The organism is Cyclobacterium roseum, assembly GCF_010119225.1.
Lineage (GTDB): Bacteria > Bacteroidota > Bacteroidia > Cytophagales > Cyclobacteriaceae > Cyclobacterium > Cyclobacterium roseum.
Genome location: NZ_WNKF01000001.1, coordinates 230686 through 288356, shown reverse-complemented (window position 1 = coordinate 288356; position 57671 = coordinate 230686). Strand labels below are relative to the sequence as shown.

The window sequence follows — 57671 nt, the reverse complement described above, 5'->3', positions numbered from 1 at the left end:
CCGGGATTTTTACCAATTAAAATAAGGCGTATCTATCAAATTCCATGCATCTGACGGTATCAATAAATATTCTATCTTTGATTCAAATTAATAAAATTTAGACCATGAAGCGAATACTTATTCCTTGTGCCATGCTATTAATGATTGTGATGAGCTGTAAATCAGACCTTAACTCTTCGGAGGAACAGGATATCCGGGAAATAAAAGCCATGAGCCAGGCAAGGGCTGATGCCTTTAATGCTGGTGATGCGGCTGCTATTGCCACTTATTTTACCACCGACGCTGTTCTAATGGCACCTAATACCCCCAAAAAAATAGGTCCTGAAGCCGTAGAAGCCTATTATCAGGAAATTTTCGATAACTACAGAACAGGTTTAGAAAGCGGATATGACGCCGTTCGGGTTGACGGAGATTTGGCTTTTGGCAGGGGCTTTGCCAAGGTTACTCTCTTCTCCAAAACAACTGGAGACACCACCTACGCTACCTCTAAATACCTGAATATCCTGGAAAGACAGCCCGATGGAAGCTGGAAGACAACCCATGATATTTGGAACGCTAATGAATAGCGAACCAAACGGCTATCGAATAGCAGTCTACTAAAAAGGATCCACATCCACCAAAAAACGAACCGATCTGAATTTCTTTTCGGCCTGCAGCTCCATAATTTTTTCCATTAATTGCTTTTTGAAATATTCCTGAACCGAGACTGATTTTTCCAGTTTGATCCAAATTTCAAAGAGGTACAGGTTTTTAATTTTTCCAATTAATGATTTTTCCGGACCCAAAACAATTTTTTTGGCTTCAATAGCCGTTACCAGATTTTTTAGGTGAAAGGCAGCCGTCTCCGCTGTTTTATAATCTTTGTGTTTGGTCGTCACCTTAATATTTTTGATAAAGGGAGGATAAAAAAACTGCTTGCGCTCACGGATCTCCTGTTGGTAAAAATCTATGTAATTTCCACTCATTATCTGATTGAAAATCAGTTGATCAGGCCGCCGGGTCTGAATCACTACATCGCCTGTTTTCTCCCTCCTTCCGGCGCGTCCAGCCACCTGGGTAATCTGTTGAAAAGCCCTTTCCCCTGACCTGAAATCCGGGAAATATAAAATACGGTCGGCATCAACGACTCCCACCAGGGAAACCCGGTCGAAGTCCAGGCCTTTGGTGATCATTTGGGTGCCCACCAAAATATCCACATTCCCCGCCCCAAAGTCTTCTAATATCCGTTGGTACCCGTATTTGCTGCGGGTTGTATCTAGGTCCATTCGCGCAATGCGTGCCTCCGGAAATAACAAAGCCAGGTTCTCTTCAATTCGTTCCGTGCCTACGCCTACAGTGGTCAATTTATGACTTCCGCAAGCCGGGCAAGCCTTGGGTAGCTTTTCCTTAAACCCACAATAATGACAGCGGAGTTCTTCCTGATATTGGTGGTAGGTGAGACTTACATCGCAATGCTCACACTGTGGGATCCAACCGCAATCCTCACAAGAAATATAAGGTGCATAACCTCTCCTGTTCTGAAAAATTAACACCTGTTCCTGCCTGTTCAGGGCATCTTGTATTTTTTCTCTTAGAATCCGGGTGAAATCAAGTTTCAGCAGGTTTTTCTTTTTGTCCTTGAGTATATCGGCCAAATGGAAGTGGGGAAGCTCGGCATTTCCATACCTTTTGTCTAGTTTCACATACCCGTATTTTCCGTTTTGAGCATTGAAGAACGATTCAAATGCTGGCGTGGCAGACCCCAAAACGGTTTTGGCCTGATGCATCCAGGCTAGCATGATGGCCGCATCTCGGGCCTGAAACCGGGGAGCCGGATCAAATTGCTTGTAGGAAGGTTCGTGTTCTTCATCTATGATCACCAGACCCAAACTGTCAAAAGGTAAAAATAAGGAGGACCGGACACCAATAACAAAATTAAACCGCCCCTTGAGCACTCCCTGCCAAACCTCTACCCGCTCATTATCGGAGTATTTGGAGTGGAAGACTCCCATCTTGTTCCCGAATACCTTTTTCAAGCGAAATACCAGATGGGTGGTCAGGGCAATTTCCGGGAGCAACAATAATACCTGCGAGCCACTGTCCAATACTTCCTTTATCAGCTCAATATAAATCTCCGTTTTGCCAGAGCCGGTAATGCCATGGAGTAATAGCGTGTTTTTGTCCTCAAATTGCCTATGAATTTCCCCCACGGCTTCCTGCTGAAGCGGGGAAAGGGTGATCGAATCATTGCCAGTCGCCTGTTCATCAAACCTGCTGATCGTTATCCGAAAGGATTCCAGGATCTCTTTCTTAATCAAGGTATCGATGGAACTCTGCGAGCAGCCTGCATCTATCAACACCTTTTTTAGCAGCCCGGCATCATTCAACTCGGGCTTTTGAAACACCGGAATAAGCTGTAAGTATTGGAGCAACACCTGCTCCTGTTTTTGTTTCCCCTTTAGCTCCAAAAAAAGATCCTGCAGCTTATTTTCTCCGGCAAGAAATCGATTGGTTAATCGGATTCGGTGCTCCGTTTTAGGACTGTATTTTTCTTTGACCGATTCGTAAAGAAGCACGGCTCCCTTTGAAAGCAGGCTTTTAATAATCTTATGACTTATTTTTCCGGGCAGCATTTGCTCAAACTGCTCCACCCGCATGTCATCATGTTTGGCCAGCGTTTCTAAAACCAGTAGTTCCCGATCGTCCATGGGAAACCCTGGGGCTTCCGGATCAAAATTAGGATGCAGGTGCACCCTGCTTTCGGTAGATAACTTTAGCCCGCTAGGAAGCGCCGCATTCATCACCTCCCCTATATGGCAGCAATAATAGCCCGCCATCCAGTTCCAGAATTTGATTTGTAGCGCGTTGACCACGGGAAAATCATCCAACACATCCAAAATAGCTTTGGCCTGGTAGACTTCCGGTGCTTTTTGGTGAACCTTTGCCACAATACCGGTTAGAATTTTGCGATTACCGAAGGGTACCATCACCCGGTACCCAATACCAATTTGCTCCTGAAATTCAGCTTCTACCTTATAGGTAAACCATTTTGGAATGGGTACAGGCAATATGACATCGGCGTACATGGACTTGGATGTGGCTGCCGGGTAAGTATGCGCGAAAAGATCCTCCAATATATATTTGTTTTCTTAGCGGGGCAAATGAGGTAATTGAAGCACTGCATCCTCCAAACTGCTAACCGGCTGCTTACAGGTTTTATCAAAACATACAAAATATTGATTCTTTTCCGCAGGCTTGTCATTCAATAATGGAAGCTTGTCCATTCCTGTACCGGCCGCAAGTACCGTGTTGGGATAATAGTGCTTTTGAAAATCCAGCCCATTGCTTTCTGCATTCGGACCCAAAATGGCAATTTCAGCCGTTGGCAGGGTCTTTTCTAAATAAAAGGTAGCCCAGTTGGCTAAAAAAGAGGGCTCTTTCAGCAGCAATTCCTGAACCAGTTGCACCATATTTTCTGCCCGATCGAGGTACTCGTCTTTATACAAATAGATCCCCAAACGGTGTAAATTTCTGGCCATGATGGAATTGGATGCCGGAATGACATTGTCAAAAATTTCTTTTTTATCGGCAATCAGTTTTTCTTGTTTGGGATCATTGAAAAAGAACAAACCATCAGATTGATCCAGAAACCGATCCATGACTCTGGCCATCAACTGATCGGCCCGCTCCAGCCATTTGAGGTCAAAAGAAAGGGTGTATAAGGAAATAAACGCTTGGATGACGGCAGCATAATCTTCCAAAAACCCGGAAGTATAAGCTTCATTCTCTTTGTAGTTGCGAAACAATTCATTTTCCTGCACCATTTCATCCCAGATAAAATTTCCGGTTGCAAGGGCTTGCTCCCGATAGGATTCGGTACCCAGGGCATGGTAGGCCTGGCATAAACCTTGTATGACCCATCCATTCCATCCGCTAATAATTTTATCATCCAAACCAGGTCTTACCCGTTTGTTTCGTTGTTTAAAGACAATTTGCTTTGCTTTATGGAGCTTTGCCAAAAAATCCGATTCTGATAGTTTTAACGAGTCAGCAATCTTTTCGTAGGACTCCTTCTGGAATAGGATGTTTTCACCGGCTTCCCAATTTCCCTCAGTCTTGATAGCATATAGCCTGGCAAACCAGTCGTAATCCTCGCCTAAAAGCTGTTGGAGTTCGGCGGCATTCCAGATATAGAATTTCCCTTCTTTCCCCTCGCTATCCGCATCCAAGGCAGCGTAGAAGCCATTCTCAGGGCTTTTCATTTCCCGAAGCAGCCATTGAATGGTTTCTTCGACTTTTTCTTTAAAAAAGGGATCTTTTGTATACTGAAAGGCTTTGGCATACAGACCGAGTAGTTGTCCGTTATCATAAAGCATTTTTTCAAAGTGAGGCGCAAACCATTCCCCATCCACGCTATACCGGCAAAAACCACCTCCCAAGTGGTCGTAAATTCCTCCCATTCCGATCTTTTTCAGGGTAAAGCAGACCTTTTCGCCCAGGTCATCCTGTCGGTCAAGAATCGCTAAGTCAAGTAAAAACGCCCAAATGGAAGGCATGGGGAACTTAGGTACTCGTTTCATGCCTCCCCAAACCGAATCGAAGCCATCGATTAATTTGTCTCCAATTGCCCGTATATCCTGAATCTGAAACGAAGATTTTTGGGCCTTTAGGCCATACTTTTCCACCAGGGATAGCCGTAGACTCTTGCCAAATCCCCTGGCACTTTTTGCCAACTCTTCGTGCTGATCCGAATAGGCTTTTGCTATTCCGGAAAGCACTTTTACCCACTGATGTTTTGGAAAGTACGTTCCCCCATAAAAAGGTTGTTGATCCGGCATCAAAAAAACATTTAAAGGCCAGCCTCCCTGTAAACCCATGGCCTGTATGGCATCCATGTACAGGTTATCCAGATCCGGACGCTCCTCTCTATCAATTTTGATGGAAACAAAATGGGCATTCATTAAATCGGCTACTTCCGGATTCTCAAAACACTCTTTTTCCATGACATGACACCAATGGCAGGCTGCATATCCGATACTTACCAGCAAGGGTTTGTTTTCCTTCCGGGCTTTCTCCAGGGCTTCTTCTCCCCAGGGAAACCAGTCTACGGGATTGGTAGCGTGTTGTTTAAGGTATAGGCTTTTGCTTTTATGTAGTCTATTCGTCTTCATTTCTTTGGTTTAGGGATGAATTTTGATAAGCCTCAATTTGATGGAGTTGATCCAGGATACTACTTCTTTCTGTAGCAAAATCAAGGTCTGTAGGCAAGCTATCTACTTTGTCCAACAACCCTTGCAGAAACTTTCCGTGTTGGATGGATAAGGGTTCAAAGGGCCTATGGCTTAGGCTTTTGTGTAATTGATCGATTTCTTTGATTAACTTGCGGGTTTGGGCATCGAAAAAGGAATCCTGAAATTTTTCCCAAATATAGTCTTCGGCCATGGTATTTGGGTGAATGAGATCGTCTTTGTAAAACCGGTAGTCTCGTAAGTCATCCATCATAAGTTCGTACGCCGGAAAGTAGACGACATTCGACTTGCTCTTGGCTAGTTGATCACAAAAAACCCGAAGAAGACTTTTGCTTAGTTGATTTTCCGGGACCCCATCTTTAATATGCCGAATCGGACTGAGGGTAAGGATGATTTGAATGTTGGGATTTACTTGTTCCAGTAATTTGTAAAAGGCCTCAAAACTACCTTTCATTTGCTCAAGATCAAGCAGCTCCTTATTAAACTCAGGTTGAGGAATTTTATGACAATTGGCCACGATACTATTGAATTTTTTGTGGCGATAAGCAAAAGCGGAACCAAACGTAATAAACAGGTGGCTGCCTGCTTCCAGGTGATGGAGGGTTTCCCTTTGTTTTTGGGCAAGCAAATCCATCAATTCCGCTTTAGAGAGGGCATTCAGGCGCGAATGGGAATGAAAATGGTAGTATTTTGCATGCTGCTGTATGCTTAAACCGGGGTCAAATCGCTGACCGGAAAGGGATTTGGTAAGGTTCTCAAAAATGGAAATGGGATTGTAAACCACTCCAAAGGGATTGACCGAAATTTGAAATTTGAATTGATGTAAGCGATTTCCTATCGTTTCGGAAAAACAAGACCCAATGGTCAGCATCTTTTCAGCATGCGTAATCCTTCGCTTACAGGGGTTGATTCGAAATTCCGTTCTGAAATTTTTCATGTTTTTCCTTTAATCAAAGCAAATTAACCAATGCCCGGGAAGAACGAAAGCATGATTTCAATACTTCTCGGCGAAACCGAAAAAAACATGTGTTCGGATTGCCCTAAGATTTCATTCCGATAAGAAAAAAATGGATTTAAATAAAAAAAGCCAGTACAAACTGGCTTTTTTTATTTAAGATCGAATAAGGGAATTATTCCGCAACTACCAGAAATTTAACATTGGTTTTTACTTCCCGGTGAAGATCCACTTCTGCTTCATATTCTCCAGAAGTAGACACGGGCTGATTGATGGATATTTTCTTCCTGTCAATTTCAATGCCTTTGTCTGCAAGGGCATCCGATAGTTGGAGGGTGGTAACCTTTCCAAATATTTTACCGGAGTCTCCAATTTTGGCTTTTATTTCCAAAGTGATTCCTTCCAGTTTTTTGGCTACGGCTTCGGCTTCCGTCTTTATTTTTTCGGCTTTGTGGGCTGCTTGCTTGATATTTTCTTCCAAGATTTTCTTGTTAGATGAAGTAGCCAAGACCGCAAAACCCTGAGGGATCAGATAATTTCGCCCATAACCTGGTTTTACATCCACCAGGTCATTTTTATATCCAAGTCCTTTTATATCCGTTTTTAAGATAACTTCCATTTCGAGTAATAATTTTAGTAGGTGAAGGATACAGAAGATTTATTTCAATCCGTCTGCTACGTACGGCAACAAGGCCAAATGCCTGGCTTTTTTAATGGCCTGAGCCACTTTTCGCTGGTATTTTGCAGAGTTACCTGTAAGTCTTCGGGGAAGAATCTTACCTTGCTCGTTCACGAATTTTAACAGGAAGTTAGGATCTTTGTAGTCAATGTACTTGATGCCAAGTTTCTTGAATCTACAATATTTTTTCCTTGTCTGTTCTCTATTGATCGGTTCGTTTTTTAAAGTCATTTTGCTGGCTCCTCCTTAGCTTCTGTTTTTTTGTTGAATTCACCTTTTCTCCGTCTCTCTGCATACACAATACCATGTTTGTCCATGACAGTGCTCAAAAACCTTAAAACAGTTTCATCTCTCCTGAAATTCAGCTCAAACTTCTTGATTGCGGTAGGATCTGCCTTGTACTCAACCAACACGTAAAAACCGGTGGTCTTTTTCTGAATCGGATACGCTAATTTTTTTAGCCCCCAATTTTCTACATTGATTACATCTGCTCCCAATTCCTTTAACAAGCCTACGTACTTGTCTACGGTATCCTTCATCTGAACTTCAGACAAAACGGGAGTAAGTATGAATACCGTTTCATAATTTTTTTGGAACATTCTTTTAAATTTTTGTTTGTTGTTGTAAAACAGTTTGCAAAATTAAGGCTAAACCTCCGAAAAACAAAAATTACCCACTTTATTTTACCTCGAATGTACTGCTTCCGATTTCCGTCCCCTCTGCATAAACCCTTACGGTGTATAAACCGCTGGGATAATCGCTTCCCTTTTCGTAGTAATAGGTAAGCTGCTGTTGACTATTGTTAAAAATAAAATCCTGTCGAGAAGTATAAAAAACCTCTTTCCCATCCAACTCAAACGTCCCGGAGCCTTTGGCAATATCAAAAATGACCTGATCATTTGGCGTTAATACCTGAATATATACATCCCGTAGGCCTTCGGGAGCCACTTTATTTTCGGCAATGGTAAAAGATACCTTTAATTTTGAAAGTTGCCGGTTACGAAATTCGTCTATCCTTTCCCTACCTCTGGAATTTACCGCCGCAACAACAATGTTTTCAGCCTTCAACTGGGATGCGATCGTTACTTTTTCCTCCAATTCATCCGCTTTAATATTAAGCTTGACCACCTCTTCTTCTACCTCTGCCTTGCTGGATTTTAATTCTATATTTTCTGAAAAAAGTTGTTGATTCTGCTCTCTTAGCTTGATGATATCGGTGTCTTTCTCTTTTAACAAACCTGAATAACCGTCTATTCGCTCGTTTAACGCCGCAATCTCTGAAGCCGAGCGGTTGGTTTCTATTTGCCTTTCCCGTATTAATTGCTCCTTAATCCTAACCAGTGAGTCGACATTTCCACCCAGCTTTTCGATTTCCTGAATCCGTAGATCCAATTGGAAGGTCATGGAGTCCAGCCGGATATTTAAATCGCTGTTCTCTTCCGTTAAGATAAGGATCTCTTCATTTTTTTGGGATTTCTCCCTGTGATCGTTCAATAATCGCCAACCACTTAAGATAACCAATATGATCAAAACAATGATCAGAATGTTTTTACCCTTATCCGTTCCAGGAGTATTTTCTTCAGGCTGCTCTTCCTTTGTCATAGCGTATGGAAAATTCTTTAGTTATTAGCTTCATCAACACCTTACTTTTTGTCATTAACCCATCCCTGTGCCTGATCAGAATTGCGTTTTAGTAATCAATCCTTGAAAGGTAACTTACACTTCCCTCAATTATCAGACCAATCACCATTCTAATTTTGGTAGTATCTCAAATCTGCTATCTAATCCAATATTCAACTGATAAATAAAGGGTTAAACCTGTCGGGCTTCATCTACTAAAGCTTATTATTGGCTGAATACCAACAAAAACCTGACAGGTTTACGGATTTTAGATAGTTTCGCAACCTTAAAAGCCTACCGACAAATATATTACTTGAGATCGAACCTCAAAATTCGGGATGAAAAAATCTGCATTAGATCGCCATGACCAGATGAGACCTTACAGGTTCCGGACGGAAAAACAATACCCCACAATCAAAGAAATCCATGCTGCAAGTCACCCGAGGTGAACGCTTCAGATGATTCCAGGCCCGTTTCATTTCGAGCGACCAATGAATATCGGCAAGCACTACAATGCTACTGCCGTGTAATTTGGGAGAAATAAGGTCAAAATAGGCAATCGTTGGCGCATACCTGTGATTAGCATCCATGAGCACAAAATCAATGCCCTGCAATCCCTGCACTACTTCACTCAACGTTTCATCCAGATTTCCAGAAACCAACTGTACATTGAAGTGGCTGTCCAGGTGTTTTTTGGCTAACTCCATTTGGGCAGGATCTCCTTCAAACGAATAAAGTTTCCCCTTTACACTTTTACTCAGATAAGCCGTGTTGATGCCAAGGGAAGTGCCCAAATCCAGAACTATATTTGCAGGGGTTTGCTTGCACAAAAACTGGTATACCAGGGAAAACTTGAGCGGGGTAGTCACCCGTTTCATAATCGTAGAAACGGTTCTCCCGGAACCGGACTCCCATCGGGACCCTGCTCCATAGTCTTCACTTACAATTTTGGTGTTTTGTTCCAGAAAAAGTATCCGCTTCTTCTCCAGGCTGCTGATCCCGCCTTTGTTAATTTTCAGATAGCTTATTAATTCCCGGTAGCAATTAAAATAAAAAGGAGAATGCAAGCTATGTTCGTCCTCTTTTTTTAAAAAATAAATGAAGTATTCCCATAACTGGAAAAACATGATGCGGGATCAATTATCGAAAATGGTAGCAATTAATTGAAATTCAGGAATGACCACCGTTAGCAATTTGCCATCCAGCAACTTTTCCATGGTGTATTTCCCTCTCATTTTGCCCATTCCAGATTTTAGATTACAGCCAGACATATACGCATGGCTTGCACCGGGTTCCAATACCGGCTGCTGCCCTACCACTCCATCTCCTTCCACTATTTTCAAAGAAGTAGCCGCATCGAATATTTCCCACTTCCTTTTCAACAATTGGATGGTAAACGCGCTGTGATTTTCAATGGTTACCTTATAGGTAAAGACATGATGATGCTGACCGGGATTAGAAAACTCCTTTTGGTAGGTCGCTTCCACGCTTACTTTTATTCCTTCTGTAATCGCAGTTACCATTCTGTTTTGTATTACAAAAACTTATTCGAAATTTGAATTGTCATAACAAATATACCAATAGAAATTTTATTAATGGAGGTCAAAATAGAAAATAGTTGGAAAGAATTGTTGCAGGAAGAGTTCTCAAAGCCTTACTTCCTCTCGCTTGCAAGCTTTATCAAACAAGAGTACCAAACCAAAACCATCTATCCGAAGGGATCGCACATCTTTAATGCCTTTGATTGTTGCCCGGTAGAGGATACTAAGGTAGTTATATTGGGACAGGATCCCTACCATGGACCTGGACAGGCACATGGTCTTTCTTTTTCTGTGCAGGAGGGAATCCCATTTCCGCCCTCCCTATTAAACATATTCAAAGAACTAAAAAGCGATTTGGGCTTGCCCTTTCCGTCGCATGGCAATTTGGAAAAATGGGCAAAACAAGGGGTGCTCTTGCTCAATGCCACCCTGACCGTAGAAGCCCATAAAGCCGGTAGCCACCAAAATAAGGGTTGGGAGGCGTTTACCGATAAAGTGGTGGAAAGGCTGGCTGGTAGAAAAGAAAATATTGTATTCCTACTTTGGGGGGCCTACGCACGAAAAAAAGCACAAATCATATCAGAAGACCGGCATTTAAAACTCCATGCTCCCCATCCCAGTCCGCTATCTGCTCACCGGGGGTTTCTGGGGTGTAAGCATTTCAGTCAGGCAAATGCCTACTTGGAAAAATCTGGGCTAACGCCTATAAACTGGTAAAAAAATAGCACCGGCCTCAAACCGGTGCTATTTCGTCAATGGATTTCATCAACTTAATCAATGGATTTGAAAAAGCGATTCCATCTGATTTTATTAAACATGGACTTGTGTTTTTCCAGCGAAAGCCATAAAAACCAGGCTTTTCCCACCACATGGTCTTCGGGTACAAAACCCCAGAACCGGGAATCCAGGGAATCGTGCCGGTTATCCCCCATCATAAAGTAATAATTCTGTTTAAAGGTGTAGGATTCTTGCTTTTCTCCATTGATAAATAGGTCGTTACCTTCTATTCGCAGCTCTTCATTGTTTTCAAAGTTCTCGATGGTATACCCATACCGGCGTACATTGTCCTCGGTGAGTTGTATGGTCTTTCCTTCAGCCGGTACTTCCAGTGGGCCGAAATTATCTTTGTTCCATCCATAATAGGCACCGTCCGGAAAAATATTCGGGTCTCCCTGCCCCGGTTTGCTTATCCGCTTCCTTACGGAAGCAACAGCAGGCGATTGCTCCAATTCCCGGACCATATCCTCCGTCGCAAAAATGAAATAGCCTGAGTTATCTGAAAACGGATAATAGCTGTCTGGATTTATACCAAAACGATCAAAAAAATCAGCATTCAATGGACGGTTGGTAGTGAGATCGTAAGAAAACTGCATTTCCTCCGGCAGGGCAGCCGCTTCTCCATTCACGAACAATTTTGCTTCCCTGATTTCAATTACATCTCCCGGCATCCCTACTCCCCGCTTGATATAATTCGTCTTCAGGTCGACCGGATAATGAAATTCTTCCGGATAATTAAATACCACTACATCATTTCGCTTGATGGAAGTAAATCCCGGTAAACGATAATAGGGCAACTGAACAGCTTCGGAGTAGGAAGGGATTTCGGTTCCCCAAATTTTCTGATGGGTCAAGGGTACTTGTAGAATGGTTTTGGGCACCCGGGTACCGTAATGCATTTTACTGACAAATAGAAAATCCCCAACCAACAGGGATTTTTCCATTGAGGCCGTGGGAATGGTAAAGGGCTCCAAAAGTAACCAACGGATCAGGCTGGCTGCGATTACTGCAAATAATAAGGCATCTACCCATTCCCTTGCGGCTGATTTTTTCTTTCTTTCTTGACTCATTTTTATACTAATGTTAAAACGTTAAAAAATCATTCATTGATAAGATACCTTTTTTGCCCGGGAGCCATTCGGCTACCAGCACGGCTCCCAATGCAAAACCTTTTCTACTATGGGCCGTATGGCGAATCGAAATGGTGTCAATATCCGAAGCATACATCACGGTGTGTGTTCCAGGGGCTGGATCAATCCGTTTGGATGTAATGGGAAGTACCTGGTTTGGAGTGGAATCCTTTTCTTTCAATTCCCACTTTTGGTACTGTTGGTTGTTTTCCAGCAAGCCTTCAGCAAGGGTAATGGCAGTCCCGCTGGGAGCATCCTTTTTTTCGGTGTGGTGAATCTCTTCGATGGATGCCTGATAGCCTTCCTGACCGCTCATTAAAGTGGCTAAGAAGGCATTCACTTTAAAAAACAAATTAACGCCAATGCTAAAATTAGAGGCGTAAAACAGAGACCCGTTATGCCTTTCGCAACGACTTTCAACGGCTTCTTTCTGATCCATCCACCCGGTAGTCCCTACGACCACCGGCACATGATGCTCCATGCACCAGTTAATGTTTCCGACGGCCGACTCCGGTTGACTGAACTCAATGGCCACGTCGATTTCTTTCGTATCCAGGGAGTCTAAGTCGGTAACATTTTCAATATTGATTTTTGCCACAATGTGATGGCCTCTTTGTTCAGCTATTTGGGCGATAATTTTCCCCATTTTGCCATATCCCAGGATCAGAATATTCATATTAGAATTTAAATTTTAATGCAATACCTACCGCATGTCCGTACGCCATGATCGGTTCTGTGGTCGGTTCTATTTTTATACTCAGGTCATCACTAACATCAAAACTGGAAAGGTGAGCATCCACAAATGCATCCACAGCGCCCAGCGCATAGATGGCTCCAAAAACCATGTACATGGCATCCCTGTTTCTACGCCAATAATTAACATTCCTAATGATACCATCTTCGTTCAGATTCGGAAATGGGCTCGGCTCCCCTCCCTCCTCTCTTACGATTTCCAGGGCGGCCAAAAACTCCTGATACCTCCTGTTGTTAAACTCGAGAAAATACACTGAAGTGGCTACCCCGCCGTAAAGTAAAGGTAATTTCCAGACTTTTTCATTATACACCTGTCCCGCTCCGGGAAAAATCAGGGATAAAAGTACCGCTTTTTTAGGATTTTTAACACTATCGGGAGCCACTAACACAATGGTGTCTTCATCCGAAGTCTCAATCTCACTTATTACCTGTGCCGCCGCCTGAGGAGCTATCTGCAAATGGCACAAAAGTAAAATACTGCCAGCAAAAACGAATTTAACCTGACAACGGCTAAGAAAAAGACGTATCAAACATTTCACTCAGATCAAATCAAGTATTTCTAAGATTCTGTTCAGGTCGTTGGTGGAATGAAAAGGAATTTTGATCTCCCCTTTATCTTTTTGATCTGATTTTAGGGATACTTTGGTTCCAAAATGGGAAGCCAACTTTTGCTGCAATTTGTTGATTTCATACTTCTTTACCGGGTCCAGTCCAGGTTTCTCGGGCGTTTCCTTTTTTTCCCGACCTTCGCTGAGTTCCTTTACCAGTGCTTCTACCTTTCTGACGCTTAGTTCCTCCGTGACCATGCGCTTAAAAATCGCCAGTTGTTTGTCCACATCTTCGATATTGATCAAGGCCCTGGCATGTCCCATGCTGATTTTTTGATCGCGAATGCCTGCCTGAATATCCGGGGGTAGCTTAAGTAGTCTGAGGTAATTATTAACAGTGGTTCGGTTTTTACCAACCCGATCTCCTAATTGCTCCTGCTTCAAGTCGCATTCGGACAGTAAACGCTGATAGGAATGGGCGATTTCAAGCGCATTCAGATTCTCTCGCTGAATGTTTTCTATCAAGGCCATTTCCAGCATCTGCTGGTCATTCGCAAGTCGAACGTAAGCAGGAATTTTATCCAAACCGGCAATCTTGGAAGCTTGGTACCTTCTTTCACCGGAAATAAGTTGGTATTCCTTATCCGCTAATTTCCTAACGGTTATGGGCTGAATAATTCCCTGAACCCGAATGGACTCTGCTAATTCTTCGAGTGAGGTTTTATCAAAATGAGTCCTTGGCTGAAACGGATTTACCTGAATTTCTTCCAGCCCTATTTCAAAAATACCTGCAATGGGGTGGCTAACTTCTCCTTCCGTCTTCCCTTTTTGGGGAGAATCATGCAACAATGCGCCCAATCCTTTCCCCAAAGCTCCTCTTTTCTTATTTGTTTTACTAACTGCCATTTTTTTTAACTAATCAATTTACCTTGGCCATGCCATTTTTGGTAGCAATTTCATTGGCCAGATTTAAGTAAGCCACCGCACCTTTTCCTGTCGCATCAAAAGCCACAACAGGCATCCCAAAACTGGGTGATTCACTTAATTTTACGTTTCTAGGGATAATCGTTTCGAAGGTCATGTCTTTGAAATGCATCTTTACTTCATCGACTACCTGATTGGATAGCCTCAGCCTGACATCGTACATGGTCAAGAGAATGCCCTCAATTTCGAGCTCCTGGTTAAGTCTGGTCTGGATAATTTTGATGGTATTCAGGAGTTTCCCTAAACCTTCCAGGGCAAAATATTCGCATTGCACGGGGATTATCACCGAATTGGCAGCGGTCAGGGCATTGATGGTGATTAATCCAAGAGAGGGTGAACAGTCGATGATAATAAAATCGTATTGATCCCTTAGTCCCTGGATGACGCCCCGCATTTTCTCTTCCCGGTTTTCCAGATTAACCATTTCGACTTCTGCCCCCACCAGGTCAATATGAGACGGCACTAAATCCAAATTCTCTATCTCAGTAGTAATAATAATATCCTCTATTTCATTCTCGTTTACCATGCATTCGTAAATGCTGGTATCAATCTCTTTGGGGTCATAACCCAAGCCTGACGTGGTATTGGCCTGGGGGTCTGCGTCGATCACAAGCGTCTTGTATTCCAAAACAGCCAAACTGGCTGCCAGATTCATGGCCGTGGTCGTTTTACCCACTCCCCCTTTTTGATTGGCAATAGCGATTACTTTTCCCATTATTTCTTAAAGCGTAATACTTTCCCCTATTTGAAGCAAAAACAATTCTTTACCGGCTTCTTTTGCCGACTGCCTTACTTCTTCTTTATTGATGGTGATGTAAGGAAAGGTATCGTAGTGCATGCCTACGATCTTTTCCGTCCCGACAAAATCAGCTGCCTTGATGGCATCACTGATGTCCATTGTAAAGTTATCCCCTATGGGCAATACAGCAAAATCAATAGCAAAAGATTCTCCTATTAATTTCATATCGTATGTCAAAGCCGTATCTCCAGCATAATAAAACGCTCCCTCATCTGATGTGATCACAAATCCACCCGGATTTCCCCCACTTGACCCATCTGGAAGGGTGCTGCTGTGAATGGCGTTTACATATTTAACCTTTCCAAAGTCAAAAACCTTGCTGCCCCCATGATTCATAGGGTGGACATTTTCAAGGCCTTTTCCCTGAAACCAGGAGATAATTTCAAAATTGGAAACCAACATGGCACCACTTTTCCTGGCTATCCGCTCCACATCGGCTACGTGATCTTCATGTCCATGGGTCACAAGTATGTAATCAGGATTAATTTCTTCAATGGCTACATCCTTAGCAAGCGAGTTGGGAGTTATAAACGGATCAAAAAGAATCTGTTTTCCGTTTATCCTCATCAAGAAGGTCGAATGACCAAAGTACTTGAGTTCAATCATTGATTTTTGATTTTTCGGTTCCTGATAGCTTCACAAATATATCATTTTAATCGGAACTATGGTCAGGTACTTTTCCACATCACCCGGTGGAAAACTTTTATATCATTGAACAGCAGATACTTGTATGCATATAAGGTCCGCATCCGAACCCCTAATAGCCCTGCAGAATGAAAAAAAGGCATGGGAAATCCCATGCCTTTTGATTTCTAAGACCGAGAAAATTATTTCTGCTTCCCTTTTTTCTTGGCTGGCTCGCTTTTTTTATTCTCCGCAGCCTTCATAGCCTGCTCAATTCTCATTTGAAATTTGGACTTTTTCTTATTGGCATTTTTTGCCTTACTCTCTTCTACTTTTTGTCTGATCTTACTATCATCTACAAATTGCTTAATCAAAGCCTGCTGACCAAAAGTTACCATATTGGAAACGAAGTAGTAAAAACTAAGTGCTGCAGGAAAGGAGTTTAACACAAACATGAAAACAACAGGCATGATATAGCCGATGTTTTTCATAGGCCCCTGTGCCGTAGTCAGTTGGTTATTAAAATGAGTGTAGGCAATTTGGGAAAGGGTCATCAATAGGGTAAACAAACTCACATGGGACCCATAAAATGGAATCGTGAACGGTAGATTCAAAATGGAATCATAGGTAGACAAATCATGCGCCCATAGAAAGGATTCCTGCCGCAACTCTATGGAGTTGGGAAAGAAAAAGAACATGGCTAATAAAAAAGGCATTTGCAGCACCATGGGCAAACAACCGGAAATAGGACTTACTCCCAGCTGCCCGAACAGTTTCATCTGTTCTTGCTGCATTTTAGTTTGATCATCGCCATATTTCTCTTTCAGTTCATCTATCTCAGGCTTGATGACCCTCATTTTGGCCATTCCTATATAAGATTTATAGGTTAGCGGTAATAGGAATAATTTGATAATGAAAACAATCAGAATAATGATTACCCCGTAATTATCAAAAAAGTTTTCCAACCAATGAAACAGGTTTACAATGATGTATTTATTTACCCAACTGACAAACACGTAGCCCATATCCACGTTTTTGTCAAATTCGGGAGTAACCTGTTTCAGTATTTTGTAATTGTTAGGACCAAAGTAATAGCTTACTTCCTCATTCATTGGTAAGGTTAGTGTCGCATACATGCGCTTTACCGATGAAGCATCCAAAGGAGTCTCTTGAGCTAAATTTCCTCCAGCAAACTGATTGGACGCAATAACCCCCGATGTGAAAAACCGCTGCTTAAACGCCACCCATTTTAGTGGCTCTCCTATTTGCTGCGCATCTTCGGAATCGCCGGTGGTGAGGTAATCATAACTTTCATCCACGGTGTAGAAGTTCATATAGGTTTTCCTACGAGACTCCTCCATGTCTTCTTCCAACTTTTGGAGCTCAGTGCTCCAGTTAAGGGTAACGGTCTCATCGGAAACCAACGAGCCAAGTCCGGAACCTTCTAAAACATGGCCTAACTGATACCCGGACTCCGGGAGGGTATAGACCCTTTTTAGGGTTCCAGCACCTACATTGGCGGTGAAAACAAGTTGATTTACTCGTTCCTCAGCCGTACCGGAAGTCGATTCGCTGACATCAAAGTAAAGCTCATTCAATCCTATTTTGCCCTGCGGGGCATTTATTTCGTACTCCAGGTCTCCAAATTCCTGATCAAATAAAATAAGCGCTTGCTGATCGTAAGTTTTAAAATTCTTTACTTCAACCCGTTGAATTTCCCCCCCTTTGCTCGAAAAGGATATTTTAAGACCATCATTCTCCAGGGTATAAAAACGCTCCTCCCCGTTGACCAGGCTTGAAAAGTCCCCGTATTTTTGTTGGGTCGCTATTGTTTGCAGGCTATCTCCCGGTGCTATACTATCCGCTTCTGCTGCTTCTCTATCAGGAGATTGGGATTGCACCTGTGTAGTGTTGTCCGTTTGAGGTTCGATAACCGGTTCCGGTCCGCTGGCAAAAAAGAGCGAATAAACCAAAATTACGGCTGCGAAAAGAATAAGTCCCGTCGCTTGATTTTTATCCATGTGTCAATTGTTTATGAAACAGACTTCTTAAATCTGCCCTTTTCAATGCTATTTTTTTAAGATTTAGATTGCTTTTTTTCTCCCACAGCTTTTATAAACCGGACAAATAAGGGATGCGGATTCAATACCGTGCTTTTATATTCGGGGTGAAACTGGGTACCAACGAACCAGGGATGATCTTTCAATTCGATGATTTCTACCAATCCCTCGTCCGGGTTTTTTCCTGAAGCCAACATGCCGTGATTTTCAAAGTCCTTTAGGTACTTGTTATTAAATTCGTATCGGTGACGGTGCCGTTCGGTGATTTTTTGCTTTCCGTACGCCGTAAATGCCTTGGTACCTTTTACCAACTCACAAGGATAAGCTCCTAACCGCATGGTCCCACCCATTTGGGTGATGTCCTTTTGCTCTGCCATTAAAAATATTACCGGATCTTTACAGTCTGGGTTTATTTCCGTGGAAGATGCATCTGTCAAGCCCATCACATTTCTCGCAAATTCGATTACTGCTATTTGCATACCCAGGCAAATCCCGAAATAGGGAATCTCATTCTCCCGGGCAAATTTAGCGGCTTCCAGTTTCCCTTCCAAACCACGAACGCCAAAACCAGGAGCGACCAGTACCCCATCCATTTCATTTAATTTCTTTTCGACATTATCGATATTTATTTCCTCGGAAGATATCAAATGCAGGTTCACTTTACATTCAAGTGAGGTCCCGGCATGGATAAAGGATTCAATGATGGACTTATAGGCATCCGGAAGCGAGACGTATTTGCCGATCAGAGCTATATCCACCTCCATCGTAGGGTTTTTCAATTTGCCCAGAAACTCCTTCCACTGCTCCAACTCTGTATTCGTTTTGGAAGAGATTTTGAGTTTACTCATAACCCGCTCGTCGAGCCGCTCTTTTTTCATCAAAAGGGGAACATCATAAATAGAATCGGCATCCATGGCCTCGATCACGCAGTTCAATTGTACGTTGCAAAAAAGCGCAATTTTCTTTTTTACATCCAAGGGTAGGTGACGCTCCGTCCTGCAAACCAATATATCCGGCTGAACACCCGCCTCCAGCAACTGCTTAACCGAATGTTGGGTCGGCTTGGTTTTCAGCTCTTTTGCAGCAGATAGGTACGGTATCAAGGTCAAATGAATCACCAAAATATTATTAGGACCCAAATCCCACCTGGCCTGCCTCACGGCTTCCACGAAGGGTAAGGATTCAATATCCCCCACACAACCTCCGATTTCGGTGATGATCACATCGTACTTGCCGTCCTGGCCTAATTTGTAGAAGTTATTTTTAATCTCATCGGTAATATGCGGTACTACCTGTACGGTCTTACCCAAAAACTCTCCTTTTCGTTCTTTGGTTATGACGTTGTTGTAGATTCTACCAGTGGTAACATTATTGTCTTGAGAAGTTGTAGCATTTAAGAACCGCTCGTAATGCCCCAGGTCCAAATCGGTCTCCGCTCCATCTTCTGTAACGTAGCACTCTCCGTGCTCGTAGGGGTTCAAAGTCCCGGGATCGATATTCAAATAAGGATCGAACTTTTGGATGGTGACGGAAATGCCCCTGGACTGTAAAAGCTTGGCTAGGGAGGCGGCAATAATCCCTTTTCCCAAGGAAGAGGTGACCCCTCCGGTAATAAAGATGTGTTTAGTAGAAAAACCCATAAGAACGCGTGGATGAAATTTTGTTTATATTCTTATGGGATTCAAAATTAGGTAAAATAATTGACTTGGACGTGGACAAACGATTTAAAATTTTGTACCAATACCCTTAGACCAGACCAGAAGTCCCGATGGATTGGTTTAACCTGCGCTGTAGCAATTGGTTACCTTACCTATAGAAAATTTTAGCTGGTTTCTGCTAGGCAACCAAATTGATAAGGGTACCGATTCCGTCGATATGGATCTTGATTTTATCGCCGGATTGCAAGGTAAAGGTATGATCCGGTACGATACCTGTCCCTGTCATTAAGAATGAACCTGAAGGAAAGGTATACTCACGATAGAGAAATTCCACCAGTTCACTAAACTTCCGCTTGATCTGATCGATGGTAATGGAATCACTAAATACCAGGTTACTTTCCCGGATGATTTCCAGTTTAATGGACGTGTCCAGCGGCAACGCTTCTTCGCTGATCAGAATGCAGGGGCCCAGGGCGGTGGAACCATCGTACACTTTTGCCTGTGGAAGGTATAAAGGATTCTCGCCTTCTATACTTCTTGAACTCATGTCATTACCGATGGTATAGCCCAGAATTTTCCCTGAACTGGAAATCAGCAGGGTGAGTTCGGGTTCGGGCACATCCCAGTTTGAATCTTTCCGGATCCGAACCTGCTGCATGTGCCCCATCACTCTTGGACCAGTAGCTTTCATAAATAATTCCGGCCTTTCTGCCTGATAGACCTTCTCATAGAATGTTCCCCCGCCGCTATCTTTTGATTCTTCCTGACGCCCCAACTTACTCCGAAAATAGGTCACCCCACTGGCCCATACTTCCTGACTACCGACCGGCGGCAGTAGGGCATTGGCCAGCCAATCATGCGCCTGCTTATCCGGAGCTAACTCCTGCACCATGTTGGTGAGCTTTTGGTATAAGCCATCATCATTGATGAATTCATCCCAGTTCTGGTCTTTTACCAGGTATAAGTCTTGTCCGTCTTCCAGGACGATTCCTTTTTTGGTTCGGTATAGTTTCATGTTATACTATTCATTAGGTTCTAAAATTAATATTCTATTAATCAGATGAATAAAGATAAGATCAAAACCAGAAAAAACCCGGTAAGAGAAATAATGGTTTCCAGTGCCGTCCAGGTTTGAAGGGTTTCTTTTTCCGAAATGTCCAGGTATTTTTTTACCAGCCAAAAGCCGCTATCGTTTACGTGGGACAAGATACAGGAACCGGCCGCAATGGCAATACCAATCAGTGCCTTGTGCGGATCGGAGTAGTCCAATCCACTCAGAACCGGAGCGATCATTCCTGCCGCCGTCACCATGGCTACCGTGGCCGAACCCTGAATAATCCGAATGACTACGGCAATCAGATAAGCCATTACAATCGGTGCCACATTGTAGGCGATAAATACTTCCGCTAACGCCTCTCCGGCCCCGCTCTGGACCAGTATTTCCTTAAACATTCCTCCCGCACCGGTAATGACAATGATCAGCCCGGCTGGCGCGAGGGCTTTGTCGGAAAATTCCAAAAGCTGTTTGGCTTTAAATCCCTTTCTGAACCCCAGGAAATAGGAGGCGACCAAAGTAGCGATGGTTAGCGCGATGAAGGGGTGCCCTAAAAACTGAGCCAAACGGATCAAAAAGTTATTTCCATTGATATAACCCATGTCCACAAACATGTCAGAACTCGTCGCGATCAAAATTAAAAATAAAGGCAAAATGATGATGAATGCGATCATAAAAAAATCATTCCTGCTGGCTTTACTTTCCTCTTCATCACTGAATTCAATATGCGCAGGAACCGGTACAAAAATTCTCTTTGAAATAAATCCACCAAATACCGGACCGGCCAAAATAGCACAAGGAAGCCCGACCAATACCCCGAAAACAATCATCCAGCCCAAAGGAGCTTGAATGATTTCCGCCACCGCAACGGGCCCGGGTGTTGGCGGAATGAACGCATGTGTCACTGCCATCCCTGCCAGCAAGGGGATCGCAAAATGAAGCAGGGATTTTTGGGCTTTATGGGCCAGGGCGTATACCAGTGGTATTAAAATAATAAAACCCACATCTAAAAATACCGGAATGGATACGATAAATCCGGTCAGCATCAACGCCCAGGAGGTTCGCTTCTCCCCAAAACCCTTAATGAGAAAATGCGCCATGGTCTGCGCGCCTCCGGACACTTCAAGTAATTTCCCCAAAATCGCTCCTAATCCGACCACAATGGTAATAAACCCCAAAATATCTCCCATCCCCTTCTGGAGGCTGGCAATCAATTCCATAAATGGCATTCCGGCAGCCAACCCCACAAAGCAACTGGCAAGAAGTAACGAAATGAAAGCATGAACTTTTAGTTTCATTACCAACACCAATAAAAGTACGATTGATAAAGAGGTGATTATAAATAAATAAATGGTTTGGTCCATGAGGGTTTTGGGTGTTGATTTTAGGTTTAGGTTAATTCAAAGGCTGCTATCAGTTCGTATGGCTATCGGCAAACTTCTTATAGGCCTCTAAAAATGAATGAAGATGGTTCGTAAGCCCCTTCCAGTCTTTATTTTTAAGGAATTCTTTGGGAACCAATGCACTGCCCACACCAACAGCCTTTGCCCCTGCTTCGAAATAGGCAGCAATGTTACTCGCATTCACTCCTCCCGTAGGCATAAGGGAAATATCATTCAATGGGGCCAGGACATCTTTGATATAAGCAGGCCCCATGGACCCAGCCGGAAATACCTTGACCATCGTGGCACCCATTTGCCAGGTCTTGAAAATTTCAGTAGGGGTAAATGCCCCGGGAAAGACCGGTATTTTCTGGGCAACACAGTAATTAATTACATCAACATCCGAAATGGGAGTCACTATAAACTGGGCACCGGCTTCGAGTGCTTCGTGCATCCCATTCAAATCACAAACGGTCCCCGCTCCAATATTCAATACCTCTCCAAATTCTTTTACCAAATGGGCGATGTCATTTTTGGAATTATCCGAGTTCATCGTGATTTCCATGGTACTGATTCCCGCTTCCTGAAAACAGGAGGCCACCCGAATCAAATCCTCACTTTCCAGATTCCTAAATATGGATACAATGGGAGCTTTCTCAAAAGCTTCCCAAGAAAATGCTTTTTTCATGATTATTGGTATAATTAAATATTTCCAGTTGACCAAATACCACCGCCTGTCGGACTTCTTGCTGGCTAAGTATGTTAGCTTTTATTGGTAAAATTTCCATGGCTCTGGAATAGGTTGAATGTAAAGTACCTTCGGCACATAAATAAATCGGAAAGTCTCCATTAGTTGACAAATTACTAAGTTCGTTGCCAATCAACAAACCGCTCAAATAATGAAAATTCTCGGTTTTAGTAAGCTTTCCAAATAATTCGTTGGTTCGAACGTGAAAAAGGCTACCCAATAAATTGCCCTTAGCTCCCTCTTCTACCCCTCTGGTAAAGGCATATCCCAGCTCAGAATCCACCAACGCTCCCCCACGAATACTATCAGAAAGCAAGCTGTGACGGGAAAGAATCTGAAAAACCTCCCCGGTCATATAGGTTGTGAAGTCGGAAATTTCACCAGCTGAAACATGGATATGTTTGGAGTGCGTACCCGGAAAGATAAAAACCCCCTCTCCAGCAAAGGAGGGCAGTTGACGAATAATCCCTATTAGTTGGGTTTCCTCTCCCCGCATCACATCCCGGGTACTTTTGACACCTGACAGCAAAAAAATCGGATGATCTATTTTATCTCCTGATCTGTAAAAATGCATTTCCATGGTAGACCCCTTTACAGGGAAGGGAAGCGTCGCATAGGGTAACTCTCTGATGCCTACTGTAGAAGAAGCCATTCCGGAACACAGAATCATGGTTTCGGTCAGATCCAGGTTCAGCTTTCTTTCCAGTGCCTTTACCCCCTCGTTAAGCAAATCCATGTAAAACTGCTCTCTATCTGTATTGGGTCCACTTTCCTGAAAATTTTGGAAAGCCTGTTTGACACCCAGTCCGGAAATATACTCTCCAAGAATCTGCCGATCATCCACTCGTACCAATCGAAGTCTGAACGAACTGGTTCCCCAATCACAGCTTAAAAACCGAATCATATCAATCGTAGGTTACTGGGTATATCTTTTACCTGACTTATTCCTTTCTGTTTCTATCAAACGTACCAATCATTTCTGAATTATCATTAATCACGAACCCGAGGCCACCATCCAGCCTCTTGCTTTGAGCTCGCACCACCCTTCACAAAAATTAGCTTCATTTTGGATCTTTTGACCCTCCAAAATGTTCCATTTAAAATAATTCAGCTGCTGAAATTAAAGAATTCAAATTTAATTTCAGAAAAAAAAGAAAATTTTACCACTATTCCTTCTTTTAGGAAGTAAAAACAGCCAATTGGGGAGCATAAACATATTGAATACGAGCCTGCCTGAGGCAAAGTGGCATGATAAAAGCGACATAAAGTTGGACGTAGCGATAATTATCGGGGGAAAAAAAACGAGATTTCCTTAAAAAGTTCGGGATATCCCAATCATCGGAACGGGACAAGTTCTCACCATTTGAAAGAATAATTAGCCCATGGATAAAGAAAATGCAGGATGCCAACCTACTTTATTGACATCCTTCATTTATCCAGAAATTTAAGTCAGATCAAGGGCTGTTTCACCTCCCATGAAAGGGTCGGAAATACTGTGTTTTCCAAATTCAAGTCGGCCACAATAGCGTTTGTTAAAGAAGGGATTTTCTTTCATCCGAATGGAAAAATCATACCATCCATTGCTGGAGCGCGTAGGAATACGAACTGATTTTTTTTGTCCCGCCTTGATGGTAATGGATTTATTCCCCTGGCGGTAGGCATTATCAGAAACCGATAGTGCTATAGGTTGCGACTCTCTGTTTTCTAAAACCACCTTCACAAGTCCTGATCCGGAAATAGAATCATCCGGTAGGTATTCGGATTGCGTATTCAGGATGGGGGAACCTTTTCTGCCGGAAATCTCCCTGAAGAAGCCATTAGGCCCGTATACCAACAGGCGATAATCTTCTCCTTGAAAATTTTCCAGGGGCCAATCATAATTTAGTTCATCTCCCGATTTGACTGCAAAGGACCAGCTGCGGCAGGTTTCGGTTTCCCCGGATTCAGCAGATGTATAGGCTCCTGGTACATAAACTACAAATGGAGCTCCAAGGTCGTTTTTACCAAATTGCATATTCGAAGCTTCAAACCGAATCCGGACCACATCTTCCGTCTCTTGTAGGTTTCCTTCCACATAGAGTTCATAAGCAAGTGCATTCGAGGGCTTGGTGCCCGGCTCCTGACTTGGGATCCAGGGAGATTGCTGAGGATCTTTATTGGCCTCTTCAATTTCTGCTGGTTCAAGTGCTTTGAAATTATTCGGGATTTCTTTGAATCCGGCTCGATGAATGGCTACCACATGTTTTTCAAAATCCACAAAATCGGGCACGTCTATGGCTTCACCATTATAAGGTCTGAATACAGAGGTAAGATCCCCGGAGATAGCTCGTCTCCAGCTACTGATATTATCCTCCCGAATGGTTTTTCCCGTTTTCCGGGATAGGAATTTTTCCAAAAACAGAATGGTAGAGGAAATGTCACAGACTTCGGAGTTTACCCATCCGCCCCTGCTCCATGGAGAAGCCACGATCAACGGTACACGATAACCCAATCCTACTGGGCTTTCACGGGCATCTTCGGGACGCATACCCGGATAATTTATCTCCTGTTCTTTGGTCACGAACTCCGTCCGGGCATCCAGTCCTTTGGACAACCGCCCCGTTGTGGAGTCACCCGGCTTGGGTGGTACAAATGGAGGTACGTGATCAAAATACCCATCGTTCTCATCATAATTGAGAATAAAAATGGTCTTCTTCCAAACCTCCGGGTTTTTAGTTAAAATCTCCAAGGCCTCTGACACATACCAAGCCCCATACCAGGGTGCACTGGGGTGGTCGGAGAACTTCTGCGGTGCCACCAGCCAGGAAACCGTAGGTAACTTTCCTGAGTCCACGTCTTTTCGGAATTCGTGAAAAATATCCCCTTTTGGAATTTTGGTGGACCTTTTTTCATTCCCTTCGGTATACCTCAGCTCCTCTGTCCGGTGATAATCCGGGTCGGCTGTATTTGTCGTAAAAGCCCTTTTATGTAATTCCTTTTCCTTTTCGCTTAGCCTGGCAAAAGCTTCGGGATTAAATTCTACTAGCGTTTTTTCTATAAATTCCAGTTCCCCTTTTCTCGCTTCCAGTTGGCCTAAAAGTTCATTCTTCCTGTCTTCCGCCGCTCGGGCAATTTCCATCTCCAGTTTGGAAATTTCGATCGGGAGATTTTTTTGGTGATGCTTCAGGAAGGCATAATGGCCGGGAGTAAACCGAACACCAAACTGCTTAAACCACTCCAGGTTATTGTCGGTAAAATTAGCCAGCCAGGATTCATCTTCCCCTTCCAGAAGGGTATTAACACTCACTTCATTTTGATACACCCTCCAATCCACTCCCTGTTCCTGAAGGCGGTCAGGGAAGGTTTTCCAATCGACTTCTTTACCATAGGTATGTTCCCCATTTCTTACCAATGGCTTCTCTCCCGGTTTACCCACCGTTTTTCCCGCCCAGAGGTAATTTCGGTTAGTGGTGGTTCCGGTCAGCGCAGCGCAAAAGTGCTGGTCGCAAACGGTAAAGGCATCGGCAAAGGCGTAATAGAAGGGAATGTCCTCCCGGTCGTAATAGCCCATCGTCATGGGCACCTGACTAAACTCTTTTCTCCCGGGACGTTTTGCCTCGATCCATCCATCGTACTTCCCGTTATTTCGGGCATCCACCTGATTTTCCCAGGAATGGGGAATGTCTCTCATCCAGGTAGCTTTCGTATCTTTGATATTTAAACGGAAAGGAGCAAAAGTCTGCCCTTTGCTATCCCGCTGCAGCCAAACCAAATCCTTGCTTGGAAGCCGGATGGCCCGGGGGTCATTAAAACCACGGACCCCTTTTAACTTTCCAAAGCAATGGTCAAAAGAGCGGTTTTCCTGCATGAGTATCACCACATGCTCCGCATCCATAAAGGTGGTTCCCGGATCGGGACTGATTGCCATGGCTTTTTGAATAGAGGATGGCAATACCCCCCATAGGCCTGCTCCACCAGAAAACAGGGCTGCTTTCTTTAGAAATTCCCTTCTATTTTCATTCATAATTAATTCACTGACTTTTTACGATACCGTCCTTTTATCCGTATTTGAATAAACGTTCGATTATTTTCTGACAGACTTATAAAAATTACCAAAATCCCCGATGGTATTTTACTCGATGCCTTATAATCAAAAAAATACCAGACAGGTATCTTTCCCGTCTGGTAGCTAGCTGTTTATTCCACATCCCACCAAACGCGGGTGGTGATTCTATCCTCTCCCTGAACACTCACGGCCTGCTCGTAATTTTCCTTGTTTAGCGCCTGTACACCCGTGGGATACATAAACCTTACGGGCACCGTTTCTATATAGGCTGCCGGACCGGGCTCGATCTCCGGAATGCCCGTTCTTCTCCAGTCAAACCATCCTTCCAGGCCATTGAAGAAAAGTGCCAGCCATTTTTGGGTACCGATCTTTTCTAATTTTTCCTGCTGGCTACCCGTATAGGCAACATCTTGTTGCGAATAATAACCCGCTTCCGGCTGCACCACATCTGCCAACTCGGTAAGGTTGGCAACCCGCAGTCTTTCTTCATAATAATCAAAGGAGGCTTTTATTGCATTTTCGTAGTACGCGCCTGCGTCGCCAACAGAAATGTAGTCCTTTTCCCTGGCCTCGGCCAATAGAAACTGTAATTCTGAATAGCCCATTAACATGGTTTGAAAGCCGATTGGAGAAGCGTAATCCGAACAAACAAGGCAGGAAAATAACAAACCTACCCTGGAGATAAAATTGGAACCTCCCCTTTCAGGATCACCAGTTGGGGAATATTCGAGTGCATCCTCATCGGCAAGTCCATTCGGTACCCCGGCATAGTCCTCGGGCGCACCTATAATTCCTGCACCACTAGCATTGGTAGGTTGGAAATAGGCAAAAAGACGTGGATCACTGAGGTCCTTCAAATACCCTTCCACCGTAGTACTGAGCCGGTATTCATCAAAGGAGCCGGAACGGGTGGTATAAAGGTAATGTTGATTTGGAACATCCGGTAAATACTGAAGGGCTGCATTGTCCTCGTTCCCTTCAAAGATGGGAAATTGCTGAGGGTTCGCTACAATTGCCTGCATGGCTGCTGATGGATCTTCCCGATCCGAAAGTCGCATTAAGGCACGTAATCGCAGGGAATTTGCCAACTTTTTCCATTTCAAAATATCCCCCTGAAAGAGAATATCCCCGTTCAGTGCCTCCGCAGAAGTTCCAAACAGCTGATTGGCCTGCTCCAAATCACTTAATATACCTTCATAAATAACTTCCTGCCGGTCAAATTTCGGGTAGTTGATCCCCTCCTTTGCACCGGTAGCTTCTGTATAGGGAAGGTCTCCATAGGCATCGGTCATAAAGGCATACATGAGGGACTTCATTACCAAAGCTGCGCCTACGTAGTTGTTCTCTCCCTGTTCCGTGGAAATCAAAACCACATTATTCACGTCCCGTAGGGTGTTGTAAAACACACTGTAGGGATTCCCTTCAGGTCCCCAGTTATACCGGTCTTCGTTGGTAAACTGGATCTTTGATGTATACTGCATAACCACGTTTCCAATTCCCCATCCTTTGCCTATAATCTCGTTGGAGGCGTTACGAATAATATTGGGTAATAAAAGCGAAGAAGAAACGGTCTCAGGACTATTGGGATTCCTATTTACTTCCTCAAAATCTTTGTCACAGCTGCTGACCATGCCTACCAATAATAGCAAGGTCAAAACACCCACTAATTGTTTTTTTATATCTTTCATGATGCGTTTGCGTTTGGAAATTAAAACTTAAGGTTTAGATTAAAACCTATGCTTCTGGAGGAAGGAAATGCCATGTCTTCCACTCCGGGGATCAGGGTTCCCCCACTCATGGCCATGGTTTCCGGGTCAAAGTGTGGATTCTCTGTCCACAGGGCCAGGTTTCTCGCTACCAGTGAAAAACGGGCTTCCTGAAAAGGTAATTTGCCCATGGATGTTCCCGGAATGGTATATCCCAACGTCACTTCCCGCAGCTTAACAAAAGAAGCATCGTATTTCGCGGCCTCTACATTGCTTCGCTCATAGTATCGGTTGTGCCAGTCTCTTGAACTAATTTTCCGGTCATTGGGCACAAAACTATCATCCGATGTCTGAATCACCCCCGGGCTGATGATACCATTTCCCTCCACAGAGAGATCGTAGCCATTTTCACGTCCCAGTAAGGTCTCTTCCAATTGCCCCGCCGTACTGCCAATGGTCTTGGTTCGGGAAACAACGATGCCGCCTTGACGGATATCAAATAGAAATCCAAATGTAAATTTTTTATAGTTAAAGTTATTCTGAATTCCGAGCATCCAATCGGGGTTGTAGTTCCCTTGAAGAACCAGTTCGGGAGAAGTTATGGGTGTTCCGGTAGAATTATGGATGATTTGGCCAAAATAAGGGCTGTTTGGATCCTCCACCCGGGCAAATCCCCTTCCGTAGATATTTCCCATTCGCTCTCCGATGCGGGCCTGAATGGTGGCCCCATTTCTCCCAACCATGGAATAGGATGTCAAATCGTCGGTTAATTCTAACACTTTACTTCGGTTTCGGGTAAAATTAGCCATGATATTCCAGTTCAGGCCATTCACATTTTGCAAGGGGCTACCGGAAAGAACGAGTTCGATTCCGTTGTTTTGAATTTCTCCGGCATTGATAATTCGGCTGGCGTAACCTGTAGAAATATCCAATTCTATCGGAATAATCTGGTTACGGGTACGATTGTCGTAATAAGTAAAATCAAGGCCCAACCTTCCTTTTAGCAAGCGAATATCCGCTCCTACTTCAACCGATCCTGTTCTTTCTGGTTTCAGATCAGCATTTGCCAATCGGTTGGATTCTGTCTTGCTTTGAATGGAACCCCACGGTGTAGCCGGGTTGAATACATTCGTCAGGCTGTACGGATTAGTATCATTACCCACTTCGGCATAGGCGGCTCTTACCTTGACAAATGAAAAAGCATCCGGCAGTGTAACCATATCCGAAATAATCGCACTCATGGTAGCTGAAGGATAGAAATAACTATTGTTTGTCACCGGCAAGGTGCTGGACCAGTCATTTCTTCCCGTAATATCAAGAAAAAGGATGTTCTTGTAGCCAATTTGGCCAAACCCGTACAAGGAATTGATTCGTTTCTCCGAAACCATGTGTTCCACCTGCAGGTTAACTGCCGTGTTAGTGAAATTATAGATTTCCGGTATCAGCAACTGTGGTGCCATGGTCCGGGTAAACCGGTTTTCCTGGATCATTTGGTTTCCTCCCAGGGATATCGAATACGACCAATTTGGATTTTCGGATTCGGAATACGTGAGCAAGAAATCGGTATTCCGCTCATTGAAAGAGACGGCATCCTCTCGGTAGCTTCCAAATGGAAAACGCTGGGTACTAAAGGCTCTCTTTCTGTCTCGAAGGTCATTATACAAGTCAAGCCCTGTGCGAACCATCAGGTTAAGCTTATCAGTAAATTTGTAGTTGACAACCACATTTCCGAAAATACGATCTTTGGATTGTCCATTGGTATTTTCGTACACGTTGAAATAGGGATTATCGTGGTAGTTGTAATTATAATTAAACTGCTGTCTTCCTTCCAGTCCAGGCATCCAGTAATCCTGCAAATTTCTTGTATTGATCTGCCTTCCGTACCAAATCCAGAGGTACATCAAGCTTTCAGTACCATAGCTGATACTTGGACGATTGCCGCTTACTGAATTTTGATAATTGATGGCCGTGGTGATGGAGAGCTTATCAGTGATTTGGCTCATCCCGTTAAAGGCCAGGGTATTTCGCTTTAAATCAGTGTTTGGAATGGTACCCTTTTGATCCAGGTTGGTCCAGGAAAAACGAAAATTTGACCGTTCGTTTCCAGACGCAATGGAAATGTTATTGGAAAGGGTAACGCCCGTTTGGAAAAAATCATTGATATTATTGGGCTGTGAAACCCATGGTGTAGGTGTAATGGTGCTGCCCTCCGGGGCATTCAAATCGCCACCACGGTATCCGGGAACATCCCTGGGCGAATCAAATTGGGGAATTGTGCTTCCCTGATCCATCAGAGGCCCCCAACTTTCATCGACTCCATCGGCAATACCTGCACCCGCACCATTTACGAAGGTGAACTGCCCATTATTTCCCTGTCCGTACCGGTCTTGCCAGTCAGGAAGCCTCAGGGGTGTATCAAATGTGGTGTTGGAGTTAATACTCACGCCCAATCCGCGTTTGTTTTTACCGGATTTGGTGGTAATCAAAATCGCTCCATTCGCCGCCCGTGAGCCATACAAAGCGGCGGCAGCCGGGCCCTTCAATATACTCATCGAAGCAATGTCATCCGGGTTAATTTCCCCTGCCGGATTACCATAATCCACCTCCTGATTACCCGATCCGGAGGAACCCACGATATTGTTGCTAATGGGAACGCCATCTACTACGAATAAGGGTTGATTGGCATTAATATTCAGCGAAGATTCACCCCGGATGGTTACCCGGGAGGACCCGCCTACCCCGCTCGAGGAATTGGTGATCTGTACGCCCGCCACTCTTCCACTGAGCGAATTGATCACATTGGTTTCCCTGGCCTCCGTAAATTTGTCTCCATCTACCGCCTGCACCGAATATCCCAGGGCCTTGGTTTCCCGCTCCACTCCCAGGGCGGTAACCACTACTTCATTTAATTCTTCGGAGGAATATTCTAATACCACATCCAAAGTGGATTGGTTTCCCACCGCAATTTCCTGGGCCTGAAAACCAATATAAGAAAATACCAAAATGGACTCATCTGAGGGAACTTCGAGCTCGTAGTTTCCTTCCAGATCGGTAACGGTTCCCCTGGTGGTACCCTTTATTAAAATAGAAGCCCCCAGAATCGGCTCTGAACTCGAACTTTCAGTCACCTGCCCGCGGACCGTGCGCGACTGGGCACGAAGTAATTCGGTACTGCCTAATAGCAATACCAGGATCAGCATTCCCAGGCCCTTGCAGGAACTGAAAAATCGACCCTCCAAACAAAGTAATGATTTCTTCATAAAGATTGGTGGTTTAAGAATTGGTAAAGAATGAATGTAGGGGAATAAAAAATTCCCGAAAATAAATGTAGGTTCAATAGGGTACCTGAGATTAGTATTCACTTCTTTAAGGAAAATTTAGAAAGAGTGATCAATTTCCTCCTTTATATTTTCCAAAGAAGCACTCTAATCTCGTCGATATTAAATGTAAATATTTTTTATAAAATATTTTTTACTATATCGCAAAATTATAAAAATAATATTTCCCTGAAAAAACATCTCTTTTACGAATTTATAAACAATACTCGAAAAACTTAATAATTCTATAAAGTCTGCGCCTTGGCTTTTCCTTGTCTCCAATTAACGTTTCAAATGATACGCCTTTGGTTGGGTAAACGCCCGAATCCCCTGATAAGATAAGGTCACCCCTAATCCGGAGTTCTTACGACCTGTCCAGGGAAGGTTTGGACTGACCCGGTCGCAGCAGTTCCAGTAGGCCGTTCCTGTGGACAATTGATCCAACACTCGCATAGCCCGCTCCTTGTCGGCTGAAAAAACGGCCGCCGTTAACCCATAAGGGGTATCATTCATCAATGAAACGGCTTCGGCATCGTTTTTCACCGATTGGATCCCAATAATAGGACCGAATGATTCCTCCTGCATCAGCTTCATGTGATGCGTTACGTTCGTCAACACCGTAGGCTCCCAGTAGTACCCCTTTGCCTCTTTTCCTTTCCCACCTGTCTTCAGCTCGGCACCCAGTGCGATGGCATCCTGTACCTGATCTTGGAGCACCGCGAGCTGCTCTTTTCTGGTAACCGGACCTATAAAAGTGCCTTTCTGCAAAGGATCACCCATTCGGTAGGAGGCAACTTCCGAAACGAAAGCCGCGACAAAAGCATCGTAAATGGATTCATGCACGTAAATACGCTCCACCGCACAACAACTTTGACCGTTATTATAAAAGGCACCCTCTGCTGCATTGATGGCCGCTTGCTTTACATCCGCTACGTCCTCCATTACGAAAAGTGGATCTTTCCCGCCTAATTCCAATTGGACAGGCACCAGTTTGGGCGCAACCTGTTGAGCGATGTATTTGCCCGTCCGATACGATCCTGTAAAAAAATACCCGTCCAGGTCCGCTTCCAGTAACATTTCTCCCACCTCGGCAGCTCCCACAAAACATTCGAAAACATCCTCTGGAACACCTGCTTTCCAAAGCAACTCTCTGAATTTCAATCCTGTTAAGCTGGCAAATTCGGATGGTTTGTAGGCGACGGCATTTCCGGCAAGCAAGGCGTACAAGAAAACATTGTAACCCACGTTGTAAGGAAAATTCCAGGCGGAAATGTTAGCAATGACGCCTAACGGTTCGTAAACGATTTCCTCTAAGACCGCTCCTTCAGACGAAATGGTTTCCTTACTTAACCAGCGCAATCCATTTTCCTTGATGTGTACAATTCGGTTATGCGCTCCGATTACTTCGTTTCTGGCCTGCTCCAGCGGCTTTCCGGTTTCTGAGGTAAGGACTTCTGCAAGTATTTCCACATGCTCCTCCACCAGTTCTCCAAAGCGAAGAAGAATATTTATCCTTTCTTCTATTGAAATCTTGCTCCAGGCCTGCTGCCCATTTTTTAGTTTTTGTACCTTCTTGCTTACTGAAAGATGATCGTCTGTGGTAAGCGATTGAATTACAGTCTCGTTGGCCGGGTTGATAATATCCATCATTATAATTGATTTTTTACTTTTTCTACAAAATAGGCATATAGACGTAGCGGATCCAAGTGAGGAGGCATTTTACCTACAGAGAATTCTGGGTGCCATTGCACTGCGATGGCATTCAGATTTGCAGCCCCATTAGCCTGCACTGCTTCCACCATCCCATCTTCCCGGCAACTAGCCAAGACTTCCAGTCCCTCGCCCAGCTTCTTTATCCCCTGATGGTGTACGGAATTAACCGTATCCATTTCTTTCTCAGGGTAGATTTTTTCCAGGGTTTTGCCGGGTACCAGTTTGATTTTATGGGTCACCTGATCGTATAATGCCGCATCTCTATGCACAATTGAGCCCGGGACTTGAAGGCTAATATCCTGGTAGAGCGTTCCACCAAAATAGACGTTCAACAATTGCAAACCCCTGCAAATACCCAGGACTGGCTTTTGATGCTGGATGGCATAATCCATTAATCTTAATTCGTACGCATCCCGATAGGGATCTCCCAGCCACTTACCTGAAACGATGGGTTCCTCTCCATAGCTTTGGGGTGCCAGGTCGGTACCTCCCTGAAAAACAAAACCATCCAATTCTGCCAGAATCCCTGTTAATTTATGAACGGGTAAATCCGGAATCAACACGGGCAAAATCCCCTCTTGGGAGACATACGAAAACATATCGCCTTCTACATAGGCGAGATGCTTAGGTCCAAAAACGACCCGTGATGGATCGGGATACATAAAGCAGGCACTGATACCAATTTTGAGCATGACTTATAACGCGTTGGTATACATCATTTCAAAATCTTTTTGGCTCACTGGCTTGGGATTATTGGGATGGCAAAAATCGGCAAGGGCTAATTCAGACAAAGTAGCGATATGTGACGGCTGCACCCCTATGGAGCTGAGGTTTTCTGGCAGGCCCAATCGGGCATTCAAGGAAGCGATGTATCGCGGAAGCTGTGAACCGTCTCTCTTATTGAGGCCGAGCATAAGGGCCATTTGTTCGAATTTTTCTTCAAAGCCACCGTAATTAAATGCCAATCCCTGGGGTAAATTGACCGCATTGGCCAACCCGTGATGGGTATCAAGGAGGCTGGAAAGCGGATGGGCCAGGCTATGTACTACTCCCAGCCCCTTCTGAAAGGCAACCGCTCCCATCATGGAAGCCATCAACATGTCGCTACGGGATTCCAGGTCTGGGCGAAGAGTGGCTTTTTCAAGGGATTTACCGATTAGTTGAATGCCCTCCAATGCAATACCGCTGCACATGGGATGCCAGTTTTTAGACAAATAAGCCTCCATATTATGGGTAAGCGCATCCATTCCAGTTGCAGCCGTCACAAAAGCAGGTAAGCCCATCGTCAATTCGGGATCCGCAAAAACAATTTTGGCCAGGAGTGAGGGGGCAAATAGAATTCGCTTCTTCTTACTCTCGTCCTCAGAAATAATCGCACTTCTACCTACTTCACTTCCGGTGCCTGCCGTCGTAGGGATGGTCACAAAATGAGGGATGGGTTCGGTTACGTATTGGTCTCCCCCGATCAGATCGTCATAGTCAAACAAATCCCGGTGGTGGTTAATACTTAAGGCAATGGCCCGGGCCACATCCAGCCCTACGCCCCCTCCTATGCCAATGATACTGTCACGATCAGATTCCTGATAGCGCTTCTTACCTTTGAGGACATCGGATTTTACCGGATTTTTATGGACCTCCGAAAATACTTCTACCGATATTCCAGCTCGCTCCAACCGCGAGGTAATCTTGGTGAAAAAATCCAATTCCCTTACCAGTGGGTCTGTTACCAAAAGAGGCTTGGTAAGATGTTGATCTTTTAAATACTCGCCCAATTCGGCAACAACCCCGGCTCCAAAACAGATGGTAGTAGGAAAGCTAAATGTATACTTTTGTGGGGATTTCATATTATTTTTAGTATTTCTTTGTAGGTTTTTTTACCATTAAATGATTTCAAAATACCGTTTCCGCTCCCAATCCGTCACTTTTGAGGCGAACTCCCGGCATTCCCATTCCCTGGTCTTGCAGAAGTGCCGTACAAAGTCACTTCCAAAAAGGGAATGGGCTACTTCTGAATTCTTCATTGCAGCCGTTGCTTCCTGAAGCGAAGTAGGAATGGAACCGTTGGAATAATCCTTGTAGCCATTTCCAACGGTGGCTGGTTTATCCAGGTCCAATTGATGTTCGATACCATAAAGGCCGGCAGCCAGACAGGCAGCCATGGCAAGGTAAGGATTGACATCCGATCCAATGACCCTTGTTTCCAGTCGGGTAGATTTTTTGCCTCCGGACAGCACCCGCAGTGCTGTGGTCCGGTTGTCCCGGGCCCAGGTCAGCGTGGTCGGAGCCCAGGCCCCTTCCACCAATCGTTTGTAGCTATTGATGGTGGGGGCAAATAGGGGCAGCATGTGCGGCAGGCAATATAACTGCCCGGCAATATACTGTCGCATCAGCTTGCTCATGCTCCAATTATCATTAGAATCGTAAAACAGGTTTTTTTCGAGGCTGGGATCCCAGATACTTTGGTGTACATGCCCGCCATTTCCCGGCAAGGCCTCGGTCCATTTGGCCATGAATGTTGCCATGAGTCCGTGTTTATAAGCAATTTCTTTGACGCTGGTCTTGAATAAAGTGGCCCTGTCCGCTGCCAGAAGGATTTCGCTGTACTGAATGGCCGCTTCATAAACCCCCGGACCTGTCTCGGTATGCAAGCCTTCCAAAGGAATATCAAAACGACCACAGAGATCAAAGAGGTCATGAAAGAAATCACTCTTCAGCGAGGCCCTTAGATGAGAATACCCAAACATTCCAGGAGTCATGGCTTTGGGTAACGAACCGTTTGCCTGAGCAAATTCATCGGGAGTCACTTCAAAATTAAACCACTCAAACTCCTGAGCGAAAAGCGGCTTGTACCCCGCATCCAGGGATTTTTGTGTTATTTTTCTTAAAAGAGACCGGGGACAAACCAAACCACCCTGCTCCTTGTCCTGATGGAAATCGGCTAAAAAGAAAGGCAGGTTTTTTTCCCAGGGAATGTTTCTTTGAGTAGACAAGTCAATGGTTGCATTAAAATCGGGATAACCTGTATGCCAACCCGTCACCGACACGTTATCATAGGACTTATCCTCCATATCCCATCCAAACACGACGGCACAAAATCCCATGCCTCCATCCAATATCGAAATGAATTTATCCAACGAAACCACTTTGCCCCTCAGCACCCCGTCAATGTCTACGATGGCCAGTTTTATCTTTTCACAAGAGCGTTTTTTTAATTCTCTGATTACTTCTTCTTTTGTAGGAATCATTTCAGGTTAGGGTTTGTAAATGAAAATTCTAAAAAACACAAAAGAACCAATTAACATGGCAAAAAACAGCAGGGCCAGCATAAAATTATAAAGAATCATGGCCAACATCGAAATACTGGCGATGACCAATGCCACCATCGGGAATAAGGGATACATAGGCACCCTGAACGGTCGTTCCAGGTCCGGTTCTTTCTTTCTCAGGTAAAAAAAGGCAATCATTGATAATATATACAAGCCCAAAGCACCAAATACAGCAATGGTGATGATCTCACCTGTCTTGCCAGTAAGCAGAGCAATGATTCCAATAACCATATTGAAAAGGAGGGCATTTCCAGGGGTTTTAAATTTTTTATTGACCTTTCCAATGACTTTTGGCGCATATCCTACGCGGCCAAATTCAAAGGTAGTTCTGCCTGCGGCCAGGATGATGCCGTTAAAAGAAGCCACCAGCCCAAATAACGCAATAAAAGTTAATAAATGATAGTAAGAATGATCGGACCCTACCACCATTTCCATGGCTAGCGGCAAGGGGGAGTCTGAAGCGATGCCGGTTTCATCCGGATAGACGATGGCTTCCCAGCCACCCACTCCCACCGCCGAGACAAAAGTAAGCAGGCAAAGAATCACTAATGTCAACAATGCGGAGCCAAACCCTCTCAAAATATTCTTTTGCGGGTTAATGGTTTCCTCGGCCACATTGGCTACCCCTTCAATGGCCAGAAAAAACCAAATTGCAAAAGGAATGGCTGCAACGATCCCCATATACCCCTGGTGAAATCCCTTGGTACTGAGATTGGATGCATCAAACTCGGGAAGCGTAACCCCCGCAAAAAACAACAGTCCCAGCACGGCCACGATGGTGATAAATAACTCGAAAGTGGCCGCTATCTGTAGTCCGACTACATTTAACAAGGTAAATATCAGGTAAGCACCGATCCCAACCCATAGCACATTCCATTCCGGAAAAAATATGCTAAAGTAGGCCCCAATAGCAGAGGCAATGGCTGGAGGTGCAAAGATAAATTCTATATTTTGGGACATTCCGGCCAAAAAGCCGAGCTGTTTTCCCAACCCCCTTTCGGCATAGGAAAAAGCTCCGCCTGCCCGCGGAATGGCACAGGCCATTTCCGTATAGCTAAAGGTGAACGTAATATACATGAGAATGATAAAAAAAATGGCAATCGCCGCTCCCCAGGTCCCCCCTTCCGCCAATCCCAGGTTCCATCCAAAGTAATTTCCGGATATCACATAACCCACTCCCAGTCCCCATAGCATGAAGGGACCCAGGGTTTTTTTTAATTCATTTTCCTTGCCAGTGATTGGTTGATTCATATTACTTTTACTTAATAATCGTTAGAACAGACCATTTGCCGGGTATTGAGAGGTGTTCATAGAAGCTAGTTTGGGCGTTGATTTGAATGGCAAATTTTCTAAAAAGGATGTTTTAAAATTAAAAATAAATTTGAAATAAAGGGTACTTTCGCCCCATTATTGAAAAAAAAGTTAAAAATGCATATCGCCATTTCAGGAAATATTGGAAGTGGAAAAACCACTTTGGTAAAAAAATTATCAGGACATTACGGCTGGAAAGCAGAATTTGAATCCGTGGAGGAAAACCCCTATTTGGTAGATTTTTATAAAGACATGGAAAAATGGGCTTTTCACCTGCAGGTCTATTTTTTACACAGCCGTTTCAATCAGGTCAAAAGAATCCAGGAAAGCCAACTTTCAACCATACAGGACCGCACCATCTACGAAGATGCCCATATCTTTGCTGCCAACCTTTATGAGACGGCGTTAATTTCGAACAGGGACTATAAAAATTACCTGGAGCTGTATCAATCAATGGAAAAATTTATTAGCCCACCGGATTTACTGATTTATTTGAAATCGGACATTCCCAAATTGGTAGATCAAATCGAAAAACGGGGGAGAAATTACGAACGAAGTATCCAAATAGCATACCTTAAAAGCCTAAATGAGCATTATGAAAAATGGATAGCTGGCTACAAACACGGAAAACTATTGGTAGTCGATGTCAACAACCTAAATTTCGCTGATAACCGGGACCATTTTTCGGAAATCGTAAGCAGGATTGACCGCGAATTATTTGGGCTGTTTCCCTGATCAGTCCATCTTTCTCACCAACCAGCTACCAAGTGCCTGCAAAGTAGCTTCATTTGGCTGCAACAATAACTTATCTATTCGCTGTAGTCTACCGGCTATCATTAGGTTTTCGTAGGCTGGAATGCGGATAAGCCGATACCCCTGCAACCGGGCCATCAAATCGTATTGCAAATCATTATAGGCATTAAGTTTCCAACCAGGAGATCCATTTCCAGTCAATTCTCCAGGCTCCTCTGCTGCTCCAAAACAGTTGGATGCAAGCGGAGGGCCATTCCATACCCGTTCCTGTAAACCAGAAAGAAGGCATTCGCGTTCGTGAGAACGGCACATGCGCAGGTAGCCTGAATGCCAGGAAAACTGAAAGACACGATACAATTCCGACTTTAAAGTGGTTTGGCGATACCGGTTAAAATGGTTCGCATCATCATATATCAATAAATGTTGACCTACTTTGACGGGTACCTTCAATTGACGCAATACCGGATAGGCTCCCTGCCCACCAAGTCCCTTATACGCCTCATTTAATAGTTCTTGTCCTTTACCATCCAGAAGGGCCGGTTTTACCGGAACATGAAAATCTACCTCATAGTCGTGTTCGATAACTTCCAACGCCTCTATCAAGCGTGACATTTTTAGTTGATGCATAGATTAAAAGGTAATGAAAATTCCGTTTCTGAAAAATCAGCGTTGATTATTTTCGATTCTTTCTTTCAAATTTCCTTTTGAACCAGGAAAGGTGGTCTTTGACGACATGTCTATCCCAATCAAGATCATAATAATCATAAAAACCAGTCCAAAAATGAGGAATATCCACTTATTTCGATTCATTGACAAGCAATTTGATGGGCCATTTTGATAAAACTTCAGATTCACGAAATAGTTCCCAAGTAAATACAAAATTAGGGAATATTGAGGGTTTTGGTTCGTTTCTCAGTTGAACATTAACAGTTACTGCCGTGACAAAAGGGAATTTTTTTAAATTTATTAAAGTTTTATTAAGCCAATACATCTATTGAGTGCTAGTTTTGCGTTTACGTAATAGTAGATTATTACAGGCAAACTTATTTATCACCTTTTCTTTACTGCTAATTTCCCAATTATATGTACAAACAGATCAAACCGGACATGATCTATCATTATTTTGATCAGGACCTTGACCTGATTTATGAAATAATTGAATTGGTCATTGATCTGAATATTCAGGATTTAAAAAACCTGATGCCTTTGTATGATTTGGGAGAAATAACCGCTATCAAGCAAAAATTTCATAAAACCAAGCCTGTATTTGGATTTTTGGGAGCTACTGAGATCAATGAGCATATTGAAAAAATAGAGGCCGATATCCCCAACCTTTTTCCGCTGTATCATAAGGACCTGTTTCAAAAGCTTCTTGAACTGGAAGATGACTTACAGTCTTTTTTAAAGAAAATCCATCACTAAAATTAAGTGGTGAAATAAATTACTGAAATTTCAGATTTTTCGGAAGTTTTTGATAATTTGCCTCCGAAATATACCCAAAAGGCCTTTTCTATTTCCTATTTTCGGTAGTCGACCTCGATTTTTACCATCAGCAGATCAAACCACTAACATATAATTATGAAAATGAAATTTGTAAAACCGGCCGCCTTTCTATTTGCCATTATCCTTGGACTAGCTGTTTCCTGCCAGCCAAAAGAAAAGGCCGAAGGACTGTTGTCCTCTAATGCAATGGTCGTCTCGGCCCATCCCCTGGCATCGGATGTGGGAAAGGATATTTTACAGCAAGGCGGCAATGCGATAGATGCAGCCATTGCGGTACACATGGCACTGGCAGTAGTTTACCCTCAAGCAGGCAATATTGGTGGCGGGGGATTTATGGTTATTCGCGAGCAGGATGGTGCCTACCACTCCCTGGATTACCGGGAAAAAGCTCCCCTGGCAGCAGGAAGAGATATGTACCTGGATGAAGACGGAGAAGCACTACCCGATAAAAGTAGAAGCGGACACCTGGCCTCCGGGGTACCCGGTACGGTGGACGGCATGGTGAAAGCCCATGAAAAATTAGGCTCCATGGAATGGAGTGAATTGGTAAATCCCGCCATAAAATTAGCCGAAGAAGGATTCGAATTGACCGAGGATGAAGCAGCCTATTTTACCCGTGCATCTGAAAATCTCAAAAAATATTCCACGGTTGACCCTGTCCATTTTACCGGAAAGGCATGGAAAGCCGGTGACCTTTTTGTCCAAAGCCAACTCGCCACTACGCTGAAACACATCCGTAATCAGGGAAGGGAAGGTTTCTACGCCGGCTCAGTGGCAGATTATATTGTAGCTGAAATGGAAAGAGGCGGTGGAATCATCAGCCTGGAAGACCTGGAAAAATACGAAAGCACCTGGAGGGAACCTTTGGTAGGTGATTATAAGGATGCGACCATCATTACCATGGGACCTCCCAGTAGCGGGGGGCTAATCCTTCTCCAAATGTTGAGTATATTGGAAAAACACCCCATTTCCAATGAAAACAAAGCCTATGCAGGTTACCTTCATTTGAAAACAGAAATGGAAAGAAGGATATTTGCGGACCGGGCCGCCTATATGGGAGATGCAGATTTTTACCCGGTACCGGTGGCTGAATTATTGGACGGTGAATACCTTTCTCAGCGGTTTGCCAATTTTGATCCTGAAGCGGCCACTCCTTCTGATGTAATCATGGAAGGTAAAATTTTGTCCATGAGTGAGGAGACCACTCATTTTTCTATTGTAGATGAGCAGGGCAACGCAGTTTCCTGTACTACCACCTTGAATGGCGGAATGGGATCTAAGGTCCTGGTAGATGGGGCAGGATTTATACTCAACAACGAAATGGATGATTTTTCTATCAAACCTGGATTTCCCAATATGTTTGGTGTGCTAGGCGGAGAAGCCAACAAAATAGAGCCCGAAAAGCGAATGCTGAGCTCTATGACGCCTACTATATTGGAGAAAAACGGAGAATTATTTATGGTAGTAGGTACTCCAGGCGGATCTACCATTCCCACTTCTGTTTTTCAGGCCATCGTTAACGTAATGGATTTTGGCATGAACATGCAAGAAGCTGTAAATGAAAAAAGATTTCATAGTCAGTGGAAACCGGACGTAATCTCCTATGAAAAAGGCTTTGAAGGAAACGTGATATTGGAATTATTACAAGCCAAAGGGCATGAACTCAATGAACGAAGTGGCATCGGACGTGTGGACGCTATTTTAGTAAGGGAAGATGGTAAACTTGAAGGTGCTGCTGATCCAAGAGGGATGGATTCCGCCTCAGGCTTCTAATAAAATAGCAAAAACCAGTATGATGACTAGTATGTAAGAAATGTTATTAACCAGAAAGTAAAAAAACCGCAACCATTGTTGCGGTTTTTGGATTTCTACAGGAGTTCCTCTCTAGCCCAAATTCTGTGCTTGGAAAGAGATTTCAAAAACCCATCACTGGTGGTATCAATAAAAAGTTCGGAGGCAGTTTTCATCTCCGTTTTACAACAAGGCAGGCCTAAATCTTTAATAAACCCTTCCACCCCTGACAAGACCAGAATTGGCTTGCAATGGTTAAAAGCATCCATCGCAAATTCTTTCACTTTTCCATGGCCCAAAAGTTCGGCACTACTCATCTTCCCACCTCCTATTACGAGGGCATCATATAGGACGGAATCCGTGTTAAAAAATGTTTCGGAAATTTCCACCTCTTCACCGGAACCAATCTGAATTTTTCCAAGTCTGGTAGAAACGACTTTCAATTTAGCTCCTTCCTTTTTTAACTTTCGCTCCAATTCTTTAAAACCTTGTATTTCCTCCTTTTCAAGTGTGAGGTAGGCGACATTTCTCGTCTTTGCAGCGTGCTTCAGATTTTTAATGATACTGAGCGCATCATCGGAGTTGGTTTTGGGATCTTTTACAATAGAAGTGTAGTGTGTTTTATCCGCATCTGCCGGTATTCCTTCATTTACTGGCTTGGCGGGTTTTTCTGGGATGTCGACACCGATGGCCTCAGCCACTTTTTTTGCCAGATTCATATCAATATTGGTCAACTGATCAACCATATTCTCTCGGACAGAGTTGCGCGTTACTTTGGAAAGTTCAAATTGCAGGGCATTTATGATGTGCTGTTGCTCCGTCTCGGTCTGACTTCTGAAAAACAGCCGGGCCTGACTAAAATGATCCATAAAAGACCTGCTCCTGGTGCGGATCTTCTTTCCGTCGATCCGTTCTTGATGGCTGTGAAACCCACCATCTTTCATCATTGCCTGAAACGGGCATCCCCCTCCTGTTGTATTTGGGTGGTAGCTAGAGACGCCTTCATTAATTTGTTGCCGCATGTGCCCATCTCGCTGGTTGTTTCTGATCGGATTGATGGATCTGTTGATTGGGATTTCATGAAAGTTGGGACTTCCCAATCTACTAAGCTGGGTATCCGTATAACTAAATAGCCTACCTTGCAACAAGGGGTCATTGGTGAAATCAATACCCGGTACCAAATGCCCCGGATGAAAAGCTACCTGCTCGGTTTCGGCAAAGAAATTTGCCGGATTCCGGTTTAGTGTCATGGTACCAATTAGCTTTACCGGTACCTCGGATTCAGGGACCAGTTTTGTGGGATCAAGTAGATCAAAATCAAATTTATGTTCATCTTCCTCTGATATCAATTGAACCCCCAACTCCCACTCAGGAAAATCGCCTTCTTCGATGGCATTCCATAAATCCCTTTTATGGAAATCGCTGTCTTTCCCGGAAATCTTTTGGGCCTCGTCCCAGAGGACCGAATGTACGCCCAACTTTGGTTTCCAATGAAATTTCACAAAAGTGGACTCATTTTTATCATTGATCAAGCGAAAAGTGTGGACTCCAAAACCTTCCATCATACGTAAACTACGGGGTATCGCGCGGTCGCTCATGACCCACATGATCATGTGAAGCGATTCTGGCATCAGGGAAATGAAATCCCAAAACGTGTCGTGAGCAGATGCCGCTTGCGGCACTTCATTATGGGGTTCAGGTTTGACAGCATGCACTAAGTCGGGAAATTTCATCGCATCCTGAATGAAAAACACGGGAATATTATTCCCCACCAAATCGTAATTTCCTCCTTCTGTGTAGAATTTTACTGCAAAACCCCGAACATCCCTGGCCAAATCAGTGCTTCCCTTGGAACCTGCGACAGTAGAAAACCTGGTAAAAACGGGCGTTTCCACGCCTACTTCAGTAAAAATTTTTGCCTTGGTATATGCACTCAGAGAGGTATGCAACTTAAACACCCCATGTGCACCAGATCCTCTGGCGTGTACGATGCGCTCCGGAATTCGCTCATGGTCAAAATGGGTAATCTTCTCCCTTAAAATAAAATCCTCCAGTAGCGAAGGCCCCCGGTCTCCAGCCTTAAGGCTATTTTGATCATCATTAATTTTGAGTCCCTGATCGGTAGTCATGGCCTCTTTTTCATTTTTCAAGGTGTTTCTTTCTAAATCCTTGCGCTTTTGGTTTGGCTGATTTTCGGAATTTTTCATTTGGATGGTATATTTAGGTTTATTACAATTCCTGATTTGTAATGACATCACTCCTATAGCAGCGGTACCTTATACTAGTTAGTTTACAGATTCCTGCACTTGGAATAAAATTATTAATGAAGTTGCTTTTTAAAAGAAGTCCTAACCAATCTTAAAAACATTTTCCTTCAAAAGGTTCTCAGTTAATCGATTGTCAAACATCTTGCCAAAACCAATAGCGATGTCGAATTTAATGGTATAATTTCAATTTTTTATTAAATTTTTTATTAATAATAAATCTATTTCTATAATGAATTTATCTAATATTAATCCACATCGAACCCATACATATTCGCGCTGTTTATCACAAGACCCCGCAATCGTTTGCAGACTGGAATTTTCAGAATATTCGGAGAATTGGGAGAATAAATGACTAAATTTCGCTCCTATCGAAAAGGAACCCATGAAAAAGAATACCGGAAATGTTAATTTAAAAAACGTATTCAAAACCATTATCTGGCCTAGAAGAAAGTTCGTTTTTATAGGCCTGATACTTATCGTCATCAGCCGGCTGTCGGGATTGGTTTTGCCCTATGCCAGTAAATACCTGGTGGACGAAGTGATTCCCTCCAATAATTTTGACTTGCTAAAATGGCTGATACTGGCGGTAACCGTGGCCGTGACGCTCCAGGCAGTTACTTCGTACGGACTAACCCAGATACTGAGTGTGGAAGCTCAGAATTTGATTGCCAAGTTGCGTACCCAAGTGCAGGCGCATATCATTCGCCTTCCGATACGCTTTTTTGACAATGCCAAAACCGGTGAACTCGTTTCCCGGGTAATGACTGATGTGGAAGGAGTTCGAAATCTGGTCGGTACCGGACTGGCTCAGATGGTTGGGGGCGTTTTAACCTCCCTGATTAGTCTGGTTTTACTCATTTACATCAGTCCAAAAATGACGCTATACGTACTTGTCCCGGTTATTATTTTCGGCTTCATCTCTCTCAAGGCTTTTGGTAAAATCCGTCCTATCTTTAGGGAACGGGGAAAAATAAATGCGGAGGTTACAGGAAGATTGACCGAAACCCTGGGAGGTATCCGTGTCATCAAAGGATTTAATGCCGAAAGACAGGAAACCGCCATTTTCGAAGCGGGGGTTCACCGGCTTTTCCTAAATGTCAAAAGCAGCCTTACGGCCACCAGCGTGGTCACCAGTTCTGCCACTTTTCTATTGGGGCTGGCATCTGCTGGAATTATGGGGATCGGGGGGTATATGATTATGGAAGATCAACTTACTTTCGGTGATTTTTTGGCGTTCACGTTACTGCTGGGATTTATGATTGCGCCCATTTTACAAATGAGTAATATCGGCAGCCAGCTAACCGAAGCCTTTGCCGGACTAGACCGCACCGAGGAACTGATGAATTTACCGCTAGAGGCCGATCCCATTAACCGAACCATTTCTCTAGAAAACATACAGGGAAAGGTCGTATTTCAGGATGTACATTTTGGATATGAGCCTGGAAATGAAGTCATAAAGGGCATTACATTCGAAGCAGCTCCCGGGTCGGTTACCGCACTGGTAGGCAGTTCCGGGTCCGGAAAAACGACGATTTCCGGATTATTGGCCTCTTTTCTGTTACCTACCGAAGGATTAGTAACCATAGACGGGCAGGATCTTAGCAAGGTAGCGTTGGATTCATTCCGTAGTCAGTTAGGGGTGGTGTTGCAGGATGATTTTTTATTTGAGGGAACCATTCGGGAAAACATTCGCTTTCCCCGACCCGATGCCTCGGAAGAAGCCTTCCAGGATGCGGTCTCATCGGCCTATGTGAATCAATTTACCGATCAATTTGAAAAAGGCCTGGACACCGTGATTGGGGAACGAGGCGTTAAACTTTCCGGTGGGCAGCGGCAGCGGTTGGCCATTGCCCGTGCTATTTTGGCGGATCCCAGGATTTTAATTTTGGATGAAGCTACCAGTAATTTGGATGCAGAAAGTGAAAATTACATCCAATCCAGTCTGAAGCGCTTAATGAAAGGAAGAACCACCTTCGTAATTGCACATCGCTTAAGTACGATCCGGCAAGCCGATCAGATTTTGGTTATTGAAAAAGGTAAAATTGTGGAAAGGGGCAAACACGAAGAACTGATTGCATCACAAGGCCGGTACTTCGACCTGTACACCTTTCAGGCCAGAATTTAATCTCCTATTTGAATCAATCGTGTACTATCAGATCCATAACGGTAAAACAGGTAGCATTGATCCGGGTTACTAATCTCCGGCGATAACTGCCTCTGCTGCTGACCTACCAGAGGTCATGGCAGCATTAATGGAGCCATTCAGCATATAGTCCCCTGCCAGGTGAACATGGTCGTACAATTTGGTATGCTGATACGGCATCCAGTTTTTTGAATCTTTAATCTGCGGCAAAGCCCTTGAAATCGTGTAGGTTTTTACATGTTTGAAATAGCTGGCTTTTATTCCAGAAAGTACCTGTAACTCCAATGCGATCAGCTCTTCCAGGTTTTCCAATTCTTCCACATTTTTGACTACCGAAACGGAAAGCAAGGCCCTTCCATCCTTGGCATAGGACTGACTTACATCCGTCATAAAGGTCAGGTTATTAATCAGAAATTTTTCATCGGTCACCAATCCAATCATGGGTTTACCGATAAAGGACTTTTGCAATGTGAAGTACAGGTTGGTAACCTGGTGAAATTTGGCTTCCCCCTGCCCTGTCAATTCATTAGGTGTCGTGGTAAGGATAATATCATCAGCAGTAATGGTATTTCCATCGGCCAACTCGATCTGATTTTTCTTTAACCCGGTAACCCTTGTGTTGAACCGAATCTGGGTGTGTTCCAACTTGTCAAAGAGCTGTTGCGCAATTTGTCCCATCCCCAAGGCAGGAACACTGGCATGCCCTTCTGCAAACATTTTAAACACAAATTCAAACATCCGTGAAGAAGTAGCCAGGGAGGTTTCCAGAAAGATTCCCTTAAAGAAGGGAGCAAAGAAGTTCTCAATAATCTTTTTTGAAAATCCGAATTTGGTTAAATATTCAAGTGTACTGCTTTGCGGGGAAGAAAAAATGGCATCTATTTCCTTTTCTTTCAGGTGCTTGATTAGGGAAAATAATTTCACTTTATCCCATAAGGTTCCTACCCTGGAGAATGCCATCGAAACACCTTTAAGCGGGTTTCTCAATGGATCATGAATAACAAAAGTAGCATCCGGCTTGAAAATGATGGCTCCGGGTCTAAACTTTTTTAGTTTCAGCTTTTCCAAATCCAGGTATCGATGGATTTCAGGATAGGCTGTAAGCAAAACCTGAAAACCCTGGTCAAGCAAATAGCCGTCCACTTCATCTGTTTTGATCCTTCCACCTATTCGGTCCCCTGCTTCCAGGATGACCGGATAGTAACCCGCTCTTTCAAGTTCAATGGCCGCTACCAATCCAGAGATTCCAGCTCCTATGATGTAGATGCTTTTGTCATTCATGGGTAGTTGTGTTTAGTTCAAGGTGTTCTTTTTATTCACCTTTAATGTTTTTCCGTTTTCGGAATTTTCCTTCCTGCGAGGAAGGGTTTCCCGATTCTTTTCGTTCTGCATCAGATCGGGCGTTTCCCGTTGCCTGGGAAGGATTATCCCTAAATTTGCGCTTGGATTTATTGGGTTTGCCTTTTGGCTTACCACCGCCCTTGGGTTTTCCTCCGCTTCGTGGATTCCGGGAGGGGGCACTTTTTAAATCCGGTCCCGGCCCGATCACTTCCGGGTTTGGTACTACCTCAATTTCCAAGCCAATTAGGTTTTCTATGTTCCGGTATTTGTACCGGTCTTTTTCATTGACAAAGGTGACGGCCTTTCCTTTCTTTTCGGCTCTGGCCGTCCTTCCAACCCGGTGAACATAATCTTCCGGGTCATTCGGGGTATCAAAATTGATCACCATTTCGATATCTTCCACATCTATTCCTCTGGAAAGAATATCCGTCGCCACCAGAATTTTCAGGGACTTATTTTTAAAGGAAGACATGATTTGCTCTCGTTCCGACTGATCCAGGTCGGCATGAAATGCTTCCACCTGAAACTGTTTACGAAGGGTTTTGAACAAGGACTTGACTTTATCCTTGGTAGAGCAAAAAATGATTACAGCCTGAAAATCCTGAGAATTCAGGATTTGCCGCACCAATTCTTCTTTTTGACCGTCATAGACATGATACACATATTGACTTACCCCTTTTGCGGTTTTTCCAAGTGCAATGGAGATTTGCTCCGGTTCGTGGAGTATTTGCTGAGAAAACTTTCGGATCTTTGGCGGCATGGTTGCCGAAAACAGCAAGGTTTGCCTTTTATTTGGCAGATGTTGGATAATCGTGAGGATGTCCTCCGAAAAGCCCATATCCAACATACGGTCTGCTTCGTCAAGAATTAAATGTTCCAGGGCTTCAAATTTCACTTTTCCACCTGCCAACAGGGCAATTAATCGTCCCGGAGTGGCCACCACAATTTCCGCCCCTAACTCCAGCGCCTTTCGCTGTTGCTCCCAGGTATTTCCATCCCCTCCCCCATAAATAGGAATGGAACTAATCCCCAGAAAATAAGCCAGCCCTTGAATTTGCTGGTCAATCTGTATGGCCAGCTCTCTGGTCGGGGCAATAATGAGTACTTTTACGCCTTTTTTCTGACTTTGGCTGATTTGATTGAGCACCGGTAAAATAAAAGCAGCTGTTTTCCCGGTACCGGTTTGGGCAGTTGCTATCAGGTCTTTTCCCTGCAAGATCAGCGGAATGGCCTGCTCCTGTATGGGCGTTGGTTTTTCAAAACCCATGGCATCCAGGCCCTCCTGGAGCTCGGAAACAAAATTAAATTCACTAAAGGTCAAATTTTCTAAATTTTAAGTGTACAAATAGGCCCAGCCTATCAATACCAGTTGCATCGGAAGCCGAAGCAATAACAACCATCTCGGAAGTCCTTTGTTCTTCTTTTGATACATGTACAGATTGGCCGGAAATACCGCAATCAATAACAGGATGATTCCATAGGCAGCTACTGATCGGGTAGATTCGAAAATCAAGCCCAATCCCAATACCACTTCTGCTACTCCCGCCATTCTGTTAACAAGTCTAGGAGCCGGAATGTAGGGCGGTATGATACTGATATACAACCTCGACTTCACAAAATGCATGAAGCCGGCAATTATATAAAAAATTGCCATTGCATAAAGAAAAGCTTCATCCATAAAAATTAATTGCATAAATTTCTTTATTCATTAAAATTAGGACTTCCAAATGGTAATACAAAAAATTAACCGTCAATTACTGTATTTATTTTATATTATCCTTTTTTGGTCAATAAGCTTTCGGCCGGTTTTGGGGCAAGGTACTCAAAAACCCGTACTGCACGGGAAGCATTGGATGGCCATTACCGGCAAACCGTTGGGTGCTACCGCCGGAGCTATGATCTTTCAAAAGGGAGGAAATGCAGTGGATGCTGCTTGTGCCATGCTGGCGGCTACCTGCACCATGTGGGACGTATTAAGCTGGGGCGGGGAAACCCAAGCATTGATATACAATCCCCACACGAAAGAAGTAGTGGGAATCAACGCGCTGGGAGTGGCTCCTACCGGGGCGACCGCAGCATTTTACAAAGAAAAGGGGCTGAAATTTCCTCCCAGTTTCGGCCCTCTGGCAGCAGTAACTCCCGGCACTCCGGGCGGCCTGATCACCATGCTTTCCCGGTATGGGAAATTAAGCCTGGAAGCGGTACTGGAACCGGCCATTGAAATGGCCCGTGGCTACCCCATAGAGGCACAGACCGCAAATGCCATTGAAAACGATAAAGAGGTGATCAAACAATGGCCTTATTCCAGGAAAGTCTTCCTGCCACACCTTGGTGAAGAACGGGAAGCTCCCTACCCCGGGGAAGTATTTTCGCAGCCTGATTTACTGGCTACCCTGGAAAAACTGGTCGCAGCTGAAAAAGAAGCCCTGCAAGAGGGCAAATCAAGGGAAGAAGCATTACAGGCAGCTTACGATCGGTTTTATTTGGGTGATATAGCAGGCGAACTGGTAAGGGGCGTACAAGAACAGGGAGGGCTGATTACCATGGACGATTTAGCCAAATGGAGTGTTAAAATTGAAAATCCGTTGCAAACCTCCTACAAAGGAATCGAGGTTTATAAATTGAAGGAATGGACTCAGGGACCGGCGTTGCTCCAAAGTCTGAACATCCTCGAAAATTTTGACCTTAAGGCCATGGGCTACAATTCATCCCGTTACATCCACACCTTGTATCAGGCCATGAATCTGGCCTTTGCTGACCGGGATTTTTATTATGGTGATCCTGACTTTGCTCCTAAAAGCCCGATGGAAGGACTACTTTCCAAAGAATATGCGAAAGAGCGATCAAAATTAATAACCGACACAAACAATCCCTGGACCAATCCGGGAGACCCCTATCCCTATCAGGGCCAAAAAAATCCCTATGCCGACCAATTGGAAAATTACGGTAAAAATTATTTCCGGTACAGTGAGGATGCCGATGCTGATGTCAGCGATAGCTTTCTTGAGGATTTCACAGCCGGTACCACCTCCATCGTAGCCACTGATGAGGAAGGTTGGGTCGTTTCGATTACGCCCAGCGGGGGGTGGATTCCGGCCGTTATCGCTGGTAAAACGGGTGTCGGACTCAGTCAACGCATGCAAAGTTTCGTATTAGACGAAGAAGTAAATCCATTTAACGTACTAGAACCCGGTAAAAGACCCCGGGTCACGCTCACTCCCTCCCTGGCGCTAAAAGAAGGAAAGCCCATGCTGGCTTTTGCCGTACAGGGAGGAGACACCCAGGATCAAAACCTGCTGCAGTTTTTCCTTAATATGGTGGAATTTGACATGAACGTACAGGAGGCTGCCGAAGCGGCCAACATGAACAGTTACCAAATGCAGGCGGCTTTTGGCAACCATGAAATCAAGCCAGGTGCCATGACGCTAGCCACTGAAACACCCTCCTGGGTACGGAAGGATCTCCGGCAAATGGGGTATTCCATCGATTTCAGAGAACGAACCTCAGGACCTATCAATGCCATTTGGATGGATTGGAAACATGGAACCTTTTGGGGAGGAGCCAGCAATCACGGTGAAGACTACGGTATAGGATGGTAAAATGATCAGGCCGATGTCCCTTGCAGGTAGCTCCTTATAATTCTGCTGCCTGTATGTGCATCCAGTCAAAATTCCTACGTCTCCCCAGGCTTACCCAGCCCTCTTCTTCCCAGCAACGCCACCATTCATTGTAAATGGGATGGGCGAATGCAGCACGGTCCCTCCCCCATCTCAGCTCGTTCCTGTCGGGATCAAAATCCACCGCTATTCCCCAGGAGTGAGTCGACCACTGGCTTCCGCCCCGCATTAAGCGGTTGTTAAAAGAACCTCCAAAATAATTCAGCCGTAAGGAGTTGATATCGTTTTCGCCGTACGTGTTACGAACATTCTCTAAAACCTTCGTCAGACTTTCGGCCACGTTGCGGTGACAAGTAATTTTTCGGGCTCTTAGACGGAGATCCCAGGCTATTTTAAGCTCGTATGGTGCACTTATGGTCACCAGATTTTCGCCGCGTCTACCATAATACTCATGAAATTCGGGACTGTTTTGCCTGGGCCATCGATTAGCTGGTTCTATTTCCTCAGGTCTCCAGGCAGCTCTTTTACGACCATGTTGATAAAAAAAGACCAGTTCTTCAAAAGCAAACTGCGTTTGAGTTCCCCAAAGACCATCAACTGCTCCTGCCTCTATGCCTTTTTCATTGGCTCCCAATTGAATCATGGCAGCAATCTTTTTGGTATTTGGCAATTGGGGGTTCATCCCCTCTATCCGATGCAAGGCGGCAAGGGTATTGTCGCCAAGTATCCCGTCAATGGCTCCCTGGTAAAGTCCTTTTTCGGCAAGTAGCCGCTGGACCACAATGATTTTTTCTTTCATGTTTTACGATGCTTATTTTAAAGCAATATAAGCTTATTCCGGAATAAATCTTAATGAATTTTACCTTCTTTTTGTATTTCATTCCGTATGCACTGCATCAATACCTCCTCTTTGATACAAGAATTTCCTGCAGCCAAGGTTTTCAATCCTACTTGCTGGATGATGTTGACAATATTCGCTCCGGTTAAGGGGTATTTTTTTGCCAGGTCTTCAATTTGCAGTGACTTCTCCAAGCCAACGGATTTGGGTAGATTTTTTTTCCAAAGCATCGCACGTTCCCTGGCTCCCGGAGCTTCAAAATCAATAATGGATTGAAATCTTCGTGTAAAGGCGGTATCCAGGTTGCTTTTAAAATTGGAGGCTAAAATGACCATCCCTGCGTGTTGCTCTATTCGCTGCAGTAAATAGGCAACTTCCTGATTGGCATATTTATCATGGGCATCCCGAACATTGGTACGCTTTCCAAATAAGGCATCTGCTTCATCAAAAAATAGAATCCAGTTTTTCCCGGCGGCCTTTTCAAATAAGCGGGATAGGTTTTTTTCAGTTTCTCCTATGTACTTGGAAACCATTAACGAAAGGTCGATTCGGTATACTTCTTTACCGGTAAATTTACCCAGAAGACCGGCAGTCAGGGTTTTACCCGTTCCGGGAGGACCAAAAAACATCACCCGATAACCGGGTTTAACTCTTTTCTTAAGGTCCCAGCTTTCCATCAGTTGGTCGTTATAGCTTAGCCATTGTTCCAGTCCCCTAATCTGAACCAGCGTTTTTTCGGACAGTACCAGATCTTCCCAGTCCAAATCGGTCTGTATGCGTTCGGCAGGAAACCCCGAGCTTGGTTGCGGTGCTCTTACCTTTTCCAGCAAAAGCTGCTCGGCAAACTCCCCATCGAGAATTAACGGACCGGCATAAAAGGGTTCTTCTGCTGCTGTGTTTCCGAGGCTTACGTAATGGTGGGTAACTAATGGGGAGTCCTGAAAAATATTCAGGTATTTCTTGCGCGTAAGGGGATCCTTTCCCGCCAGCAGGTACAACAAGGTTTCTCCTGTAGGAATAATCCCCCGGTGGTAGGTACTTTTATATCCTCCAAATTCCGGAAAATCTGCCCCCTCTGGAAAATAGGAATGAATGGTTCTACTTAACAAACCTGGATCCAGATAGGGAGAAAGGGCCAGTGCCAGTAACAGCAAATCCTGGTCTTTGATCCCCAACTCTTTGATGGTTTTTCCAAGAAATTGGTTCGGATCAAAAGAAAGTTCCATTTGGGGTTTCAGCAGGGTTTTGGTCTTTCCCAGATCGTGGTCCAGGCGACTTTTTATCACCACTTTCAAAAATTCCAGCAATTCCCTCATACAAAAATCCGGTTTATGAAAAATCCAGCTAAAATAGGCTTTTCATTGGTTAGCATCCAACATCTGCTTATATCGCAACGCTTTGGGGAAATCAGGCTTAATAGTCAGGGCTTTATCCAGCCAGGTAGTCGCCTTTTCCATGTATCCTTTACCTAAGTACACAACTGCCAGTTCGGTCATTATCTGATAGTTCTCAGGATTCATTTGAAGGATCATCTCCAACTGCCTGATTCCTTCTTCCCAATCTCCCATGGCCAGGTAGTTGATAGCGAGATGTTGCCTGCTTTCTACTTCGTCCGGATTTTCTGCCAAGGCCATTTTAAAGGCTTTTTGAGCTAAACCGAAGTTTTTAAGTTGGTATTCACACTGCCCGATCATCCGCCAGGCCATGACATTCCCCTCAGAGGCCTCTATTCCATGCAGGGTTTTCAATGCTTTTTCCCAGTCCTTTATTTTCATATACACTTTGGCCAGTTCGATGGCGTACACACTGCTTGGTGCGGACCGCATCAATTCCTGCCAAATGGCAATTGCCTTTTTAAAATCTCCGGTGTGTGCGGCCAAATGTGCCAGGCTGACCCGGGCACTATTGTGATTCGGTTCTTGCTGTAGCGCATTTTCATACTGCAAAGCCGCATCCTCGTACTTACCCATCATGGCGAGTGAATTACCTGCATTGACCATAAACTGAGGCTTCTGAGCCAGGCTTAGTGCCCTTTCAAAAAATTGCAGGGCTTTTTGGTATTTTTTTCCCTGATGGTAATAAAGTCCGAGGTTATTCAATAGCGAAGCGTTAGTAGGATCCAATTCATAGGCCTTATTATAGCATTCCAATGCCTTATTGAACTCTTTATTGAGAAAATGGCTGGCACCCTCATTGTTCAGTGCTATGGCTTTTTCTTTATCCATTCCCCCAATTTAAGCAAATAAATCGTCTTTTATATCCGAAGCCAGGCCTTTTGCCATATCGATTACGTCCAGGTCGGGATAGATGACTTCAATGTCATCAAAGGACATATCAAAAGGCTCCCCTTCCCGGTAATGTACCGGGAATACAATCCCAAACTGGATCCCAGGCCCCCACTCATAGGCTGCCAGGTTGTGCCGCCAGGTTTCCGATATGGACAAAAATCCTACCCCCAAACTGGCTCGGGCAAAGGCATTGATTTCGAAGACAAATTTTGGGTTTACCGTAATCCTACCACTGGCATCCAATGCCAGGCCCGTCTGGGGACTCCAATTGACATCTACTTCTGCCAGGGCCTCGCCTTCCAGTCCCAGGGTACCGGTAAGTTCGATTCCCCCTGACAAGCTGGCGATGGCCACACTCACTCCCAAGCCCAAATCTCCTCTTAGGGTCAGCCCCGCATCTGCAGGGATGGCAAACTCCCCATGACCGGCAACGGTGGTTTCCTCCTCCCGCTCAGGGTTGTAGGTGATTTCTGCCGACAGGTTGCGCAATTCACCCGGACCAAAACCAGCAGTGAAATCCAGTCCGCCGCCAATTTGGGCTACCAGCCCAATACTTCTTGGCCCCAGCGGTATGGCAAACAAGGGGATTTCAATAGTCGGTACCCGAAAGAGGTTTCTATTAAATTCCCTTCTTCGGAATACTTCATAGCTTTCGGAGGCCAGCCTGGCGTTCACCTCAATTTCCCCGGTAGGTAACAGGCGGACCCCGGCGGTGGCTGCCAACCAAGGCGTAAGCTGTAAGGTTAGTTCCCCTCCACCATATACCCGCATGCTTTCGTCGGGTTCACCCGCAGGTTGCCCATCCTCACCAATGGGCCGGTTGGTAGCTCCCACTTCAATGGTACCGCTTAACATTCCCCGACTGTAGGAAGCCGAACCTTCTATGGTTAGTGCACCGTTTTCGTAGGTTACGGCTAAGGACGTGGTAATTCCCGGAATATCAGGTTGGGCAGTACCGGACACAAAAACCTCATAAGCTTCGGCTCCAGCGGGTTTAGATACCCTAGCTTCGACGTTTCCGCCGGTTATACCTGGAATATCACTACTCAGATCAAAATTTCCTCCGATGGAAAATCCCGCTTCACCGTATTGTATATCCATGCTTCCACGCTCAATGCCTGGAATATCCAGTTCGGCCTCCGCCGAGGCTGCAAAGTTGTTTTCACTGTAGGAAGCCGTAATGGTGGCACTTTTGACTCCCCGGACTTTTCCTTCCGGAATACCTATTTCGCCGCCGATCGTCCAGGTATTTTCTTTGTATTCCACGTTGATCTCGGCCGGATCAAACAGCTCGGAATCGAAATTAAATGCACCCTCCAGTTCAAAACCTCCGGAAGTCGAAGCCGCTGCGCCAATATGGCCTTCGCCGACCTGGTTTATTTCAAAATTCACTTCCCCTGCTATGCCCAACCCTGCTGTTCCTGCAAATATTTCAAGCGAAGTATTGGAAATAGTAAATGGAGAAGGAAAGTTAAAATCACTTGCGCTAAAAATCTTGCTAATTCTAACACCATCTGAGTCAATTTCAATAGTAATTCCTGCATTAGAGATAAGAGGAACAGTTGGAGCAATTGTTCCAGAGGCTTTCAGGCCTACTTCATCATCTAATTCAGCGGTGGAAAGCGTGATGGGACTTAGCTGCCTGAGCTCCAAAGCGTGCAACGCTGCTTGTAACACACTTGGTCTTGAAATTACACCTCCATAGGACACACCAGGGTCAGGATTTATCGTAAATGCGAGGTTGGTTTTCTCCCTTATCATTCCGTCTGCGCCCGGAAAAGCGGTGCAAATTACCGCTCCATTTCCACCTTGCTCCTCCCCACTTGTTGCTGAGGTGTAAATAACGCTATCAATTCTTAAATTGGCACCTCCTCTTTTTCCTATAAAAATACCTAACTCACTTAAACCATCTTTTCTTCCTGCACTCCGTGCAGTTTCATCCCAAGGTATTTTTATCATCCGACCGCCAGTAGCATTTGAATACAACACCAATTCATTAGGACTACCTCTTAAACCTGCTGCCTCTACTTCTGCTTCCGAAAAAAATTTCAATCCGCGTAAATGACGACCTTCTTTTACGCTGTCCAATGACCAATATTGATTTGAATCTGCTCCGCTAGCAAGGTTCATCCCCCTGCCTGCGGCCACTCCGTTTTCTACGGTAATCGCATAATTACTTTTAACTGTGTCGAAATCCGGTGGGTTTAACAAAAAATCGTTGGATTCGGTAAGTGCTAGTCTAATTCTCCTATTGATTTCATTATTAATCAGAGAGCCCGAAGAACGATTCGCCGATGACTCTAACATCCACATGTTTTGTAGATCCGTCTCGTTCCCTCCAAGTTGTAGCTCCCTTTTATGGTCTACGTCATGGGGTTTGTACTGACCTGACGAAGTCCAATACGGTCGGGAAATTCTTCTTTTAATTGTTGCTTCACTTCCAAATATTACACCTTCCTCCCCGTCAGATTGCCCCCTGGTTTCCCTTGCACTACCACCCTTCAGTGTTAAATAGTAAACTGGCGTACGAATTTCAGCCAGTGGTGGTGGATTTTCTTGTCGAATTTTATTGGAAAATTCATCTGAAAAACCGCTTCCACTCATCGCACTGGTTTCCCATACGGTCAAATGATTGTTTTGGCGATTTGGGCCTCCTACCGGCAGCTGAAACCTCGTATTTGGGCCGAAGGGAACCTTAAACCTGGGTACACCAATCTTCGGTATCGTTATAGTTTGCAGACTGGTATCAATCGAATAGTCCTCTCGCGTACCTTGGTCTGTGAAAAAATGCGAATTAGACACTGGCTCCGAAACTTGGTCTTCGGTTTTTTGAATGATACTTTTTTGTACGGTAGTGCTTGCCCCCTGCTGAAGCGTGTGTGTCAACTCATGGGCCAACAGGTGTTGCCCGGATTGACTGGAGGGATTGTATTTACCTTCGTTAAAATAAATATCCCTTCCATGCGTAAAGGCCTGAGCCCCCAGGTCCTGGCTCATTTGAACCGCCTGCGCATCGGTATGAATGTTTACCTGGCTAAAATCCGCCCCAAAACCGCTTTCCATACCTTTCCGTGTCGTTGGATCCATGGCCGATCCTCCGGATTTTTGGGAAATCTGTGATTCCAGATGGGTACTGATTTCCGAATTGGCATCTTCCTTCCGTTGAAGCATC

At 44.3% G+C, this 57671-nt stretch carries 45 protein-coding genes (1 of these 45 running past the window's edge); 7 read left to right on the top strand and 38 right to left on the bottom strand.

What is annotated here, in order from left to right:
• Positions 1 to 104 precede the first annotated feature (104 nt).
• The gene (locus GJQ68_RS01085) at positions 105 to 566 is read left to right on the top strand and encodes a YybH family protein (RefSeq protein WP_162415459.1); all 462 of its coding nucleotides are present in this window, start codon (positions 105 to 107) and stop codon (positions 564 to 566) included.
• A gap of 30 nt (positions 567 to 596) precedes the next feature.
• Here the strand turns inward: GJQ68_RS01085 and priA are convergent, their stop codons facing one another.
• The 9 genes from priA to apaG form a co-directional block, all read right to left on the bottom strand.
• Positions 597 to 3113: a replication restart helicase PriA gene (gene priA, locus GJQ68_RS01080; protein WP_394351262.1), complete on the bottom strand. Its 2517-nt coding sequence runs from the start codon at positions 3111 to 3113 to the stop codon at positions 597 to 599.
• Positions 3114 to 3128: 15 nt separating this feature from the next.
• Complete coding sequence (locus GJQ68_RS01075) at positions 3129 to 5150, bottom strand: thioredoxin domain-containing protein (RefSeq protein WP_162415458.1); 2022 nt, start codon at positions 5148 to 5150, stop codon at positions 3129 to 3131.
• A complete protein-coding gene (locus GJQ68_RS01070) occupies positions 5137 to 6165 on the bottom strand; it encodes a GSCFA domain-containing protein (protein WP_162415457.1) in 1029 nt (342 codons plus the stop codon). Before GJQ68_RS01070 ends, GJQ68_RS01075 begins: the two co-directional genes overlap by 14 nt.
• A gap of 193 nt (positions 6166 to 6358) precedes the next feature.
• The gene (rplI, locus tag GJQ68_RS01065) at positions 6359 to 6802 is read right to left on the bottom strand and encodes a 50S ribosomal protein L9 (protein WP_162339725.1); all 444 of its coding nucleotides are present in this window, start codon (positions 6800 to 6802) and stop codon (positions 6359 to 6361) included.
• A 39-nt stretch (positions 6803 to 6841) separates the two neighbouring features.
• Positions 6842 to 7093: a 30S ribosomal protein S18 gene (gene rpsR, locus GJQ68_RS01060; protein ID WP_092169188.1), complete on the bottom strand. Its 252-nt coding sequence runs from the start codon at positions 7091 to 7093 to the stop codon at positions 6842 to 6844.
• Positions 7090 to 7461 (bottom strand): 30S ribosomal protein S6, encoded by a 372-nt coding sequence (rpsF, locus tag GJQ68_RS01055; protein WP_162339726.1) that lies wholly within the window; start codon positions 7459 to 7461, stop codon positions 7090 to 7092. Before rpsF ends, rpsR begins: the two co-directional genes overlap by 4 nt.
• Positions 7462 to 7540: 79 nt before the next feature.
• Positions 7541 to 8464, bottom strand: coding sequence for a hypothetical protein (locus GJQ68_RS01050; RefSeq protein ID WP_162415456.1), 924 nt, complete (start codon positions 8462 to 8464; stop codon positions 7541 to 7543).
• Between the two features lie 371 nt (positions 8465 to 8835).
• Complete coding sequence (locus GJQ68_RS01045) at positions 8836 to 9609, bottom strand: O-methyltransferase (RefSeq protein WP_162415455.1); 774 nt, start codon at positions 9607 to 9609, stop codon at positions 8836 to 8838.
• 9 nt (positions 9610 to 9618) lie between these two features.
• Entirely contained in the window at positions 9619 to 10005 is a 387-nt protein-coding gene (apaG, locus tag GJQ68_RS01040; RefSeq protein WP_162339729.1) for a Co2+/Mg2+ efflux protein ApaG, read from the bottom strand.
• Positions 10006 to 10077: 72 nt separating this feature from the next.
• Here apaG and ung point away from each other — a divergent pair, with 72 nt between their 5' ends.
• Positions 10078 to 10740 (top strand): uracil-DNA glycosylase, encoded by a 663-nt coding sequence (ung, locus tag GJQ68_RS01035; protein ID WP_162415454.1) that lies wholly within the window; start codon positions 10078 to 10080, stop codon positions 10738 to 10740.
• A 53-nt stretch (positions 10741 to 10793) separates the two neighbouring features.
• On the opposite strand, the gene lepB is transcribed toward ung, so the two are convergent.
• From lepB to eat, 20 genes are all read right to left on the bottom strand, one after another.
• On the bottom strand, positions 10794 to 11870 hold the full coding sequence (lepB, locus tag GJQ68_RS01030) for a signal peptidase I (RefSeq protein WP_162415453.1): 1077 nt from the start codon (positions 11868 to 11870) through the stop codon (positions 10794 to 10796).
• Between the two features lie 13 nt (positions 11871 to 11883).
• The gene (dapB, locus tag GJQ68_RS01025) at positions 11884 to 12606 is read right to left on the bottom strand and encodes a 4-hydroxy-tetrahydrodipicolinate reductase (RefSeq protein ID WP_162415452.1); all 723 of its coding nucleotides are present in this window, start codon (positions 12604 to 12606) and stop codon (positions 11884 to 11886) included.
• Position 12607: 1 nt separating this feature from the next.
• Positions 12608 to 13141 carry a DUF5683 domain-containing protein gene (locus GJQ68_RS01020; RefSeq protein ID WP_235940984.1) on the bottom strand — a complete coding sequence of 178 codons (534 nt, stop codon included), beginning with the start codon at positions 13139 to 13141 and terminating at the stop codon, positions 12608 to 12610.
• 81 nt (positions 13142 to 13222) lie between these two features.
• Positions 13223 to 14137: a ParB/RepB/Spo0J family partition protein gene (locus GJQ68_RS01015; RefSeq protein WP_162415451.1), complete on the bottom strand. Its 915-nt coding sequence runs from the start codon at positions 14135 to 14137 to the stop codon at positions 13223 to 13225.
• A gap of 13 nt (positions 14138 to 14150) precedes the next feature.
• Positions 14151 to 14930: a ParA family protein gene (locus tag GJQ68_RS01010; protein WP_162415450.1), complete on the bottom strand. Its 780-nt coding sequence runs from the start codon at positions 14928 to 14930 to the stop codon at positions 14151 to 14153.
• A 6-nt stretch (positions 14931 to 14936) separates the two neighbouring features.
• Positions 14937 to 15620, bottom strand: a complete 684-nt coding sequence (locus GJQ68_RS01005) for a metal-dependent hydrolase (RefSeq protein ID WP_162415449.1) — start codon at positions 15618 to 15620, stop codon at positions 14937 to 14939.
• A gap of 221 nt (positions 15621 to 15841) precedes the next feature.
• Positions 15842 to 17659: a membrane protein insertase YidC gene (yidC, locus tag GJQ68_RS01000; RefSeq protein WP_162415448.1), complete on the bottom strand. Its 1818-nt coding sequence runs from the start codon at positions 17657 to 17659 to the stop codon at positions 15842 to 15844.
• A gap of 56 nt (positions 17660 to 17715) precedes the next feature.
• Positions 17716 to 19338: a CTP synthase gene (locus GJQ68_RS00995; protein WP_162415447.1), complete on the bottom strand. Its 1623-nt coding sequence runs from the start codon at positions 19336 to 19338 to the stop codon at positions 17716 to 17718.
• A 196-nt stretch (positions 19339 to 19534) separates the two neighbouring features.
• Positions 19535 to 20371: a fumarylacetoacetate hydrolase family protein gene (locus tag GJQ68_RS00990; protein ID WP_162415446.1), complete on the bottom strand. Its 837-nt coding sequence runs from the start codon at positions 20369 to 20371 to the stop codon at positions 19535 to 19537.
• A 41-nt stretch (positions 20372 to 20412) separates the two neighbouring features.
• Positions 20413 to 21774, bottom strand: a complete 1362-nt coding sequence (locus GJQ68_RS00985) for a GntP family permease (RefSeq protein WP_162415445.1) — start codon at positions 21772 to 21774, stop codon at positions 20413 to 20415.
• Between the two features lie 49 nt (positions 21775 to 21823).
• Positions 21824 to 22480: a bifunctional 4-hydroxy-2-oxoglutarate aldolase/2-dehydro-3-deoxy-phosphogluconate aldolase gene (locus GJQ68_RS00980; RefSeq protein WP_162415444.1), complete on the bottom strand. Its 657-nt coding sequence runs from the start codon at positions 22478 to 22480 to the stop codon at positions 21824 to 21826.
• Positions 22449 to 23444 carry a 2-dehydro-3-deoxygalactonokinase gene (locus tag GJQ68_RS00975; protein WP_162415443.1) on the bottom strand — a complete coding sequence of 332 codons (996 nt, stop codon included), beginning with the start codon at positions 23442 to 23444 and terminating at the stop codon, positions 22449 to 22451. Before GJQ68_RS00975 ends, GJQ68_RS00980 begins: the two co-directional genes overlap by 32 nt.
• Positions 23445 to 23984: 540 nt before the next feature.
• Positions 23985 to 26543, bottom strand: a complete 2559-nt coding sequence (locus tag GJQ68_RS00970; protein ID WP_162415442.1) for a phosphocholine-specific phospholipase C — start codon at positions 26541 to 26543, stop codon at positions 23985 to 23987.
• Positions 26544 to 26716: 173 nt separating this feature from the next.
• On the bottom strand, positions 26717 to 28273 hold the full coding sequence (locus tag GJQ68_RS00965; RefSeq protein WP_162415441.1) for a SusD/RagB family nutrient-binding outer membrane lipoprotein: 1557 nt from the start codon (positions 28271 to 28273) through the stop codon (positions 26717 to 26719).
• A 20-nt stretch (positions 28274 to 28293) separates the two neighbouring features.
• Positions 28294 to 31551, bottom strand: a complete 3258-nt coding sequence (locus GJQ68_RS00960) for a SusC/RagA family TonB-linked outer membrane protein (protein ID WP_162415440.1) — start codon at positions 31549 to 31551, stop codon at positions 28294 to 28296.
• Positions 31552 to 31890: 339 nt separating this feature from the next.
• Positions 31891 to 33258 carry an aldehyde dehydrogenase family protein gene (locus GJQ68_RS00955; RefSeq protein ID WP_235940982.1) on the bottom strand — a complete coding sequence of 456 codons (1368 nt, stop codon included), beginning with the start codon at positions 33256 to 33258 and terminating at the stop codon, positions 31891 to 31893.
• On the bottom strand, positions 33258 to 34013 hold the full coding sequence (locus GJQ68_RS00950) for a gamma-glutamyl-gamma-aminobutyrate hydrolase family protein (RefSeq protein ID WP_162415439.1): 756 nt from the start codon (positions 34011 to 34013) through the stop codon (positions 33258 to 33260). Before GJQ68_RS00950 ends, GJQ68_RS00955 begins: the two co-directional genes overlap by 1 nt.
• A gap of 3 nt (positions 34014 to 34016) precedes the next feature.
• Positions 34017 to 35165 carry an iron-containing alcohol dehydrogenase gene (locus GJQ68_RS00945; protein ID WP_162415438.1) on the bottom strand — a complete coding sequence of 383 codons (1149 nt, stop codon included), beginning with the start codon at positions 35163 to 35165 and terminating at the stop codon, positions 34017 to 34019.
• Positions 35166 to 35201: 36 nt separating this feature from the next.
• Positions 35202 to 36566, bottom strand: a complete 1365-nt coding sequence (locus tag GJQ68_RS00940; RefSeq protein WP_162415437.1) for a glutamine synthetase family protein — start codon at positions 36564 to 36566, stop codon at positions 35202 to 35204.
• Between the two features lie 6 nt (positions 36567 to 36572).
• Positions 36573 to 37898, bottom strand: coding sequence for an ethanolamine permease (gene eat / locus GJQ68_RS00935; protein WP_162415436.1), 1326 nt, complete (start codon positions 37896 to 37898; stop codon positions 36573 to 36575).
• Between the two features lie 177 nt (positions 37899 to 38075).
• Between eat and GJQ68_RS00930 the strand changes: the two genes are divergently transcribed.
• A complete protein-coding gene (locus tag GJQ68_RS00930) occupies positions 38076 to 38693 on the top strand; it encodes a deoxynucleoside kinase (protein ID WP_162415435.1) in 618 nt (205 codons plus the stop codon).
• On the opposite strand, the gene GJQ68_RS00925 is transcribed toward GJQ68_RS00930, so the two are convergent.
• Complete coding sequence (locus tag GJQ68_RS00925) at positions 38694 to 39338, bottom strand: DUF7255 family protein (RefSeq protein ID WP_162415434.1); 645 nt, start codon at positions 39336 to 39338, stop codon at positions 38694 to 38696.
• A gap of 456 nt (positions 39339 to 39794) precedes the next feature.
• Between GJQ68_RS00925 and GJQ68_RS00920 the strand changes: the two genes are divergently transcribed.
• Both GJQ68_RS00920 and ggt read left to right on the top strand, forming a co-directional pair.
• Entirely contained in the window at positions 39795 to 40133 is a 339-nt protein-coding gene (locus GJQ68_RS00920; RefSeq protein ID WP_162415433.1) for an Hpt domain-containing protein, read from the top strand.
• Between the two features lie 162 nt (positions 40134 to 40295).
• Complete coding sequence (ggt, locus tag GJQ68_RS00915) at positions 40296 to 41987, top strand: gamma-glutamyltransferase (RefSeq protein WP_162415758.1); 1692 nt, start codon at positions 40296 to 40298, stop codon at positions 41985 to 41987.
• A gap of 95 nt (positions 41988 to 42082) precedes the next feature.
• Here the strand turns inward: ggt and GJQ68_RS00910 are convergent, their stop codons facing one another.
• Positions 42083 to 44212 carry a catalase gene (locus GJQ68_RS00910; protein WP_162415432.1) on the bottom strand — a complete coding sequence of 710 codons (2130 nt, stop codon included), beginning with the start codon at positions 44210 to 44212 and terminating at the stop codon, positions 42083 to 42085.
• A 442-nt stretch (positions 44213 to 44654) separates the two neighbouring features.
• On the opposite strand from GJQ68_RS00910, the gene GJQ68_RS00905 reads away from it, so the two are divergent.
• Complete coding sequence (locus GJQ68_RS00905; RefSeq protein WP_162415431.1) at positions 44655 to 46397, top strand: ABC transporter ATP-binding protein; 1743 nt, start codon at positions 44655 to 44657, stop codon at positions 46395 to 46397.
• 69 nt (positions 46398 to 46466) lie between these two features.
• Here the strand turns inward: GJQ68_RS00905 and GJQ68_RS00900 are convergent, their stop codons facing one another.
• Genes GJQ68_RS00900 through GJQ68_RS23600 form a run of 3 tightly spaced genes read right to left on the bottom strand, consistent with a single transcriptional unit; the run spans position 46467 to position 49305 of the window.
• On the bottom strand, positions 46467 to 47696 hold the full coding sequence (locus GJQ68_RS00900) for a protoporphyrinogen/coproporphyrinogen oxidase (protein ID WP_162415430.1): 1230 nt from the start codon (positions 47694 to 47696) through the stop codon (positions 46467 to 46469).
• 31 nt (positions 47697 to 47727) lie between these two features.
• Positions 47728 to 49077: a DEAD/DEAH box helicase gene (locus tag GJQ68_RS00895; RefSeq protein WP_162415429.1), complete on the bottom strand. Its 1350-nt coding sequence runs from the start codon at positions 49075 to 49077 to the stop codon at positions 47728 to 47730.
• A gap of 12 nt (positions 49078 to 49089) precedes the next feature.
• Positions 49090 to 49305 carry a DoxX family protein gene (locus GJQ68_RS23600; RefSeq protein ID WP_317174407.1) on the bottom strand — a complete coding sequence of 72 codons (216 nt, stop codon included), beginning with the start codon at positions 49303 to 49305 and terminating at the stop codon, positions 49090 to 49092.
• A 304-nt stretch (positions 49306 to 49609) separates the two neighbouring features.
• On the opposite strand from GJQ68_RS23600, the gene GJQ68_RS00885 reads away from it, so the two are divergent.
• Positions 49610 to 51355 (top strand): gamma-glutamyltransferase family protein, encoded by a 1746-nt coding sequence (locus tag GJQ68_RS00885; protein WP_235941017.1) that lies wholly within the window; start codon positions 49610 to 49612, stop codon positions 51353 to 51355.
• A 34-nt stretch (positions 51356 to 51389) separates the two neighbouring features.
• Here GJQ68_RS00885 and GJQ68_RS00880 read toward each other — a convergent pair whose 3' ends face one another.
• The 4 genes in view from GJQ68_RS00880 to GJQ68_RS00865 are tightly spaced (at most 50 nt apart) and all read right to left on the bottom strand, a layout consistent with a single transcriptional unit that may run on beyond the window.
• On the bottom strand, positions 51390 to 52172 hold the full coding sequence (locus tag GJQ68_RS00880) for a M15 family metallopeptidase (RefSeq protein WP_162415427.1): 783 nt from the start codon (positions 52170 to 52172) through the stop codon (positions 51390 to 51392).
• Positions 52173 to 52222: 50 nt separating this feature from the next.
• Positions 52223 to 53527: an ATP-binding protein gene (locus GJQ68_RS00875; protein ID WP_162415426.1), complete on the bottom strand. Its 1305-nt coding sequence runs from the start codon at positions 53525 to 53527 to the stop codon at positions 52223 to 52225.
• A gap of 42 nt (positions 53528 to 53569) precedes the next feature.
• Positions 53570 to 54436: a tetratricopeptide repeat protein gene (locus tag GJQ68_RS00870; protein WP_162415425.1), complete on the bottom strand. Its 867-nt coding sequence runs from the start codon at positions 54434 to 54436 to the stop codon at positions 53570 to 53572.
• A 9-nt stretch (positions 54437 to 54445) separates the two neighbouring features.
• Positions 54446 to 57671: the 3' portion of an eCIS core domain-containing protein gene (locus tag GJQ68_RS00865; RefSeq protein WP_162415424.1), read on the bottom strand. 413 nt of this gene lie beyond the right edge of the window; only the last 3226 of its 3639 coding nucleotides appear in the window; the start codon falls outside the window, past its right edge; the stop codon is at positions 54446 to 54448.

What these genes read in the sequence shown, in the direction of transcription:
- GJQ68_RS01085 (WP_162415459.1), top strand. Translation starts at nt 105, where the DNA reads ATGAAGCGAATACTTATTCCTTGTGCCATGCTATTAATGATTGTGATG.
- GJQ68_RS01075 (WP_162415458.1), bottom strand. Translation starts at nt 5,150, where the DNA reads ATGAAGACGAATAGACTACATAAAAGCAAAAGCCTATACCTTAAACAA.
- GJQ68_RS01070 (WP_162415457.1), bottom strand. Translation starts at nt 6,165, where the DNA reads ATGAAAAATTTCAGAACGGAATTTCGAATCAACCCCTGTAAGCGAAGG.
- rplI (WP_162339725.1), bottom strand. Translation starts at nt 6,802, where the DNA reads ATGGAAGTTATCTTAAAAACGGATATAAAAGGACTTGGATATAAAAAT.
- rpsR (WP_092169188.1), bottom strand. Translation starts at nt 7,093, where the DNA reads ATGACTTTAAAAAACGAACCGATCAATAGAGAACAGACAAGGAAAAAA.
- rpsF (WP_162339726.1), bottom strand. Translation starts at nt 7,461, where the DNA reads ATGTTCCAAAAAAATTATGAAACGGTATTCATACTTACTCCCGTTTTG.
- GJQ68_RS01050 (WP_162415456.1), bottom strand. Translation starts at nt 8,464, where the DNA reads ATGACAAAGGAAGAGCAGCCTGAAGAAAATACTCCTGGAACGGATAAG.
- GJQ68_RS01045 (WP_162415455.1), bottom strand. Translation starts at nt 9,609, where the DNA reads ATGTTTTTCCAGTTATGGGAATACTTCATTTATTTTTTAAAAAAAGAG.
- apaG (WP_162339729.1), bottom strand. Translation starts at nt 10,005, where the DNA reads ATGGTAACTGCGATTACAGAAGGAATAAAAGTAAGCGTGGAAGCGACC.
- ung (WP_162415454.1), top strand. Translation starts at nt 10,078, where the DNA reads ATGGAGGTCAAAATAGAAAATAGTTGGAAAGAATTGTTGCAGGAAGAG.
- lepB (WP_162415453.1), bottom strand. Translation starts at nt 11,870, where the DNA reads ATGAGTCAAGAAAGAAAGAAAAAATCAGCCGCAAGGGAATGGGTAGAT.
- dapB (WP_162415452.1), bottom strand. Translation starts at nt 12,606, where the DNA reads ATGAATATTCTGATCCTGGGATATGGCAAAATGGGGAAAATTATCGCC.
- GJQ68_RS01015 (WP_162415451.1), bottom strand. Translation starts at nt 14,137, where the DNA reads ATGGCAGTTAGTAAAACAAATAAGAAAAGAGGAGCTTTGGGGAAAGGA.
- GJQ68_RS01010 (WP_162415450.1), bottom strand. Translation starts at nt 14,930, where the DNA reads ATGGGAAAAGTAATCGCTATTGCCAATCAAAAAGGGGGAGTGGGTAAA.
- GJQ68_RS01005 (WP_162415449.1), bottom strand. Translation starts at nt 15,620, where the DNA reads ATGATTGAACTCAAGTACTTTGGTCATTCGACCTTCTTGATGAGGATA.
- yidC (WP_162415448.1), bottom strand. Translation starts at nt 17,659, where the DNA reads ATGGATAAAAATCAAGCGACGGGACTTATTCTTTTCGCAGCCGTAATT.
- GJQ68_RS00995 (WP_162415447.1), bottom strand. Translation starts at nt 19,338, where the DNA reads ATGGGTTTTTCTACTAAACACATCTTTATTACCGGAGGGGTCACCTCT.
- GJQ68_RS00990 (WP_162415446.1), bottom strand. Translation starts at nt 20,371, where the DNA reads ATGAAACTATACCGAACCAAAAAAGGAATCGTCCTGGAAGACGGACAA.
- GJQ68_RS00985 (WP_162415445.1), bottom strand. Translation starts at nt 21,774, where the DNA reads ATGGACCAAACCATTTATTTATTTATAATCACCTCTTTATCAATCGTA.
- GJQ68_RS00980 (WP_162415444.1), bottom strand. Translation starts at nt 22,480, where the DNA reads ATGAAAAAAGCATTTTCTTGGGAAGCTTTTGAGAAAGCTCCCATTGTA.
- GJQ68_RS00975 (WP_162415443.1), bottom strand. Translation starts at nt 23,444, where the DNA reads ATGATTCGGTTTTTAAGCTGTGATTGGGGAACCAGTTCGTTCAGACTT.
- GJQ68_RS00970 (WP_162415442.1), bottom strand. Translation starts at nt 26,543, where the DNA reads ATGAATGAAAATAGAAGGGAATTTCTAAAGAAAGCAGCCCTGTTTTCT.
- GJQ68_RS00965 (WP_162415441.1), bottom strand. Translation starts at nt 28,273, where the DNA reads ATGAAAGATATAAAAAAACAATTAGTGGGTGTTTTGACCTTGCTATTA.
- GJQ68_RS00960 (WP_162415440.1), bottom strand. Translation starts at nt 31,551, where the DNA reads ATGAAGAAATCATTACTTTGTTTGGAGGGTCGATTTTTCAGTTCCTGC.
- GJQ68_RS00955 (WP_235940982.1), bottom strand. Translation starts at nt 33,258, where the DNA reads ATGATGGATATTATCAACCCGGCCAACGAGACTGTAATTCAATCGCTT.
- GJQ68_RS00950 (WP_162415439.1), bottom strand. Translation starts at nt 34,013, where the DNA reads ATGCTCAAAATTGGTATCAGTGCCTGCTTTATGTATCCCGATCCATCA.
- GJQ68_RS00945 (WP_162415438.1), bottom strand. Translation starts at nt 35,165, where the DNA reads ATGAAATCCCCACAAAAGTATACATTTAGCTTTCCTACTACCATCTGT.
- GJQ68_RS00940 (WP_162415437.1), bottom strand. Translation starts at nt 36,566, where the DNA reads ATGATTCCTACAAAAGAAGAAGTAATCAGAGAATTAAAAAAACGCTCT.
- eat (WP_162415436.1), bottom strand. Translation starts at nt 37,898, where the DNA reads ATGAATCAACCAATCACTGGCAAGGAAAATGAATTAAAAAAAACCCTG.
- GJQ68_RS00930 (WP_162415435.1), top strand. Translation starts at nt 38,076, where the DNA reads ATGCATATCGCCATTTCAGGAAATATTGGAAGTGGAAAAACCACTTTG.
- GJQ68_RS00925 (WP_162415434.1), bottom strand. Translation starts at nt 39,338, where the DNA reads ATGCATCAACTAAAAATGTCACGCTTGATAGAGGCGTTGGAAGTTATC.
- GJQ68_RS00920 (WP_162415433.1), top strand. Translation starts at nt 39,795, where the DNA reads ATGTACAAACAGATCAAACCGGACATGATCTATCATTATTTTGATCAG.
- ggt (WP_162415758.1), top strand. Translation starts at nt 40,296, where the DNA reads ATGAAATTTGTAAAACCGGCCGCCTTTCTATTTGCCATTATCCTTGGA.
- GJQ68_RS00910 (WP_162415432.1), bottom strand. Translation starts at nt 44,212, where the DNA reads ATGAAAAATTCCGAAAATCAGCCAAACCAAAAGCGCAAGGATTTAGAA.
- GJQ68_RS00905 (WP_162415431.1), top strand. Translation starts at nt 44,655, where the DNA reads ATGAAAAAGAATACCGGAAATGTTAATTTAAAAAACGTATTCAAAACC.
- GJQ68_RS00900 (WP_162415430.1), bottom strand. Translation starts at nt 47,696, where the DNA reads ATGAATGACAAAAGCATCTACATCATAGGAGCTGGAATCTCTGGATTG.
- GJQ68_RS23600 (WP_317174407.1), bottom strand. Translation starts at nt 49,305, where the DNA reads ATGGCGGGAGTAGCAGAAGTGGTATTGGGATTGGGCTTGATTTTCGAA.
- GJQ68_RS00885 (WP_235941017.1), top strand. Translation starts at nt 49,610, where the DNA reads ATGGCCATTACCGGCAAACCGTTGGGTGCTACCGCCGGAGCTATGATC.
- GJQ68_RS00880 (WP_162415427.1), bottom strand. Translation starts at nt 52,172, where the DNA reads ATGAAAGAAAAAATCATTGTGGTCCAGCGGCTACTTGCCGAAAAAGGA.
- GJQ68_RS00875 (WP_162415426.1), bottom strand. Translation starts at nt 53,527, where the DNA reads ATGAGGGAATTGCTGGAATTTTTGAAAGTGGTGATAAAAAGTCGCCTG.
- GJQ68_RS00870 (WP_162415425.1), bottom strand. Translation starts at nt 54,436, where the DNA reads ATGGATAAAGAAAAAGCCATAGCACTGAACAATGAGGGTGCCAGCCAT.